Consider the following 57,671-nt stretch of genomic DNA (forward strand, 5'->3'; position numbering starts at 1 on the left):
ACTTCCGTTGGAACTTGCTTCCAACTCTACGACCAATCAAATAGCTGAGCTGGTCTCCAATGAAACCACCAAACAACACCGCCACCACGCCCGCCAAAGCGCCTTGATAAAGCTGATAACCTGCGGCAATAAGAAACGGTTCGCCTGGTACGAATAAATTGGGCCCTATAAGCGCATCCAATAAGGCCCCAATAAATAAGCTTGCTCCTTCAAACATCACTAGACCACCTGCTTATTGGCAATTAGGTGTTTGTTCTTTGTAGTGGCCGAACTTGTATTCCATTTCGTTATTGCGCATTTCTCCAAAGAAGAATCGGCGTAAGTTAGCTTTTAGATACGTCCAACCCATCGCGAATAACCCATCTTGATCCAATCGTCTTGGGTCAAATCCAAACGTAAGCGGGAGTAATCGGTAACGCCATGTCTTACTGGCTTTCTTCACATAATTGCAGTCTTCACACAACGTAATTTGTTCATCAAAGCCACCAATTTCTTTATGTACTCTTTGAGTCGAGAAGATACATGCACCCACAGCCGTTGGGAAAAAGAACTGCGTTGAGAACAAACCTAAGTTGAACAAGCCGTAACCTAACTTATGAACAACAGGAAGTTCTTTTGCCCCCATGTATACACCAGCCACTTCCAGTTTTTTGCTCTCTAGCTGGCTCATTGCTCGGGTAAGGAAATCGCTCGATAGCCTTACATCTGCATCCAGGAACAGCAAACGTTCGTGCTTAGCTAGCGACGCTCCGGTATTGCGGCCTAAACTTACTCCTCGCTCTTCCATCTTATGAACCGTTAATGCAGGTAGGCTTTCACTAAACGCCGATGCGACTTCACAAGTTGCATCGTCACTGTTTGAATCTACTACAATCACTTCAAACTCTCGGTGACTCTGTTTTGTTAAGTCTTCCATCAAACGGCCGATACGGTTCTCTTCATTTAATGTAATGACTATAATGCTGACTGGTTTCATAATTGCTCCGTTAATCCTATCTCTGAACGTGTGATTAAGATAAAGCAGTAAGACTGAACTCCCTCTGAGTAACGTGTTCAGTTTCAGTTCATTCAGATAACTTACTTTTCAAGCAATTAGCTCACACGAAGTGAAACCAGAGATTAAAGGTGAAAAACGCTTAGAATACGGGCAGATGAGACAATAACTATTGCTGAAAAGTGGAGACAATGATAGTATCCGCGCTCGCTTTGACAGTAACTACCATTACTTGTTGAAGTCACATAGCATCTCACAAGGTCGCATTGTGGATGTGATAGTTTAAATTTTTACTAATTTGAGAGTAAAACTATGAAATTTGAAGCAGTAGTACGTACTGAGCTAGGTAAAGGTGCGAGCCGCCGCCTACGTCACGCTGGCCAATTCCCAGCAGTTGTTTACGGTGGTGAAGCAGCACCAGTTTCTATCGCGCTTAACCACGATGACGTGATGAACCAAATGGACAAGCCAGCATTCTACGAAGCAATCACTCTAGTGATTGACGGCGCAGAAGTTAAGGTTAAGCCACAAGACGTTCAACGTCACGCGTTCAAGCCAAAAGTTGAGCACATGGACTTCATCCGCATCTAATTCCCTACCAAGGAATTAGTTGGATTAAATCCAGCCTTTTGCATATAAGATAATCGGCCTTACCATCCGAGACATCTAAAAATTCGAAACCCCGATGCTACCAACATCGGGGTTTCACCGTTTTTAGGCTCTAAAAGTCTTAACTTTCTCATTCAAATCAAAACCTTAAAATACCTGACTAGTCCATGGGTGTATAAAGGGTGTAGCTAGGGTGTCGTTATACAGTAGTTTCTCTCCAGAATACCTTTGACTCAATTTTAGTCCAACTCGAATCACTGCCTGGAATTTGTGAACATACTGCCGCACCTCAACTAAGCTCCAAGATTCAGCCTTAAAAATGCAACAAGGCGCACATAATACACCCTCTAATAAATTCTTAACGAGAGAGGCTAGAAGAATGGAAGGCAGGTGTATGAGTTAGTGGAGGAGTTAGATAGTCACTAATTAAGCGATAGGCAGCCTAAATAGCTTGTCTATACATCTGTATAAGAATATTGAGCTAATCAAATGAATAGAAACTCAGAATACCACGGTGCTCAGAACCAAACTTAGTTTAAGAACTACTTTTACTGATGCACCTAGTCTAGACTGATTGATTTACTTGTATGCTCTTCGTCTTTAACTCTATTCGCTATCAAAGAAAACTTAGTCACGAGCTCCGCTACATTTTTTGCATCAAACTTTTTGATTAAGTTTGCTTTGTGAATCTCCATAGTCCTTATCGCAATAAAGAGCTCATCTGCTATCTGTTTGTTCTTTTTCCCTACAACGACATGTTTTAGAACTTGCTTCTCTCGATGAGTTAAAGATTCGTACTGGGCCAAAACTGAAAGTTCCTTTTCAAACTCAATGGAATTAGCAAACGCCTTATCAACCGCTGATGTAAGCTTGCCTATCACTATCGGTTTTTCTAAAAATTCCACAGCACCTAATTGCAGCGCATTAACGGCTGTACGAACGTCACCTCGACCAGTTAGGAACACTATTGCTAAAGGGCTTTTCTGCTCAACCAAATACTTTTGAACATCAGTCCCAGCCATCCTTGGCATATGATTATCCAATATCACACACCCAGGCACAGAGACGTTCGCATTTGTTATGAAATCTTCACCATCCGTATAGCACTCCGTTTCATACCCAAGTTCATTGAGTAGCATTGAAAGTGATTCCCTAATCGACGGCTCATCATCAACGATATAAACAAGCATTAACTCTCCTCACTTATAGGTAAATAAAACTCTGCCGTACAGCCCACTACTGGCCCATTTTTCAAGCTCAGTTCACCGCCATGAGCTTCTATCACATCTTTGCAAATGACTAACCCTAAGCCCAAACCCTCAGTTTTTGTCGTAACAAATGGTTTTGAAATATGCTCAAAGTTATCACTTAGACCAATACCAGTATCAATAACATTCATATAAACATTGTTATCTTTCAATTTAGTTTTGACAACCACTCTTTTTTCAATAGCTTTGCCATCGTTAGTCACACATGCCTCTATCGCATTGGTAATAAGATTGATAAGCACTTGTTGGATTGCAACTGGATCCATATCTACAAAACATGGCCGATCGAGCTGGCTGTATGATAAGGCGACGCCGTTAATGACAGCTTCCTGTTTTACCAGTTGTAACGTTTCCGAAGTTAGCTTGTCGATATCTGTTAACTTACTGTTACTCTTGCTGGTTTTGACTTGCTCACGAATTCGTTTGACGACGTTACTCGCTCGCTCAGCCTGGTCATGAATGTCAGTAAACAACCCTGCAAAATCTCTCGAGTCAACGTTATCTTGAGAGCTTCTCAACTTTCCGATAAAACTATAGTTCAATATAGAAGTAAGAGGCTGGTTGATTTCGTGCGCTAAGCTACTCCCTAGCTCACCGACTACATAAACACGTTGAGCATGAGCCAGTTGTGCACTTTTATCTGCAAGTTGTTGTTCTGCTTTAATAAGGCTTGAATGTTTTGTCCTGATCAATCTCTCCCGAACGACGGTGTATATTGCAAAAACTAGAAGTAAAGTTAAGACCGTAACCGCTAATTCAACCCTCTCAAAAAACCAAGCTTTAGCACCAACCCACCAGCGTTGCTTCAATGGGTGAATATTTAGTTCAAGTAGCAGCTTCTCTACGCTGAGAATACTCGGTGGTACTGACCATCCCTCGGCATTTGAAGCTATTGCAGCTTCAGACACCGAAGGCATTCGTAATAGGTGATAGGCAACATTTTCTGATAATTCACTAGACACCCAGTTACCCGCGAGAACATTCCAATTTGGAAATAATTTCGTTGAACTGGCACAAGGAAAATCTTGTAAAAACTGCTTTCCTAGCACTCTTAGTTCACCTGGTGCAACCAATTTCTCTTGCTCTAACTGCTCCAGTAAACACGCAGGAACAACTGCTGCATCCACATAACCATCACGAACCCATAGCAAATGCATGTCGGTAGGGTAATTGGGACTAACAACAGCCCTAAAGTAGGACTTTACGTCAATACCTAGGCTTTTAAGCTTAGCTCGGAAAATTGAATGTCCGCCAGCAGTTTGTTCAGACAAAGAAGGAATAGATATCCTCTTACCTTTCAAATCATGAATCGTTTGGTAGCTAGATTCAGCAGCAACGATAACACTTGCGCCACTTGCTACTAATGAGCCACCTGCATACCTGCTCCTTTTCGTCGCTACCCACGACATTTCATATTTTCCAGCAAGATACACAGATTGGATTGAGTTGGTAATAAAGAAATCAACACGTTGATTTTTAATAGCTTCTTCGACTTCATTCCGAGCTATTGGATACAACTTAAATTTTGAACCCGTGATGTGCTTTTCTAAATAGTTAAGAGTTGGTAGCCACGTACTTTCAGCGTTCAACAATCCTCTATTAGCCAGTACACCAACCTTTACTTCTTTTACGGTTCTAACATCAAGTTCATGCGCCAGCACTATATTTGGGCAACTAAAAACTATCGAACCCACGACTACAGTGGTTACATATAGAGCCTTCAGTAATCGAATATGTTCCACCAAGTTAATAACCAATTAAACCAAATTATCCAATCGTTATCATTTTAATTAATAAATTCATTTTGTATACACGGAAAAATAATTTAACCTCAAAAACGTATTATTGCGGAAAACCACTACATACAATCAATAAAAACAAACATAAAATATAATAATCTCGTCTTGGTGTAGGGAAAATTAATATTACTCTCCCTCAAGATATATTATCAACATTAAATATTTCAAAATTATTACAAGTTTAACTTTAGGAACCCCATAGGTATAACGGAAAATGTATACGATAGATAACAAGTACATAGTGGATGGAAACACAAACACCCTAAAGCTCAATAGCAACGGAGAACTAATTCAGATCGGAAGACAAGATTTTAATGTACTTTGGGTATTGTGTGATCATGCTGGAGAAGTAGTGAGTAAGGAGTCACTGCTCAATTCTGCGTGGGAAGGTAAAATTGTCTCACAAAGCTCTCTTACGCAATCAATAAAAAACATACGTCAATATTTAGGCGACGCAGGTCGAACACAGAAATATATAAAGACTGTCAGTGGAAAAGGATACTTACTAAATATTGATTGCATTACTAATACTGATGTAGATGAATCATTCAGCAAAAGTACTCCACCTCATGTAGCTGAAGACGAAAGTATCGGTTTATCTTCGGCTAAGCTAATTCCATACGTAAAACGTTGGAAATGGCACGCAGTGATGACTCTCATAGTTGTATTTACAATAAATACCGCTTTCACATGGCTCGACTACTCAGAGGACAGTGCTCTACTGTCCTCGCTGAAAACATATAAAAGTGGAAAACTGACTATACACTCTGATTATATCATCTCGGGGGAAGAGCTTGAGAAAAACAAAGCACTACTAAATAAAATCCGACATGCCTTTCTTTACATTCACAAAGATAATATATCGATATCAATAATTAAGTTGGATGGCCAAATAGTCAACAAACTATACAAAACTAAAGAGAATAATACTGCAAACATGGCTATTCATCTGTTCAAGGAGGAATTGAATAATGCGTAAAATTGTATTCACTCTAGTAGGTGCTTCTTTAATGTCATTTAATTTAGGCTCCTACTACTACTTTGAATTAAAGGACCAGGGAGAAAACATTTATTCTTCCAGTTATACAGTAGAGGATCTGGATAGCAACTACAGTGCCGAAGTAGACATAGAAACATATATCGACGGTGGTATTTATGCACTGCTCACAAGAGTCAAAGAGTCAAAAGATGAGAACTATTTAAATGCTGAAATAAAAACCACAGGAAGGTTTACAAATGAAACTCATGATACTGACATCTTCAGAGCAGATGATACTAGATACCTATACAAGGAAAAGATAGGTAATGCGAGAAAACTCCCTATTGCGAGAAAGAAAACAAGCGTTGCTAGGAAGTCCTCGAAGCTAAATTCAAACATAAGGCTATTCGAAGATGAAAATACCATATCCATCTTATCGTATAGGAATGGTGGTCAAGTATTGAGCTACCAAAAATCCGAGCTAAAGCAAGCTTATTAAGAACCAATTACTATGGCGTATCCAAAACTCACACAAAAGGAGTTTTTACATAAAGCCACATTAAGGTGGGGAGATAAATACGGCTACCAACAAGCCTTATACCGTAACAGTCGAACCCAACTTAAAATTTATTGTAAAAAGCACAAGTCTTATTTTCTACAAACGCCAAAGTCTCATTTCTATACCAAGCATGAATGCTGCCCGCTTTGTTATAAAGAAGTCTCTGGCACCTTCCAAAATGAATGGCGTTTGATAGAGCAAAAGGAAGAAGCTTTAAACATTCAACATCAAAAACTCATAAATCAAGTACTAAGCGATGAAGCATAGTGCCCAACCAAAAGGTTGGGCATTTTATTAATCTAAACGTTCTAAGCTCTTTTCCGGTGGGATCAACTTAATAGTACTTCCGATAGCGATACCAGAGGTTAATCTTTCTGCTGGGTTGTATATATCACACTGAAAAGATTGGAAATCGTGCTGTCCATTTACAATGAGCGTCTGACTACACAGATTCGGAGGCTGATATTCCAGCCTGATTGAAAATGAGTCACTAAGCCAAGAGCCATCGAATGTCATGTATCTAGGCCCTTCTTCTTCCGAGCAGCCTGTAATGTTTTGGTTATCAATATACGAAAGGAGCACAGAAGTTGCGAATGGTGGTGCTTGAGTTGGGTTGTCGGCGGCTGTGGGTAACCAGCAATTCTGCTCTTGATACTCCGAAAAGTTCACCGGCGAAGATGAGCTGTTTTGTACCACAAAATCCCATGGGACTACATTGTTGGCAGAAGCCGTTGCTGAAATAATCGATAAGGTAAGTAGTAATCTTTTCATTTCTAACTCCTAGTTTCACTAAAGGAGATTTAAATCTAATAGCTTTACGCAACTCTTTTTGTGACCTGCTACGAAGAGAAATCCAAGCACATATAACCTTTACTCGCTTTGGAAAGTGAGTTTTGAAATTTGTACCCCGTAATATTCAAAATTGATACTAGTGAAAACACACCCACGCAAGAAACATTAAAAAGCCCGGCTCTATGGCCGGGCTTTTGCAGTTACAGCGTTATTTTATTTTTTTCCATTGAAGATCTACCCAAGATGGGTCAGCTGCGATCCCAGGTAAAAAGGCTTCATCGTTACAGTTTGCAGACCAAGCTCCAAAACATTGATAAATACCATCACCAACAAACTCTACGGTAGTTCCATCTTGATAGTTACCGAAACCATCTGGATAGATGTAGTCAGCTTCCGTACTCGGTTTTTCCTTGACTGCGAGAAGCAAAGTATCAGTGCTGGTTTCGTCAAACACATCGGTCACAGTGAGAGAAACCTCGTACTCTCCTGCTTCTTGCGGCATAAAGCTGTAATCACTGCCATCAAATCTCGAGACTACTGGTGAGCCGTTTAGCGTCACTTCCCAGTTCTGTGAAAGCTCCTCTTCAAGTTCATCCGTTGAGGCAGAACCAAGTAGAACGGCAGTCCCCACTACTGGGTTTTCTGTTTGCAACTCGATCGCTGCTTTCGGCGGCTCATTACTACTTGCGTCACCAATCACTCGCAAAGTATCAGTTGCCGTCGCTAAAACACTTTCACCGTCTGATACCGCAATCGAAAACTCAACATCATACTCAGGCTTGTTCACCAGACTAGAAAGGTCAATTTCAGCCGGGTTCGATGAACTATCGACAAACTTAACCCCCTCATTCGTTTCCCAGTCAAACTCGACATAGCTATTATCTGGGTTTTTAATATTTGCTGTTAACGAGAGATCATGACCTTCAGCAATATAATATTCCGAAGGAAAATCAATGGACTCAATCGACACATTCACTGGTTCAGAAATAGGTTTTACCGTGTACGTCATAAAATCTTGTACAACTTTACCATCAGCCAATTGAGCGCTCAGTTCAAAGACAATTTCTAGGCTATGCTCAATCGGTTGCTCCGCAGCGATTGAAAAATAGGTTTCAAGGCTAGAGCTATCATCTATAACGATGTCACTATGCGTTACATCTTCTCCTTCGATTTGTGAAACTGACCATTTCGTCGCTTCAATTTCACTGGCATTAGTAACAGCTCCACTCAAAGAATACTGTTTTCCTTCTTCCCACTCGACTTCAACGCTCTCCCCAGCTTCAACGCTTGGAAGAGAGACTCCATCATCATAAATGTGTGTCAGCTCTGCACAGTCTTCAGGCGTAATGTTGTCTCCACAAGTATTAATAATGTTTTCCATATTAATCACTGATGTTTCAACTTCGTAGCCCAAACCCTCTCTCGCGGCGTTAAGCATTAAGCCTTCATCTTGGTCTGCCATCCAAGTGAAAATGCCACCTAAGTTATGTTTTTGTACATATTGGGATTTTGCATACACGGTTCTTGGCGTATCCAGTGTTTTGAATATGCCACCTTCATCTCGATATAAATAGTCGGCATTAGCTTGCGCATCGGTGAAGAGCTTGTAGCCATTAATAGGGTTAAGACCTGTTTCGTCTGCGCGAGTATAATTGGTAAATACATCATTGATAGCCGTCACAGCCCCTTCAAACGTACCTACGACTGTGCCATTGCCTCTCGTAAATGTCCCTTTTAGGGGGCTATGAGACTCAATTTCAGCTTTTGTCGCATTGCGACTGTAGTTTGCGTAGCCAATTTGAATATTTTGAGGGTTCACACCGAGTTCGTTGATCATATATTGAATTGAAGTATCTGAAGACCAATCGCTGTTTTCGTTTTTCATCAAGTTGGTATGGTGCGTGAGTTGTTCCGCCCATGTCTCACCAAAAAAATCGTAAGTCATTAGGTGAATCGTATCCACGCCGGAATCAACTAAGCTCTTTAACTCTGCCGCATCTATTTTGTCTTGCGGCGCTCCAGAGGCGATGCCAATTCTCACATCATCTCGTCCCTTGGCGACAAGGGCTTGTTTCAGCTCTGAAACAAACTCACCGTAGTTACGCGCATCATTTTCAGGATCAAATACGTTCTCAGGAGCCCCCAGAATACCTGGATATTCCCAATCTATATCGAGCTGGCTAACAAAAGGGTATGCCGTCACGAACTCAATTAAGCTATCGATTAAAATTTGGCGATTTTCTGGTTTCACGGCATCTGATGCGATGTTAGATAAAGACCAACCAAAAATAGAAATTGCGATCTTGGTATCGGTTTCCGCAGCAAGCTTTTTCATTACGCCAAATAGACCACCATCGGCATCGCTCATCCATTTACCATCCCAGTCACCATCTATGCCCGCACTTGGGAATGCTTTACGCAGATCAGCAAATGAATCAGTTGTCATCAATTCAAACTTTTTACCTCCATTTGCATCACATTCGTTCTCCAACGCTATCACTGAACTTGTAATTGAAGGGTCGCCCACTTCAGTTCCACATAGCCCGAAAAATGAAAGGATTACAGTATCGTATTTCGAAAGCGCTTCGATAGACGGTTCATAGCCTTGCTGAAAATGCGTCCAGTTAGATAGGTAAGCAGACACTTTAGGCTTTGCCGCATCGCTTCGATAGGTATTAAAAGTGTTTTTTGATGCATCGACTTTCTCTTGAGTTAACCCTTGACCAGTTTCCCAAGGCGCAGAGTGAACCGATGTACTAATGAGTGGAGCAGCAGCTAGTGAACTAGCTACCAATATAGCGGTCGCAGTTTTGTTAAGTTTAAAGTGTTTCATTGAGATGAGCCTCATTTGGATGGATTATTCAATCCAGTTAATATGCTCACTTCAATGCCTAAAGTATTGATGAATTAGTGATAAATACCTCTTTAAATTATAAAGCCTACCCATAAAGGTAGGCTTATGCGATTAATACCAAGAACTAGACCAACCTGAATGGCAGATTGCCAATCTTGGCATATCATCCTCGACAGGTTCAGCTTTCTCCGTCCATGGGTTGTATGCAAAGCGGTCGCTACCTGTGCTGCCCCATACAGGCATTCCATCTGTATCATCGACCTCAATATCATCTTGCCATTGCGACTTATCAAGCTTAAAGAAACCATCTAGTGATTGAACGTTAAGTGGCATAGCGTCCCCGCCTCCTACACCATCACCAGGAGTCGTGCTTGTATACCCCATCGCATAACAATACTCTTGAGACTGAGAACGACTGAATAATGCGAATTCGACTGGAGAACCCTCAATGAAATAGCGGTAGCTACCCTCGTACTCAGCACCGACACGGTCTGCCTGTTCTGTTGTTGCTGGATAGAAGTAGTGTTGCCCTTGCGCGCTTTCTAGTGGAAGACTATAGCTTGGTAACGTTGTCGCTTTTATATCCAACAATATTTCAAACGAGGCCACCGTATCCGGTTTAGTATCGGTAGTCGTAACATTTACCGTAACAGGGTATCGCCCTGTACTGTTTGGGAAAATAACACTCTCCTTGGTTCGAAAACTATCTGTCGTGTAAGACAAGTGGTAATCAACACTTTGCTCATTAAATAGTCTTTCCTTACGCCCATCAGCGTGCTCTTGCCAAACATATAACATCTGATGCTGATACTGCTCGGCATCAAGCACAGGTAACCCCGAACCATCATCAATTGGAAGTTGATTGTTAGGATTGCCATTGCTTGTCATAAAAGTACGAACTACTTCTGGTTTTATAACTGTTACTTGAATAGTGTACTGTTTTCCGTTGTATTTTGCTGTTAGATACGTTGTTCCCTCAGCTAGGGCTGTAACCTTGCCGTTCGTATCAACACTTGCGACATCAGTGTTGACCACTTCCCACTCTGGTACAACCTGTGACACGTGACCATTGGCATAAATAGCTAGAGCCGTCGCGTTTGTTTCTTCCGTTAGGTATAAAACGTTTTTATCGATCGTTGAAACAATAGCAACTAACGTATCACTTAAGCTTTCATCAATAGTGACTTCAATTGGCCCAATTGCGAGAGTACTGTATAAGCCAGAGATACTTTCCTCTCCCGCAAATTTAGCCGAGACCAAACCGTCTGAGGTGATGTTAACTTTATCGTTATCTGCGGTCCAAGTAACGTCACTGGTGATATCTTCAGTCGCACCACCTTCATAAACGGCAGTCGCAACCAACTGAGTCGTTTGGTCTACATAAATTGAAGAGTCCTTTACATACCCTAAAACCTCGACCAGCTCACCCGCATCGATGACTGTAACCGCCACTTGGTCGCTTGTAATGTGATCAATTTCAGCACTAACTGAAACATCGGCTATCGCAACATCACTCGAAGCATTCCCCGAATGTAAAGGATCAAAAACAAATTCTGGAGCACTTGAAATCCAAACAACTTCGTCTTTTAAGTCTCTTGTAGAGTTGTTGTCATAGATGCCTATAGCGTGAAATGCTTGAACATGCCCCTTGATAACTTCTGATTGTTTTGGCGTTACCTCAATTGATACCAAGCTACGATCGGAAACTGTGATTGTTCCACTCGCCTGCGCACCTAGATATTCAACAGTAAAATTAGTACCGCCTTGTTTTTCTGCGGTAACTTCACCACCGATTTCACTTACGACATCGGGGTCACTGAATGTAAATTGGGCCCCCGAAGTAATTGATTCTGTTGAACCATCATCATAAACAGCAGTAATCACAACATCCGCTTTTTCGCCAATACCTAACTCAATATCTGTGTTCTGGACAATGATTGATGAAATTTCAGTGTCAGAAATTGTCAATTGTGCGGTTGCAGACACTTTACTATCTGGCTCATTCACCGTGATTTCAACCGGATTAGCTGAAGGCATTACACCTGTTGACGTGATACCTCCCTTACCATCGTAGGTCACTTCTGAATCCGAGCTCGCCCAAGAGACCGAGCTGGTTAAATCAACCACACCACCATTGCTATAAATGCCCATGGCAGTGAAATCTAAGCTCCCACCTAGTCTCATATTTGTCGTAGCTGGGGTGAGCATGATACGTTCGAGCATTGCACTTTCCACAGTTACAACCGTGCTGCCTTTAACACCTTGCCAAGATGCAAAAATGGAGGATTCACCAGCAGACTGGGCCAATACTTCGCCGGCTTCATCGGTTAGAGTTAGCACTTCTTGGTTTGCTGACTCCCAATTTGCGAGCTCAGTGATATCGACGTACGTTTGAGAGTCATAAATAGCTAACGCGTACAATTGAGTCGTCCACCCTTGGGGCAACAACACCTCACCTGGAACAATTTGAATTGACTCTAAATCTGCTTCTACGCCGACAACTTCAGATTGTGTCACGAATTCATGGTACATCGCTTCAATAGTTGAAGCTCCTTCGTCCCTCTGAGTTATCACGCCCGAAGAATCAACAGCTACGATGCTTGGTGAACTTGATTGCCATTGTATCCGTTGAGGGTCGAGAGGAAGGGAGCTGCCATCAGAGAACTGCCCCATCACTGTCAGTTTATGCTTTCCGCCTACAGGGAGAGTTTTATTACTTTCAGTGATCTGAACCTTAGTTACAGATTCGTCACCGACAGTGATGTGCAATTCGTTACTTGTTATGCCATCAAGGCTCGCTAGAACCCCAGTCGAACCGGTAGCTTCGCCAGTTGCGAAACCAGATTGATCAAGCGATATCTGTTGTTCGTCTGAAGTTGTGTTCCAATTTACTTTATCGGTTAGCACTTCCTGTTGGTTGTCACTGTATGTTCCTATCGCAACAAAATTTACTGTGGAATCGGGTTGTATCAATACCCCTTCTGACGCGCTTCGCGTAGTTTCCGTAACAGGGGATATCTGCAGTTCGATTAGTTCATTTTGAGGTTGAGTTGGAGGGGGGGTAGTTACACCTCCACTATCATCATCGCAACCTACTAACGCAGCAAGCGATAAACATAGTGCTGAAAAGCCTTTAACTTTCATATTTCCATTCCTAAATAGTATTTTCCTTACTTTTATATGAGTTGAACCTAATTTCTCCCCAGAGATAAAAGCAGCGCGAAAAATCTAGCAACGCATAACTATAAATTCATAATGAAAGGGTAACTATTGAATGAAAAATTGCTGATCCAAATATAATAAACACCAATTTAAATTGAGAATAAAAAAAGCCCCCAACACGAAAGGCATTAAGTGCTAGGGGCTAACGGTCTACAGGAGTCAAGTAGACAATAAGGTATTATTCCGGGACGTCAAAGATAAGGTTGTCACCTAATTAACGCTGAGACATTCATATTAAGCCTTAATAACAAAAGACAATAAATAGTGGTTTTCCGCAAAACTTACTTTAAGGATAATTAAATCATATTTTCATTACAAAACTCTAAACACAAGATTAAAACCAATAACCACCATTTATATTAATAAATATATTTATACTTCCAATTTCAATTATTAAATCTATAGTAAATCCCGAACGACAACCTTGTTCACCTAATTAAAGTCCATATTTAAAAACAAATTGATATAGAGTTCACTATGACAAACAATAGTTCACGGTTAATAAAAAGCACCCTAGCCCTTGCCATTATTGGGGTTTCCTCTAATGTTGCTGCACATGGTTACATTTCTGAGACAGAAGAAGGAATCGCAGCGTCTCGTGTAGCACTTTGTAAGTACGCGACACCAGATACAGGAGAGAAAAATACAGATTGTGGGCCGATACAGTGGGAACCACAAAGTGTAGAAGGTCCTGAAGGTTTTCCAGAAGCAGGCCCAGAAGACGGAGAAATTGCGAGTGGTGGTGTCGCGGGCACTGCTAACCTCAACGAGCAACGAGCTGATCGTTGGGTTAAAAGAGCAATCACTGCCGGGCCTCAAGAGTTTGAATGGACATTCACCGCAAACCATGTGACCAAAGATTGGAAATACTACATTACACAGCCTAACTGGAACCCGAACGAAGTTTTGACGCGCTCGTCATTCGATCTCACTCCATTTTGTGAAATTGATGGCAATATGGTTCAGCCACCAAAACACACTGTTCACCAGTGTAATGTACCAGAAAGAGAAGGATACCATGTAATCCTAGCGGTTTGGGACGTAGGTGATACTGCTGCTGCATTCTATAACGTCATCGATGTTAGTTTTGAAGGCGATTCTCCTGCCGTACCTGATTGGCAGCAAGCTGGGACTATTTATCCAAATCAAGAACTCGTAGTCGGCGATACCGTTTATACACGAGTATTCGATAGCAACGGAGAAAATACGAGTTATCGTACAGAGCTGGCTATCGATGCAAACACAGTTGAAGCCGAGCAATGGTCACATGCGCTAGCGAGCAAGATAAACGCAGAGCAAGGCGAGCTTAAAGCTGGTCAATACAACGACGGCGAGTTTACTCCGTCCTATGGGACAAACCCTATTTATGTCTCTTCTAACAGCGATATTAGCAGTGTAGAAATTGGCTATGACATAGCAACACCACCTACTCCTGAGTCAGTTCTTTATGTCGATGGACTGGAAAGTCACTACCAGATCGGCGACGACCCAGTAGAATTGCATCTAACGCTAAATGCTGAAGGCGATTTAAAAAGTGAACTGACGGTTTACAACCACGACAAAGAGCCTCTAGCAAAATGGGCTGGCCTACTTGCCGATGGTACAAGCCACCCAATTACGCTAGAACTCTCAAAATCAGAACCAGGACATCACATGTTAGTTCAGGTGATTAAAGATGCGGATAACAATGTTATCTCCCAAGAAACTTTAGATTTCCATTTAAACGAAGAAGATACAACGCCACCACCTTCTGAGGAATACGATTTCGTTTTCCCTGATGGCCTATCTAGCTATACAGAGGGTACTAAAGTTCTAGCTTCAGATAACGGTGTATACCAATGTAAATCTTTCCCTAACTCTGGCTTCTGTCAGCAGTGGAATGAAGGCTCTAATGCCTTTGAACCAGGTGTAGGTTCTCATTGGCAACAAGCGTGGGATAGAATCAACTAACAAACAAAAAAACACCCCCTATTGGGGGTGTTTTTATTTCTGAGATACTTCAGGAACTCGCGGTAGCTCTACATATCCACAACAACCTTCAGCTTTGGTGTTATTCTTCAACGTAAATTTTCCGCCATGCCTTTCTACAATATCCGTACATATAGATAGTCCAAGCCCCATCCCTCCTTCCTTAGTAGAAGTAAATATCTCCGGCATACCATGTTGCTCACTGGCTAAGCCGAGGCCGTTATCCCTTACCCAGAACCGAATGTTATGCTCGTCGGTTTCGCATATAACCGTAACTGTAGGCTGATAATCCGCATATTTTGATCGCTTCTCTATGCATGATTCAATGGCATTTTTAACCAAATTTACAACAACTTGTTGAACCCCGATTGGGTCGAATATACCGTTAGACACAGCCAGTTGCTTCTCTAGCCTGAACTGCACTACAGTTTGCTGTTGATGCATCAGCACATACACCATCACTTCATCAATGAAAGTGGCGACGTCGATTTCTTCCAATTGCAGGTCTTCTTTCTTGATCTTTGACCTGAGCATACTGACCACTCTCCCAGCATGCTCTGCTTGCGAGTGAATTTTAGAGAAAAGGGCTTTAATCGACTCATCAGCACTTGGGGCAGATAACTTTAATTCTCCCAACTGGCTAAAGTTACTAATCGCAGTAAGGGGCTGATTAATCTCATGCGCAATATTAGAGCCCAGTTCACTGACGGAGAGCAGTTTTTCTTGCCTTGCTAACTGAGCATTTTTCTTTGTCAGCGCCTTTTGAGTTCGTATCAACTGATTTCGACTTCTTACATATAAAACTTCTCTAATAATGCTATAGCCAACAAATAGAACGAGCATCAAGATAATAGTCGAAAGGAGCTCCCATTCTCTTCTAAACCAATCGTAAGCGGCCTCCCACCACTCTTCGTGGTATGGGTGAATCTCCAAGTCAAAAAGCACATCTTCAACATCTTTTTGGCTCAATGGAATTGACCAACCATGAGATCTCGAAGCCAAAGCTACCGGAGAGTCTTTCTCTATTGCCAATAGATTCTGAGTTAATTTTTTGGAAATACCTTCATCTGTCCAAGGCATCCTAACGAAACTCCAATTCGGGTAAAGTTTCGTTGAGATACTGCATGGAAATCCTGCGTATGTTTTTGCTTCCAATACGCGAAACTCATCGATATCGATAAACCCTTCTTCATCCATTTCTTCCATTAAACAAACGGGTACGATGGCAGCATCCACTACTCCAAACTTGAGCATATATAGCCCTAAGTCAGCTGGGTATCCTGGTGAAATGATTTGATCGAAGTATGTGTCTGCATCTATTCCTATTTGACTGAACTTTTGGCGAAACAGAGTATGCCCCCCGACTTGCTTGACATTCATTAGTGAAATAATTTTCCCCTGCAGGTCACCCAAATCTTCAAATAGCGACTCTTGTAAAACAACCAAAGCCCCGCCCGTTGCATAAAGAGAGCCATTTGCCCGCTGGCTTTTTAAAGTAGCGAGCCAAGAGGCAGAGTATTTACGGCTCAAAAATACCGACTGAGCGGCATTGGTTATCAGATAATCAATATCCTGGGTCTCCACCGCCGCTTGCACTTCAGGCAATTTAAGAGGAACAAGTTCAAATGAAACGTCTGGCTGTTGAGTGTTAAACCAATCAATAGTCGGCCCCCAGTCCGACAACGCTTTGGCCTCTCCCCTCACAGCGAGGACACCAACTTTAATTGGCTTGGATTCTGTGGTTTGACTTAGGGATGCATGAGTTTTCGTGAACAAAGTACACAAGACAATAGTTAGAATAATGCGAATAAAAGAAGAGTTCACGAAGACTACCTATCTTAATAGTGTTAAAAATTAGTTTATTACAGGGTATTGATAAGTAAAGGTTCTTTGAAACAATATCTATAAAAGCTATAGACTTCGGGAAACCACTAGTTACGTTGCGTAAAAAGATAAGTAGCATTTTGTCACTATTTCTGTAGTGGGTACCAAGGAATGCTATCAACAAATTATGATAAATTGATAAATCGAAGACATATCAAACCATCACCTCTCATCTTTTCAAGCCTAAATATACCTAGTCAAGTCGCTGATATCATTGCGATGATCATTACTAAATCAAACTGGTTGTATCCCAACCTACATGATACATCCAAAGTCATACGACTAACCTTTAGTTCAGAAGAAATAGAAAAGTTTTTATCCTGCTATCAAAAAACGTACTTGCACTCTTTGCTGAAGACACCGGTCAACATAATGAGAAACGTCAAAGTCGGCATCCTTGATAACGGCGGGAACTATACCTTTGAATACCTCTTCTCTTGGGTAAGTTACAACGAGAGAGCATTGATGGTTGAATTAAACAGCACTTCAAAAAAACTATTTAGCCTAAATTATACTGGCCAAGATCGAGTGTTGCTAGACAACGAAACTTTGATGGGATTGAGTGGCTACTACACTAAACGAACTTATGAGTTACTTTCTTATCTCTCCCAAACACACAATCAAATCAGGTTTCCCATTCAACAATTGCAGTACATGTTTGGTGTTCTGGGAGAAGGCGGCAGTGTGTTATCTCCATCGCTCGAGTCCCCGGAGGTGTTCATTAGAAAAATCATTGACTCGTCGATTTCGATTCTCACCTCTTACCCTTCAGTAAGACATCGATTAAATATAGGAACCAGCGAGGTGGGTACGTATGGCTATGAACTGTATAAATCAGTCGATGGGCAATTGTTCTTAAAATTTCTTGTTAAACCCAAACCAAGCTCGTTCTCCCAATCTCGCTTTCTTTCAAATCATCGAAGAATCAAGCAAATCCTTAAGCAAAATATCAAAACCGACCCAGAAAACGTCAAAATACCCATTAATCAGCTGATGGAGCTAATAAAGCTATGTGACTATGTCAGCGAAGAAAGCGCAGACTCTTATGCCTTAGTCCATCCCATCCTTCGAAAATCAGTTAACTCCCTTGTATCTTGTAAGGTACCTAGAAGACAAACTTGTGACACAACCTATCAGACGTATTCCTCACTCATCGACATGGCGCTAGAACGCTGGAAGATAAGAACTATTTAACTTTCTACGAGTTAAAGCAATATCGCTTGGTAGCCGATAACTGGTGGGTACCAAGCGATAGGTGCCGTTTAGTGCGCTGTAGGACTCTTAAATATATGCGCGTTTTTCCTTGATGATATAAAGTCACTCAAATTCCTAACCTTTTTGTTGGTTTTATACCGCCCTATCTCTCGATTATCTAGTTTAAGCGCACCATTAATGAGCGCCGATAATTTTTCCGTCTTTTGCATGTCTGCATCCGGCACACGAAAGTAACGAGTCCGGGCAATATGTCCTCCTTTTTTAGTATAGGTATGCTGCTCCCACCCTAAACTATGATAGTTTTTCATCTTCTTATCACTAGAACGAATATGAAATTCACCATCAACTATTAAGCCAAACATTCTTTTGTTGATGAAACAACCATAGCCACCAAACATAGGTTTATAAACAATTGCCTTCGAGTATCTATCCAAAAATTCATTCATAACAATTACGATCCTACACAAACGTAAAGCCATGCTATAAAAAATGACACAGAGAGTATTTAGTGGTTATCCGTAATCCTTTAGGCCCTCTTTTATATAAATGCAACACTCATCAATGCCTCCAATAATATCCTCCATAGACTCTTAGGAATATTTTCTCGAACACTTATTTTGCACCGGTGGTGATTAAATTATGAAATAGCGTCGGACAAATTGAAAACCCAAAAAACCTGACAATAATATCAGTACTTTATTTCCACACGAGTTAAAATTTAATGGTTCGATATTTCGTATTCGCTACCCTGCTGTTGTCACACACTGTAATGAGCGCAATGCCTATTGAAGAAAGCGGCATTCACTCTGTAAACACAAATGTGTTCTTTTCAGCTCAATTTCCAATAAAAGAAGACTGTTCGTTACTCACAGTTTCCGGCTATATGCCAAGTCATGCACACGGATTACCCACCAACCCTGTGCTTTCAAGGATCGATGATTCTCACTGCGCCATTGATGGCTTATTTTTTAACATGCCAGGTATCTGGAAAGTAAGAATTAAGTCCGACAATGAAGAAATTACTACTTTTACTTTTGACGCTAGTTAGTGCGTTTGCTTACATATTCAAGCATCACCAAAGTCCATTAGGCAGCCCACTCAGTGATTCGTTTACTGATTCTGAAATAGCCAAAATTGAGTCGCTGCTACTGGATACCATTCTACGCGTTCCAGATACGTCGGCGCCCAAAAAAGAAACCGAGAGGCTGGGGGAAGAGCTATTTATTGACGAGGAGCTGAGTGCTTCCTTAACCGTTAGCTGCGCGACTTGCCATGCCCCTGAAGCTAATTTCCACGACATAAATAATATGACACAAGAAATTACACCAGAGGGTCCACACCGAGCAATGAGCATAAGAGGAGTGTCGGAACAATCGTGGTTTTTTTGGAATGGACGCGCGGACTCCCTATGGGCACAAATTCTTGAAGCTCTAGAGAATGAACATGGCTTATCAGCAAGCAATGCGGTTCAAATAGTATGTCGCAAATATTCAAACGACTACTCTAACGCTTTGTCTTTTTGTTCAACAACATTAGACACTCAAAAACAATTCGTCGAGATCGGGAAAATTATTGCGTCCTACGTTGAAACACTAACCCACTACTGGACAAGGTTCGATGAATTTGGCTACCAGCTTTTATCGCACGATTCAGTAGACACTACCCTCATGTCAGAAGACGAGATTCAAGGTCTAAAACTGTTTTTAGACTCTAATAAAACTGGCTGTATCGACTGTCACAACGGTTCTCGCTTCACAAGTGAAGGGTTCTACGCGATCGGCACTGGTTCTAATGCATCCAATGACCGACTTTTTGGCGCACAACAGTATCAACAGTCTAGATATCGCTGCGATCTATGGGAACAAAGTCAGGATTGCACCAATTACCAATATGTACGTTTGACGGGCAGCGATCTCTCTGGAGCTTTTAAAGTGCCATCGCTCCGAAATCAAAAAGGCAGCCCAAGGTTTATGCACGACGGTCGTTTCGATTCGTTGGCTCAGGTTCTGGACTTCTACAAAAACCCATACAGCTACCCCCTATCACACACTGATGTGCGCCCACTTAGATTAATGCCACATCAGCGAGAACAGTTACTTTTGTTTTTAAAGGCCATAAATGATGAATACTCAACATCCTTCAAACATAAACTATAAATGGGCAATTCGCCTTGCAATATGCTGTGCGCTTATACCTAACAGCGCTTTCGCTCATGTTCAGTGGTTTGTCTCCACTGACGAAATGAAGCAAGTTAGCTTCGTGCCCGATACAATTTACGCCGCGATCACTCTATTTGTAATAATCTTTGCTATTGCGGGGCTATTTATCACAAGATTTAGTGGCGGTATTGTTCGCGAAGTAGTAGCCGGAAAAGTCTCAATTCCACGTACAATTTACATGCGCTATTTCTCGACGTTAACCATTCTATTTTTCTTACTTATGCTTATTAGAGGTGGGTTTGTTGCACCCAACATAAACCTTCCCACTGAATACCTGTCTTTGGGCGTATTGCTACAATCTTTAATCGTACTATCGGCCACAGTGAGCATAGGGCTATCAGGCTTTTTCATACTGATCACTACAGTCACTATGGTCGTGCTCATACCTTTTGCGATATCAGTAAACTATGTGTTTGAGTTTGTCGCGATTGGTATATTTATGATGATGACCGGGCACCATATCTCCGTATTTGATAGTAAGCTAGCGACGCACTACAACTTAGCGACTAACAAAACATGGCACACAGCCGTCACCGTACTGAGAATTGGCATCGGTCTACAACTCGTTGTGTTAGCTTACACAGAGAAGATTGCATACCCGGGTCTGGCTCTGGTCTTTGTCGAAATGTTTCCGTTTTACAACTTTTTTCCTTCTATCGGATTAGCTGAAGTAACCGACCTACACTTTGTTTGGTTTGTTGGGTTATGTGAGCTCGTTTTAGGGCTTTTCCTGATGTTTGGCTTAGCCAGTCGCCTAACTATTATCATGCTAACTTTCGCATTTGTGACAACAGCGGTAATCCACGGTGCGCATGAGATAGAAGGCCATTTGCCAATCTTTGCTGCTGCAGTAATTCTACTGTTCGAGTTGAGGACAAAGTCCCCTCAAAACTTTGCCGCACGGTTACGCCCTCGCTTTAGCTAAACAATCCATACTCACCAAGAAGTGAGACTGAATTTTCTCCCTTTAAATGTTTAAGCCCCTCAATTGAGGGGCTTAAATGAATCCAACCGTTATAGTCTATTTTTTTATATTTTCAGCTCATAGCCTTTAATCACATTGATGCCTTTTAGCACACTCCATTCAATGTTGTTCGCTAAACGAATAGCATTTGAGTGTGATTCAAATTTATCGTGTTCATCTGGCATATAAATACCAATTCGATATGAACCACTCGTTAGGTTGGAAATGTCATGTTTCGATGTGAGTTGTATTCCAACGCCTCGCCATTCGAGTTGTTTCAAGTCAAATGACTCTTCACCACTGAGCACTGAGCTCTGCGAAACAGGCAGATTGTTTGCATCAAGAATACAGGTATAGACTCGCCGGCTTTTACTTACACCGGATATACCATCATTTTGAATAGAGAGGTCGATAGAAAGTTGGGGGTTTTCATCGGATTTCACGTTAATTTCTAGCAAACGATAGCGATACCCTAAGTGATCTTGAATAATGTCGTAGCAGTTTCTGTGGACGATACCTCCACCAGTATTTTTGAAATAGTCTTCGTCAAACAACAACGTTTCTTGCTCGATCATCTGCTCACGGGAGACAAATTTCCCTTTCCAACTTTCAACATTGTATGTGCGGTTATGAGAAAGACTAAACGCCCCATAATTGTGCCTGAGTAAACGCCTAAATACGTCATAGCCATCTAGCAGAAAATTTAAATTCCAATGATTCCCTTCCCCAAAGTATGGCATTTCGCCATCAACATGAGTGTATACGCCCTCCTCCATTACTTTTACATCGTCTTGGCTATTCTCTGTCCAATCATTTCCCCCTGCTCCTTCATGCAAATCTAAAGTAAAGAATCCATTGTGAAAGCCAGCGCGTGCGTAACGTTCTGGTATGAAGTCACACATTGCTTTGTATTCATAGTGCCTAAAGGTTATTTGAAAATCTTTCGGTATGTAATCGAAGAAAGTATTCATCATCGCACTTACGGCTTCAGGGTAAGTCTCGTGCTTGTAATAAGAGTGGTGCCATTCGCCCCAAGCCCCAATAAACGCTGATTGGAATTGAAAGATAACATCCTTGTTTCGCTCAAATACATTGCTCAATTGCTTTATGTGCCTTTGTACGTCCTGAACTTTATATGGAAGCATACCGCCTTCACTCGCAGTCATTCCTTTGTCGTACGCAAAACGTAGTAAGGCCTTAACCCCAGCAGCGCGATAGCAATCAAGAAGCAAATTTATATTACTGATCGCATGAGCAGGTATATCTCGGTCATAATACTCCGACAAATATATGTAGGTTTGAATAACAGTGCCACCATACTGTCGTAGTAAATCTATTTTTTCCGGCAACTCATCCAAAACAAAATATCTCTGCCAAGGTTGAGTAAGGTCACTTGCATTAGCGACCAGCTCTAATCGGAACCCACGCTCCGGATTAATAAGAACTTCTTCTCCGGCTCTTAAGCCTCGGACCTTTAATTTGACTTCTTTCATCTTATCCTCACTTCATATAATGCACTTACAGGCTAACAAAGCGAATTAAAGCCAAATGAGAGTGAGCTTCCAAAGTTTTATCGGTTTAGATTAAACCGATCGGACAAAAAATAGTTTACATATAACGGTATGACTCTTCATTTATTAATCATAAATTAATCACCAGCAGGACGGCATAGGTACTCTATACCATCACTTAACATCAAATAAGCACGCTCGCTTGTGACTATAAACTTGATTCTGCCATTAGAGTATTGAGCTTCACCTTTCTCCGTTTTATCAATTTTTTGAAGCCAAATTTCTTCATCAACCCGAGTTGGATCTTCTTTTGAGATAGGATAAGGATCGAATGCATAACCAGAATAGACGCGATAAAGGTTCTGGCCCCAAAATTCATAGTCATCAAAAAACAAATAGGGATGCCTCTCTACATCACATCGGTAAGCGGGCAGAGGAGAGGCATGTACTGTATTTATTACTGAAATAAAAGCTAGGAATAATGAAAAGAAAATGGGAAAGCGCATATTATTATCTCAATGGCTATAACAACAATAGAAAAGGGTTATATCAGTGCAGACATATATAGATGAGATCATGCTGCCTGAAATATCGGATATAAAAAGGGGCAGCGGAAATCCGACTGCCCAAGGCGCAACTAGCACGCAGTTGCTTAAGTGGTAAAACAAAAACTCAATGGCTTAAAATAAATGACCAATTTCTTCTCGGTCGCCAATTACAGGCTCAGGAGGAGGTGGTGGAGGTGTTACTATTTCATCTCCGTCAGTAATTATCTTCGAGAGGATTTCATAAAACTCGTCAGTTGTACTCACATTAAATACATTATCATCACCCACACATATTTCTAGTGATTTAGAGGTATACCAGTCATCCTCGTAATCATACCTAAACGCATATGTCTCAACGTTCAAATGCTCTCTAATATGCTCACATAGGCCAGCCGAATACAAAGATTCTGAATAGTTAGAATTCTTGTTTGGATGGTTATCATCACCATCGCTCAAAATCACCATGATTCTTCTAGACTCTCCGGCCGGAAGCCTATTCATTAACTGAGCAGATCGAATTACGCTATGATAAGAACCAGTTTGATCTCCTTGCCCTCCAGAGTTAGAAAAAAAATTACTAAAATCAGAGCTCATAATGCGTTCTCCAACAGGAGTAGGTGTACCAGAAGACTCACAATAACTGCTATCTTTCTCTATGAAAGTTTTATTAATAACCGACTCATAGTCATTTGGGTAACCTCCTGTTTGATCCATTCCGCAAGCCCTATCCCCATCAGTAGGCACAGCCGCTCCAACGCCTGCAAATGAGGAATATCCTACACGGTGCTCTCCTTCACTCGGCTCCATTGATACAAGTAAGTCCAATATTTTCTCAACTTGCTCTTTAAGGAGATCCTTTTTCGATGGACAATTCGGAAAACAAGCTATCCCATCCCCTTCAGGAAACGCCATCGAAACTGAAAAATCTAAAGCGAATACTAGATCTATAGGCGGGTTGTCGCCAGGAGGAGGCGGTGGTGGGTCAATTGGTGGATCTATTGGCTCGATCGGAATCTCTTCTTGCTCGACAATTTTCCTCGCAATCGAACCTCCTGTAGCAGTATAAGTTTCTCCTAATACGTTATTCGCCGAGAACCAGGTGTTATTTTCAACTTGCGCTGCTAAAGTATATTGAACAAACTCATCGCCATTTGAGTCGCACGCTGGATTTTCTTCGCATTCCAGCCTTTCAATACCGTTAGGCTGCGTTTCAGCACTAGGTAAATAGGCTTTTAAGTATTTATCTGCAGTATCAATATTTACCGCTTCATCCGTTGAGTTTTGCGCCGTTAAAGCCAGCGAAGCGACTTCAGAAGCTTCTTCGATTCTAGCTTTATCTTGCATCGCTTTACTGCCATCGACGCCGAGTGCGAAAATACCCAAAAGCAGCGGGAACATCAGCATAAACATCATAGCTGCATGGCCTTGCTGTCGTTGTATAGATTGGTTCACAATCTGCCTCCTACCTTGATGAGTTAATTTGTTTCAGGTTGGTTATCCGCTTCGCTGTTAAGCAACACTGTCACTTCGGCTCTTCGGTTCTTTGCACTGTGTTTAGGGTTACTGTTTTCCAATAAAGGCTCTTTCTCACCTCTGGAAGAAAGCTGAAGTTGCTTTTTATTTACCCCATGTTCTGCTAAATAGTTAGCGACCGCTTTTGCTCTTTCAAAACCTAATTGATAATTATATTTATCGCTGCCCTCTGAATCGGTATGGCCAACAATGGAAATGCTATCTACCGTGTCACCCAGTTGAACGGTAAATTGTTTAAGTTGTTTTTTGCTAGCATCAGATAAAGCAGCACTATCAAATTCAAATTGAGTGATATCAAATTTAACTTGGGTGACTCTCGCATTAACAATTCCTTGAGTCGGTTTTTTTGTATCATCATCTTGAATAGATTCGCACTCTTTCCAACCTTGGCTTACAGAATTTAATACATGAGTGTTTGTTCTATTACCGGAATCGGATTGTATATATTCGAATGCACCTTGTCGGTTATTGATTGTTACTGAATCGCCAATTTGAACACGGTGAGTTACCCCGTTTTCTACATAGCATTTCTCTTGTATTTTTACTGTATCAACGTCATCTATTTGGCTCGTCCACCCAATTACAGGCGTAACAATCCCCACAAAGAGCACTATCTGCTTCTTCATATTTATTTCTCTTAATAAGTCGTATTTGTTATTTACTAAAAATTAGGAATACTTTACCGGCCTAACATTACCGATGAAGAGGACACTTCACTATAATTCTGGCCTAAAAGGCTGCCGAAAATATTCGGTGTGTCGTAGCACACGGTCACTCGGTAAACACTAGCCTGCCTATCCCATGTGGTAACTACCGAAAGATCTTCTAAATCCCCCCCTCCGATTTCACAGCCAGAGCCGTATGTTCGGTGTTCTCCAGACTCACCAATATCCGAGAAAGTTAGAGACTCAACTACAACACCTACTTTACTACTCGCTGCATTTCCAGCCATTCGAGTCAACGAGCTTTTTGCAATTCGAGTAATTGAGTTCGCTTCAGCACTTGTGACATCGTAAACCTCTTTTTCATACAATTGAGTGCGCTCTTTTAATACATTCACCAGTGAGTATGAAAGCCTATCTAGCTTTCCCTTGTAAGACATTTTAGTGACAATATCGGCACCAAACGCAAACAGTAAACAAAGCACAAAACCCATAATGGCAAATTCCAATACAAAGGTGCCTCGCTGCTTAGATATCGATTTCGAACGCATCTCTTTCATACTCCTGGATTACAATGACTTCACGTTTAAGCAAACTGGTGACATCAAATAACTTCGAAAATATCGTCGAAAAATCATAAGTTAAGTGGTAAACCGCAATTGAACTGTTGGCAGCATTGCCGCATGTTGCAACCGAACTGCTTCCACTGCATCGGCCAGTGTAACTTTCCAACGCAGAAACAGAGCCTAAATATTGGATTGATAACTTATATTTCGAACGATCGAGCACCCCTTCCCAACCACTGGTGTGCTTTTCTACAATATCGATAAAAGTAGAACCATACTCACCTTCTCGAATTTTGCTGTCTCCTGCTGCTTCGGCAATAATGAGGTCATTGGTTGCCGATATAAAAGACATATAGCTGATTTCAACCCAAGCCATCAATACCAACCACAATAGGAAGAAGCCTAAACAAAATTCAAGAGAAGCTATAAAGCCTTTTTGGTTTGAACGACGCATTTTTCTTAGCCCTGTTGAAACTTCATTTCCAGTTCTTGCATGGTTTTATACATTTTCTTTACTTCCGAGCTGCTATATTCAGAAGATAAAATACTTTTTACTTTCTCAAACTCTCCGTTTTTCGATAGAGCGATGAGTAAATTTGTTTTCACTTTTGCGTCTGGTTCCGAGTGATAAATCGGTGACAGAAGATCGACAGCTTTGTGGTAATCCCCCCCTATCATTTCTAACACAGCCAAATTATTTTGAGCTTCTACTCGGCTACCATTCCCTCGTTTTGATAGCTCAAAGTAGTGTTTAGCGGTAATAAAGTTTCCTTCGCTAGCGTACACCACTCCTAAGTAATTACTTATTGCAGCGTTTTGCTCGCTTTTAAAATACGCTTTCTCTGCATAGATTATTGCCTGATCTGAGTTCTCTAGTTCAAAGTAAGACTTTGAAGTTAAGTACAAAGACTTAGGTGTCACCGCATCCTTGGAAATGTTTTCCAAAGTATGTAGAGCCGATTCAGGATCACCATAATTTAAATAAGCCTCGGCTAAGTTTTCCAGGTTAATCGTAGAGTCATCTTCTTCTACTTTATGCTTATAAAAAGTAATCAACTCTGCATTATTATCGGTACTCTTAAGTAAAGATTCACGAATTTGCTCGCTACTGTATTGATTTGCAGATGAACACCCCGTTAACACTAAAGCGACTACTGCAAGTTTTAATATATTCTTAAACACCTAATACAATCCTCATTACGCCAGGAGCCGCAACTAAAATAACGACTGGCATTAAAATAAATAAAATAAGGGGTACCGACATTTTTGCCGATAGCTTGCCGATTTTCTCTTCTAGGTTAAGCATTCGCACTTCGCGAATATCCGAAGAAAGGTTATCTAACATGTCACTGATCGAACTACCGTACTGAAGACTTTGCTTTAGTGTCATAACAAAACTTCTGACTTCGCTAGTCGGTACATCTTCGTAGATTTCATCGAGTGCTCTAGGTAACCCGATAACTCGCGACCTACTATTCACCTTTGTTAATAGTTGGGAAACATCCCGATCAAATCCTTTCATCTCTTTGGCTAAATGGCCCATTGAAGACTCAATGGTCATACCGGTTTGCACACAAACGGACATTAAATCAATAACATAAGGTAGTTGTTCGGATATTTTTTGCTGCAACGCTTTAGCGCGGCGATCCAGTATTGTTTCAGGAACTATGACAACAACAATTACCCACAACGCACCAGCCGTAACTTGGTTTAATAGAGTAAGATCGGACAACACCAGTAGCTGTGCTAATACACCACCAACAAGTATCACAAGTTTGATTGGCATGTATGCGTCAGCCAAGCGTGAGTTATAAATTCCAGCCGCATAAAACTTACTGCGATTTTCATCCTTATTATTAGAAACCACGCTAGGAAGCATTCTTGATAACTTATCTAAATACCTATCGATACGGTTATCACTTTTACTTTCTAATAATGAAAACTTGCGTGCTTTTTGCCGTTTTAATAAAGGAGCAATTGTTTCTTTGAGCATCCCAATCACACCTACGGTGATAGCAACTAAAGAAGCAAATATAATGAGTTGTGAATCCATTATTTGACCCCGCTCAGTAGGCCACGAATCACTAGCATCCCTATAGCAACACTTGCAACAACATAGTACAGAATCGGTTTTCCTGACGAGTGGAACATAACAAACTCGTAATCTGCTGGGTTAGTGAATTTTTGCATGAATAAGAAAATAAAAGGGATTGCCGAAACAATCTTGGCGGACATTCTCGCCTCAGAAGTCATTGCCAATTTTTTCTTTTCTATCGCCCTGGTATTAAACAACTGCCGATTCAATTTCTTTATCACATCCTTTAATGGCCCACCTCGTGAAATGTTAGTATTCATGGTGATCACAAAGAATAAGTAAGTCGCATACGGGAAACGTTCAGATGACTTGTAGAAAACATACTCAGGTGGCTCACCTAACCTCAATCGCTCACCCATTCGCTTAAACTCGTTCCCAACGACGCCATCTAAATTATTTCCAACAAATATCACCGAATGCATCAAACTTTCGCCTGAACTGATCGCTCCCGACATAGTATTGAGTGCATCTGGAAATTCATCATTAAAAGCCTTCTCTTCACGCTTTTTTAGCCATTGATAGATAAATACAAAGCACACAACCATAGTGATAAGCGACGATTGTATTACTCCGACGGGGAAAAAATTGTTGTTGATAAATACTCCACCAACGACTGATATCAGCGCAGCAACCAAAATCTTTAAATGCGCCCCATCTCCAAGCCTTCTATGAGTAGCACTTAACGCTGACTTAAGCCTTGCAATCAGGCTTTTGTCGTCCATTAAAGCTGTTAGATCAACTGCCTGCTGTACCGAGTCTTCATCCGCCACCAGTGAATCAAATACTTTATCTTTTGCTTTTTTTTGCTTATGGGTATCAATTAGCTGATAGATCAACCATCCACTCCCCAAAAGGAGCAATAGAAACCAAATATTCATAGCGCCGCCTCATGGAAAGCTTGAGTCAGCTGATTATCTAACCCAAAGAAGCTTGCTTTCTCTACTAACACGGAACTTTGCATTAGTCCATCAGTGACAAAATCGCCTTGCACTTCCCCTGCACTACTGTTGCCACTCAATTTAAACCGGTATATTTCCTCTAGTGTTACATTATCCCCTTCGATACCAACGACTTCTGTAATGCTCATTACTTTTCTTGAACCATCGTGTAGTCGGTTGACCTGAACAATCAAATCCACCGCGCTGACGATGGTGCGCTTAATCGCACTTAACGGTAAGTTACTCGTCGCCATCATCACCATAGATTCGACACGGGCGATAGCATCACGAGGGGAGTTGGCATGTAAGGTAGACATTGATCCATCATGCCCGGTATTCATCGCCTGCAACATTTCAAATGCTTCACCGCCTCGGCACTCACCCACTACAATACGATCCGGTCTCATACGCAGAGAATTGATCACGAGATCTCGAGTATCAACGCCACCATCTCCCTCTAACCCAGAAACTTTGGTTTCTAGCCTTACCACGTGAGGTTGCTGTAAGTTAAGCTCCGCTGCGTCTTCTATTGTGACGATTCGCTCTTGGTGAGAAACATATTGAGACAGCGCATTCAACATGGTGGTTTTCCCCGAGCCAGTACCACCTGAAACGAGTATGTTCAACCTGCATCGAGCAGCAATTTTCAGAATTAGTGCCATTTGCGGACTCATTGCGCCAAAGCCTGTTAGCTTGTCGAGATCCATACGGCTATTTTTAAATTTACGGATCGACATAGAAGTACCGTCAATTGCAACTGGCGGTATAACGATGTTGATACGGCTTCCATCAGACATGCGAGCATCACAAGTCGGAGAGGAGTCGTCGACACGACGTCCTACTTCGGCTGCTATTCGTTTAGCGATGTTAAGCAGTTGATAACCATCTATAAAATTGACTTCTGTTTTTTGAAGCTTACCCGCTTTCTCAACAAATATGTTGTCAGGCCCGTTTATCATAATGTCACTGATGTCTTCATCATCCATCAGCCCTTGTAAAGGGCCAAAACCATGCAACTCATCAACTAAACTATCTACAAACTCGACCTTTTGCTGTTCTGTCGCCGCCCAACCTTCTTGGAGAATAACACCATTAACCGCTTGAGCTAGCTGGATCTTTAACTGCTCGGTAGTCACGTTATTTGCTACTTCCGCATCTATCGCTTCAAAAATCTTTTGCCTGACATTAAGGAAAACTGATTGATAAGCACTCATATCACTTCCTTCTTAGTAGCTTTGTTAGAAAATTGTTCTGGTGGAGGCGTTGCTCTCCTAGAAGGAGTGAAACAAAATCATCAAACTTTTTGCCAAAAGTATTTTTTAGTTTATGGACTTCGACCCCATCAATAATCTGTTGAGCAATACCTTGATCAAATGGCAGTATGATTTCAGCGTTTACGCCGAGGTGCTGGCTAACCTCACTCACATCAACAGTTGCACTTTTTTGCGGTCGAACATAATTGACGACGGGAATAATGCGTAACTCCGATTCAGGCGAAAGTACGGTTTTTAATTGTTTCTTCGCCATTCTCAAACTGGATACTGTCGGTTCGATAACAAGTATCAAAATATCTGTACTGTTCGACATATGATTAAGCATAGAGTCACTAAGAATTGATGAAGAATGATCCTCAATAACGAAGTTGAAACCCTTGTCCAATATAGACACCAAGTTTCCGATGGAGTCTTGATACTCTTCGTAGTTAGTATGCTCATTTTCTAATGAAAGAATCGAGCACGACGAATTGACTCTAGTTGTCATACTCATGGCATAAGACAAATCGAATTCTTGCTGCTCTTCTTGAGGCATAGATGTTCGAGTAAAGTTCTTTAGCCCCAGCATTATGTCTAGGTTGCTACCTTGTATTGAATGGTCGACAATTAAACTTGAGATCTTTCTATTGCTCGACAACTCCTGAGCGAGCAACGACGCAATAAGTGTTGCCCCGACTCCCCCCTTACTCGGCAATATGTGAATTCTTTTAGCCAATCTTTCTGCGTTAAGAACTTGGCCTACTGGGCGCTCTGATGTGATGCTGTCTACAAGCTTTACAATGTGTTCTTCTTGATTAGGCCAAAGTAAGTAATAGAACCCCATTCTGTTCAGTTTTTCTACCAAGCGTAATGAGTCAACCTTACCAATAACGAGTGCTGGTATACGGCTAGGCAAAAAATGACGCACATCCTCTAATTCCGCAACGTAGTCAACCGCCTCAGTGAGCTCCAGGATGATCAAAGAACATTCTTTGTCGAGCAACGACTGACGAATAGTTTTAATGCCAAACTCTTCCGCCTCGGGTGATTCCTTTCCATTAAAGCGAAATGCTTTTACGATAGAATCACTGCACGATTTTGACGTATAAAATACATGTATATTGTCGTTTGCATCTTGTTCAAACGTTTCTATATCATTTTTAAATATGTCAAACATGTTAATTCTCCACACTCGGTGATAGAGGTTCTTCGCCGTTAAGCATCCGTTGAGTGTTGACCATCGACTTCCAGCGCAATCCTTCTGAACTGCAACCAAATTCGGACTGATATTCGCCAAACTGACTGTATTCACACAGTTCGGCAACTACCTTATAAGTTGTTGTTGATAAAGTAATATCATCAACATTAACTTTGTCATTAGATGAACTGGTAAAGATCGCTTTGTTGGTTAAACCTAGCCCTAAAAGCTGCTGCTTTATCGAATTTAGTCGACGTTCCTCTAACGAAATGTGGTGGGTAATTGTCAAGCCATGTTCATTGATTGAACTTTGGTATCGTTCAACAAAAGCCTCAATTTTTTCTTTTGATTCCACTACCTCAAAGCGCTGTGAATAAGTCACTGGGTAGACATCTATAACACTGCCATTTCGAGAGTCTTCGACTTGAGAACAACCACTGACTAACAGCACTAAGAAAAGGTATTTGGTTATCTTACTCATCTTTAAATCCCCCAGTAGAAAGTAACTCTTCAAGCCATTGGTCTTTTGCCTGGAGGTAATCATTTTCAACTCCGAAGAATCGTTCCAGCGTAGTGGTTTCTTGGATCTTTGGTAACTGAATGTCTGCTGTGGCAACAGGTTTTACTAAATTAACGGTTGCAACAATAATCAGCTCAGTTTTGTTTCGTTCCGTACTGCTATTTCTAAACAGGCTTCCGATGATTGGAATGTCACCGATCAGCGGGATCTTGCTTAGGCTTTCTCGGTTTTCGGTGTTAAGTAACCCACCTAAGATGAAACTTTCACCATCGGCTAATTCTACTGTTGTTCTCGCTTTGCGGGTTTTAAGTGAAGGCAAGTCATACTCTTCATTAGAATATTGAACATCTAGTGAACTGACTTCCGGCATCAAGGCGAGAGAGATTTTGTCGTCTTGCTTTACTTTTGCGAGTAGGTCTAAGCGAACACCAAACTCTTTGTACTCAACATTACTTGCACCGTCTATCGTGGTTACTACTGGTAATTCACCACCAACCAAGAAGCTAGCACTTTCGCCCGACACAACAGATAGGTTGGGCTCAGCCAAAACTTGGCCAATACTTTCATCACCAATTGCGGTAATCACGCTAACAATATTAGATGCACTAATATCCAATAGCGGATTAACAAACACGCCAGCAATCTGGTCTGGGGTACTATAATCTGCACCAATTTGCTCTAAAAATGATTGAGAAACCTCTGCAATCGATAATTTAACGTTAACCTGTTTTGTTACTAGAACTTCAATGTTATTGATGACATTGGCGTAGGAGCGTGATTCCATAAATTGAGCCTTATGCTCGGTATTTTCTCCCGTTAGCACAAACTCATCGATAGTTAACTCTTTAGCTAGTGACTCACCAACCATGGCATAAATGCCATCTTTTTCTCGTTCACTGTAAACCGACCCAGTCAAGACAACCAGTTCGCCGATACTGGAGATTTTCACGTTGGCATCTGGATAAATGGCTTTAACCAACGACTCTAGTGATGCCATGTTTTTATTGACGGTGATCTTACTACTACGGATGGTTTGGCCAGCATCGTTAAAGATCATAAACGATGAAGTGCCAACTTTTTTACCATAAACAACCACCTTCTTATTATCTATGACTTGATAATCGGCCACTTCTGGATCAGAAATAAATACAGAGCCTATATCCTGGCTGGTAATAAATTGCTCTGATTGCCCTTCAGAGATTACGATATTTTTTGCCATACTTATAAATGGAAATAATGACAATACAATGAGTACGATATACTTTTTCATACGGCTAGTTCACCTCTGTTCTAGCGGCTCTGTATTCCTTTATCGCCTTAAAGTTTTTAACAACATCCCCTGAATCTGCATAGATGACCTCATCACCATACGGGGAAGATGCTTGAATAAATAAGTGAGATATGACTTCCGCGAGAGCAATTTCTGTTGCTTGTTGTTTTGTTAATTCAAGAACTACAACGGATTTTGATTCAGAACTTTTACTTCTGTTTTCTACTTCGTTAGTACCTTTTTCTACTTTTAATACTTTTATATTTCTTAAAACATCGGAAATCGAAGCTGTTTTTAGCGCATTACTGCTATGATTACCTCCAGCAAGAGGGCCTGGACCACTTTCTGTTGACATAGCTAACACGTCGACGAAGCTTCCCACCGAGATTACTCCACCTTGTACTGCGCTATTTGCCACCTCTAGTGGGTAAGGAATAGAGCCGGTTTTAACCGCAATGCGAACATAGTCTTCATCATCGGGGTTACTGATATCGGTTTGCCTCACCAAAACACCTGATTCCAGTGTTTTTCTAGAGACAGAGCCTGGCGCGAGTTTTATTTTCTCACTTTCACTAAAACCTTTTTCATTAGCCTCAGTTTGCTTAAGAGTGACGACTTTAAAGTCACCGTGTTCCAAAGTTTCTCCTTGAGATACGGGCTCAAGTAGTTCATAAAATGTGAATACTTCTTCGTGCTCAGTAACCACAGCGCTGTCAGCTTGCTGGGTATTTGTTGATAGATTTTGTGACACACCGTATAAGCCAATCCCTATCACCAATACGGAAATCACTATTGAAATTCTTGATTTCATTTTCCACTCAAAATAGTTAATACGACACCAAAATTCGCGCCTATTGATATGGCGATCCCATAAGGCACACCATAATCTGCTGAAAAATAGCGATTATAATTATCAAATTTATCAAAAATATATTGAGATAAAATTAACACTAATCCCAAAAAAGTTATGATCGATAATACAACTGGAATAAGATCTGGTTTAATAGCCAATGAAAAAGCACTAAGTAATTTTGCATCACCAGCTCCCCAAAATCCGAATGTAAAAAGCAATATCCCCATTAGTAAAATAATTATCGAATGTAGATAACTTGAGTAATTATCACTATAAATCATCAGTATAAGACAAAGAACAAATACTATTACTGATTGCCTATTTGATATTTTTCTATGTACTACATCCGTATAGCACACCCATAGTGATATGGTGGACAATACTGCCCACCAAAAAATTTCCATGTGCAAACTTATTGAGTACTACCAGCGTCATTAATGTTTGTCACAATTTTATCCAGCGCACCTTCAAGAGCACCTTCCAAACCATTTTCTCCGTAGAAAACCGTTGAAACAATCGCCGTAATTGCCACACCGATAATTGCATATTCGATAGCGGTTACACCACTCTCATCATTTACAAATGAAACATATGTATTAAGTGCTTTTTCTTTAATTTTAGAGAACATTATAATTTACCGTCTTTGTTAAAATCTAATTTCGTGAACTTCGTTCAACAAGGACATTATCTATAATTTCCATCTAACAAAGTCAGAGAAAATCAAATAATAAAAATATAATGAAAGCAAACAAAAATCACAATAACTCCTTTAATACCAACAACTTAACAAGAACAAGCGAACAAAAAACACAATAAAATTCAAGAAAAACCAAATTCATACCAAATAAAACCCAATAATCACCACTACCGAATCATTATCGACAATAAAATCACAAAATCATTATAAAAAGTCAGCCCAAAAACCATCAAATAGAAACGATAACAAGGTAAAAATACGATCAAATATATGAGTGACAATAAAATCACACATTATTCAGACCTTAATTGCGGTCCTTAAGGTAGGTTTATATCTCAGGTTAGTTATGGAAAGGAGAACCCATGAAGAATATAGTAGCCATCACCATTCCTTGGCTTCAAGTGATGTCAGTTGGAAGTGGTATCGAATTCGGGGCAGTATTAGCAGTTCAAGTTGGTTTAATTTGGATACTTATAAAATAAAAATGGCCGACTAATAAGTCGGCCATTTTCATGCAGCTAATTGAGTTAAAGTTTCTTTATTGTTCTTATTCCTTTGGCTATCAAATAGAAATTTAATATATACATCTCCACTTAAATCCCTATAAACCTCATATCCAAGTGTACCCATTTCACTTCTTTCAAAGTTAAAAGCCTTCATTAGTTTCGTATTTTTTGATATGGACTTTATTGAACTTTCTATGATTCTTCGAATAAATGTTCTAGGGACCTGATATGTTGGTTTTTCTATCTTGCCATCTTCTCCAAACACTCCGTACATAAATTGCAGTTTTTCTATTGGGAACAATTTATCTTTTGAGCTCTCGGACAAATAACATAGCAATTCATAAGTTCTCTTAGTGTGCATATCGGTAAGAGATAAGTATTCTTTGTTATCAATCTTACAGGTCGATTCATATTTAAAGTCAACTTCTAGCATACATGCGAACATAGCACTGAAAGATGCGATGAGTTGGTTGTCTACATATTCAATATGATCGAAAAACTTATGAAATACATACTGGTCTTTTGTTTCTTCAATGCCGAAGGTGGCCTCTTTCAACCTATTAACAGGATCGGCAATAATATTACTTATATGACGACGCCCTCTATCAGCGAGAAAATACTCTAACTCAAAGCTTTCTACGACTAGTTGAGAAGTAAATTCAGACGTTGATAGTTGACCTTTACTAAATAGATATTGAGCTTTGGTAAGCAAAATCGCTACAACATCAGCCATTCTTGGGCTCATCGAAAAACTGGCTTCAATTAAGAGTTTAGAGCGTACATGCTGTTGAATTGCAATTGCATCTTCAGGACTAAGTAACATTCTGCTATGAATCATATTTCATCGGCCTCTCAATTAAAATCGACGTAATTATGGAGGTCATACCAGAAAAAGTAATTAGTGGTTTTCCGAAAAATTACATTTTCATCACTCTCGCAACGCTTCGATCTCGAATGATGATTCTGATGAAGTTGAAGCTAAAACTAAATCAAGCAGCAGCTACTGCTTTAGCCACCCGCAAGTAATTACGCTACAAACTTGTATTTAACGCACCTTGGAAGATGCCCAGATGCAACCCAGGCTCTTTAGCCATAAATAAAGAACATAATGATCAAAAACGGTGCGGAGTTAGCTTGGCTTGCTGATGTTGAACGCAAACCGAAGAAAACGATTGAAGTAGTACTTACAAAAGGCAGGTATAAAAAAGGCTCCCAACCATTGGGAGCCTTTTGCATTACAAATTAGTGTATACGTATTACTTCACTAATCATTACTGTGGGTTCAAGCCTAGAGTTTGTAGAACCAGTTTGAAGTTGTCTTGGCGCTCTTTCACGGCGTGAACTTCACCACTGATTGGACAATGGCTATCTGGACAACCGCGGTTAACGATGCCTGAGATTGCGTCGATGAATTCTGTACCTTGTAGGCCGCCATCAACATACTTCTTCAGCTCAGTATGGTAGTTCCAGCTTGCGTAAGGACCACCTTCATCATTGTATGTCTGTACCGAAGACACCCAGTAGAATAAGCCTGCAATCCACTTAATCTCTCGGTTCTCTTCTGAGCTACAAATCAAGCCAGGGTTAGAACAGAAGTCGAGATCAGCATACAGTGGGTTTGCTGGAGGCGCTTCTACGACAGTGCCATTAACCGTTGTACCAATTGTATCTGGGTCAACATGTGAACGGCCCATGAAGTGGTTAAGCGTACCGAAGTTTTGGCGACCTGTGGTTTGGATAACACCACGACCCCACCAGCCACAGCCTTCTACTGTGCCGTTAGTATCGCTGCCATCCCAGATAAACTTACCTGCTTTCTGGCCTTCGTAGACTTTACACTCGCCACGTTCCCAAACTTGCTTAGAAGTATCTACGCTTGTTGGTACTTCCATACAGTGGCCATCGTTCGTCCAGCGGCCTACATTGCCATTAACCAGTAAGCCTTGCTCTGCAAGAACCGTATCTGGTGCTGCAAAGATAGGAGCTGGAGCACCATACCACTTAGCATTAGTTAATGCTGTCACTTCCATCTTAGGATCGCGAGGACAAGAGTACGGGTGGTCGATACCTGTATTTGGATCCATACCGTAGTCGGCGTACTTCTGTCCTAACTGGCCACAGCTCGCAGTCATAGGGTAGTTAACCGGCGCACCGTAACGAACTTCAGACCAGTTATTCTCGTCACACGCGTTGTAGCGAATCGTTTCTTGCATACTTTGTGACAAGAAAGCAGCGATAGCGACTTTTGCGTAAATGGCGTTGGTTGCATCATCAACTGAATCATCAAGTAACCAGAACGTATTCCCTGCTACGCCAACGTTGTGCATTGAGTTTAGACCCGCTAGGAAATCGGCCCATTTGTACACGGTTGATGGCGCCCATTGCGCTTGAGCAACTTCATATAGGAACGCCTGATTGTTCATCGCATTTTCTGCGCTTGCTAGCTCAGCATTCAATGAAGCAATTCGAGTCAGAGGCCCGTTCTGTACGCTTTCACCTACGTAGTAAAGAGGTACTGTTTCCGTTTCGTAACGAGCAATCTTGGCATTGAGATCTGCACTGTCAGTGTCGAACAAAATCCCGAAGATATTACTGTGTGCCGCTTTGCGAATATGACGGTCACCAGATGTATTACCCAAGAAGTAGCTCGCAGCTTGCAAAGTTGGGATTGAAGACAGTAACGCCGGAGTTTTGATGTAATCCGACACTTGTTTTACATACTCTAATGCGTTGTGCCATTGCTCACTAGTTAGTGCAGTCGTTGCGGCGGATTTAGTAAAGGAAACAAAGTCGGCTTTGTTCGTAGAATCCGCTTTATACAGCTCAAACGAAGACAACAGATCCGAAGATGCACCAGAAGCCGCGTTCCATACCGCTCGTTTACCTGAATGAGTATCGTAGGCGAAATCACCAATACTTAGTGTCCAGCCAAATGTTGCCTGTGGAGCAATAGCCGAGATAACTAAGTTATGCGCTTGTGCCCAACCTTTAACATCATCGGTAAGGCTACTGATAGCATTCACATCGATCTTACTATGTGTACCAGTCGCATCTACTGCTGCGGTCAACGCTTGCTGAACGGCAACCGTGCCGATAGCTGCGCCTTTATCGGCCGTGGCTACGTCGAGTACGTCACTGCTGATAATGATTGAGGAAGTACCTGCAGCATCAGCTGCTTGAATCAACGCCACAAACGCATCAGTCAGTTTTGTGATATCAGAAAGGTCTTGGCTATTTGCTGCATTCACCGTAGTAGTCGATGGTGCGTCTAAACTTGCAGGGCCCGCGACCACAAAGTTACTTGGCCAACCGCTGACTTCTAGTCGTACTGGATCCATTGGGTTCGGCAATGTCAGTGCAGTACCGCCACCTGAAGGGGTGCTGTTACAGTCTAGGTGGTGGCCCCAACTACTATCGCTACCTGGAACTGAAGATGTCCACCAATTCGCTTTATAAGCCACATCGTCGTTGACCATGATGTCACCACCCGTTGCATGGTCACCTTGAGTCCAGTTTGGATAGACATTGAACTCAGCACAAGCACCCACTCCCGGCATAGGATCTGGGTCTGGTGTTGGATCTGGGTCCGGTGTTGGATCTGGCGCGGTACCACTCACTAACTTCCAAGGTGAGTCCCATTCGTTCGCGTAGTTATCTGTAGGGCTTTGGCCTGCGTTAACCCACCACTTGGCTTCATACGTATTACCATCGATAGTGACCTGTTCGCCACCGGAGTAGGTTTTGGTTGAATCATAAGGTTCAGCAGCAAACAAATGGCCACTTAACACTATGCATGCTAAAGACACTGCTATCTTGTTCATCCTAAACATAAATTTCCCTTCTAGTTATCAATTTTCTAGTCTTGTTTCACGTGTTGATAAAAATTAGATGCTTTTGAATTTATAAATAATCATCTAAAAATAAGTTAGCAGCAATCGATACATAATTTTAACAAATCATCGTCAATCATATCGATATGCGGCAAATATCACGCAAATTTGAGAGAATTTTGCCCAGTTAGTTATCGAGTTAAAATAACGTAAGCATTAACTTGCACATTGAAGAGAAAAATGGTGCGAGGTAGATTCAATTTAGATTCGAGCTAATATCTGAACCAGCATCACAAACTCTTTTAAAACAAAAAGTTAGAGCAGTAAAATAATTCAGAAAATGCGGATGATAATAGGAAGTGTTCTAACTAAAAATGGGAAGAAAGTTGCCATTATGCGTCGGTTAAAACACGGTATTTCGACTTCAAATTAAGGAAGGACACCAAAATAGCGGCGCGGGCACATCGATTTAGAGGCTTCGCTAGCTCTGTTGCAAACTTGTTAACAAAGCCTCATCTATCGTCTCTGCTATGGCGGAGCACATTCAAGCTTATAGACTTTTGTACGGCTACGCTTTCTTAACGTATTTAGCGGTAACTAGCATGTCTCCAGCACCGTCCAATTTACAATCAAGCTGATGGTCCTTGCCATCGTTGATTCGTTTGATAACAGCTTTAGTACCAATCTTTAATCGAATAGATGTACCTGTCACTTTCAGGTCTTTAATAAGAGTCACTTTGTCCCCTTCAGCCAAAACCGCCCCATTTGCATCTTTTACAATCACTTGGTCTTCGTCGGGCTCAGATGGATTCCACTCGTAAGCACACTCAGGGCAAACAAGGTGACTTTGATCTTGGTATACGTATTCAGATTGGCAGTTTGGGCAAGGTGGAAACGACATAATTCTCTTTCTAATTCAATAACGTTATGGCTATGGTAGTCGCTCTTCTAGGCATAGGCGAGCAAAATTACGAGTTACAATGATATACGTGAGATCGTTAAGGTAACGGCCTGAGTTTCCTTGCAGGATTGCCTGCGTAGATACCAGGTTCAGTAATGTCTTTCGTTACAACACTGCCCGCCCCAATCACCGTGTGAGCGCAAATTTTCACCGCCAAAATCGTCGCGTTTGATCCAATAGTCACACTGTCCGCAATCTGGGTTCTTCCCCAACTCTCAGGGTTCGGGTTTGGCTTACCACCTTTGAAAAGATCATTGGCGAACATGACACCATGACCAATAAAGCAATCTTGCCCAATCGTCACGAATTCACAGATAAATGCATGAGACTGTACTTTCGTCCTTGCGCCTATGGTCGTATGCTTTTGGATCTCAACAAACGGACCAATAAAAACATCATCTCCCAACGTGCTGCCATAGACATTAGACGGCTCAATGATAGTGACGCCATCTCCACATTCAACGTCGACAACTTTCGCTTTTAAAATTCTGGGTTGTGGCATATCTGCTCCTCAAATAAAAACACGCCACCGTGACGTTTGCCACCAGCAGCGCGTTTGCGTTACTTCTCTATACGCTAGGAATCAAGCGTTATTCAAAAATTGGCGCGTCGTAATCATGCCCTTCATCGGTATAAGCAGTCACGATGGCATCTTCCACCAATCCAGTTTCGGCTTGAACCTGGGTTTCAAAAAAGTGTTGGATTTGTTTACGACGGCCATGTGCTGACCAAGATTCTGCATCCTGCCAAATTTCGTTGAATACAATTGGATATTCAGTACGAGTGGCACTTGGGTGATCAATTTGACGTGTCAGAGTATATTGAATGCAGCCCTCTTCACGGTATGAATCTGGCTCTAGTGCCTTCAATATTTCAAACAGTTCTGCTTCCTTACCTGATTTAGGCTTGAACTGTGCCAATACGTAAACTCGACTTGTCATAAGGTTTCCTTTCCATTGGTTGATACAGGTCGATGTTAATCGAACCAAACAGAAAAGCATGGGAAATAACAAAAAGTTGAGACTCTGATGCCTATAAACGACGGCTAGCAAAAATAATCAGGCTTATTGATAGGATTGTAGGGAAACTGGGTGCTGTAGAAGGATATATAATAGCAATACGCGGCATGCTTTCACCGCGTATTGTAGGATTTGCTTCGCTTACTTGTAGTAGGCTTCCACTTCACCTTTTAGCTTAATCAGCATCGGATTACCGTAGCGGTCTTTCGCTTTAGGAGATGGAATTTTCACCCACCCTTCACTGATGCAGTATTCTTCTACGTCAGTACGCTCTTTGCCGTTTAGGCGAATGCCAATTTGATGCTCGAAGCACTCAGCAACAAAGTGAGGGCTGCGAGAATTACCTGATAAATGATCTGGCAAAGCCGGTTTTGCGTTTGTATCGGTCATGTTAGAGATCCAATCTAAATAGAGAGCCCGCATTGTAGTCAATCGTCCATCCAGCGACAAGAAGCACTCATCATCAAAATATCACTGTCATGGCTACTTAATTTGCCTCACCTAGCTTTGGCCTAATGAAACACAAATTCCCCGCGAAGTCGCCAATATGCAACTATATTTACATTAAATACAGGAATAATACGTTTGGCTCAGTGTTTCCTCTTAACAATGGGAAATAGATATGAATAAAAAAGGTTGGCTTATTACGATCAGTGCGATGAGTGGCATTGCAATTTGTGTGTCAGTCGCACTCACACTGCTTCCCGGCAAAGATCATACACATGAAATACCTGAACACGCCGACCATCATGACGAATCGGCGCATCACAATCATGCACATGATCTCAACATCGAACCCACGAGAGAAGTCATCTCACCAATTCCCGATAGCATTGAAATCGACAAGCCGTTGGCCAAGTTAGGCTGGATACTCTTCAAAGATCCGAAGCTATCTTCCAATAATCGAGTAAGCTGCGAAACTTGCCACAGTTTAACTACCAATGGCGCTGAGCCCCATGCGACGTCAACAGGTGTAAGAGGTACTGGCACTAGGAATTCGCTCACCGTATTTAACGCCGCTTTAAACTATCGCTTTTTCTGGGACGGTCGTGTTAACAATCTACATGAGCAAATAGATGGCCCAATTCACAATAGTTTAGAGATGAATTCCAATTGGAGAACAATAGAGAAATATATTTCTGAGTCTTCACGCTATTCCACGCTGTTCTCGCAGCTGAACTTAGAGATTTCAGAGCAATCCATTAAGTCTGCGCTGGTTGAGTTCATGTCAGCTCAGTCACTCCAAATTCAGCTTTCGACCAATATTTAAAAGGCGATGCCCAAGCCCTCACCCAGCAACAGCTTCGTGGCTGGGAAGCCTTTCAAGCACAAGGTTGTATTCGATGCCATCGTGGCACCAATGTTGGTGGTGGTATGGTGATGAGATTTGGTTTCTTCGGTGAAGAGACCAAAGGCAAAGAGCGATCAGTAGATACTGGCCGCTACCTCATCACTTCCCGTCCAGAAGACATGTTTCTATTTCGAGTTGCCAGCCTACGCAACGTCGTTGATACACCGCCTTACTTCCACGACGGAAATACTCAATCTTTAGAAGAAGCGATTCGAATTATGGGTAGAAGCCAATTAGGCGTCACATTAGCCGACAACACCGTCAGCGATATTAGTGCATTCTTGTCTTCATTGTCGGGAGAGCGACCTGCCATTTTAGAGGAGTTCAGCAATGACCCATATTAAAGTGCTTTTCGCAGTAGTGACCCTAATTGCCGCGTTGTTGTTGAGCTCGGTTGTCATTCTATACAAAGAGTACAGCCGCTTACTTGATTACCATTCCTTGATACAAAACATTGGTCACGATGTCATCAGTATCAGGGATGCAGTTACTCAGCACGCTCTTAGCCCGCAATCCGATCCGTATTACCTAACTTCCGTGTTGGTTGAAACCGAGAAAAAATCCCAAGCAATCTTATCGGCCTACGATAACAACAACACGTTTAACCTCTATCGAAATGAGATCCACCAGCAGTTCAGGGAATTCAACGAATCACTCACCAAAGTGACCAAAGCCCTTGATAATGTCATTGGTATATTGATCGTCAAAGATGCCCTACTCAATACAGTATCGGAACATCTCAACATTTCTAGCGATAGAGCGTCAACCGCGAGAACAGTGCTCATCAACAGCCTAGATCCGCTGGCTGAAGAGAAAAACATGTCGAATGAATTTGCTTCTACACTCAGAACTTTCAATGAAGTTGAAGCGCAAAAACAACAGTTGTTTAATGTACTCCTTGCGCCCGACAGCATTGAGTTTGTCGAGCAATCAGAGCATCAGTTGGTCGACATTGCAGCCAAAGTCAAAGACCGAGTCATTCAACTGCTCGTCGCGCTAGGATTCCTCGTATCTTCGCTGGTCCTGTATATCTACATTGCTAGGGTGAGAGAACTAAACCGAAACAACTTAGCCTATCAACACGCAATTGAGCGCACTGAAAAAGCTAATCAAGCGAAGTCACTTTTCCTCGCGACCATGAGTCACGAACTAAGAACCCCGATGAATGGTGTACTTGGGGTTGCACAAATCATTCAAGAAGACGCCAAAGACCCTTTGATCCAAGAGCAAGCCAAGGTCATCATCGACTCCGGTCAGCACCTTGTCACCCTTCTCAACGACATTCTTGATTTCTCTAAAGTTGAACAAGGCAAAATGGAGTTGGAGTCCAAGCTCTTTTCTATTGATGAGCTCACTCAACCACTCGACCAAGCATTACGTCCTCTTGCCAAAGACAAAAATATTGATCTGCATATCGATAACCGGGTTAACAACAGCCTTCAGTACACGGGAGATTCCGCCAGATTGCGCCAAGTACTGTTTAACCTAGTAGGTAACGCTATTAAGTTCACCAACGAGGGAAGCGTTGGGGTAGAAATTCAACATGTCGAGCTTGACACAATAGCTACCAATGGAAACAGTTCACCTCGCTCGGGTCTGCAAGTTCAAGTTACAGACACCGGCATTGGTATCGCCGAAGACAAACTTGATGGGATATTCGTGCCTTTCGAACAAGCCGAGCTGTCAACCACTCGAAAATTCGGCGGCACAGGGCTAGGACTTTCCATAGTTAAAAACATTGTCGAACTAATGGGGGGAACCATTAGTGTAAGCAGTCAACTGGGCGCGGGAACTCAGTTTAACTTGTTCCTACCGCTGCCTTCCAAAACTGTGATTGAATCACAAGAAGCTCAAGTCACCACTCCTTCTAGTCATTCTCACAGCGATACGAAAATTAAGATCCTGCTGGTCGAAGATAATCGCGTGAACGCTATTGTTGCTCAGCGTTTTCTCAATTATTACGGCCATGAAATTGAGCTTGCTGCCGATGGGTTAGAAGCATTGGAATACATGAAGAATCAGCGTTTTAATCTTGTGATTATGGATAACCATATGCCTAACCTTGGCGGAACGGAAACCATTCAGCGGATCCGTCAGGAACTCAAGCTCAGCACAGTCATCTTTGCTTATACTGCGGATGTATTTAAAGAAGCGCACGACGACCTTATTCAAGCAGGCGCCAATTTTGTGCTGACCAAACCTTTACAACGCGCCAGTCTCGAGCAAGCAATGGAGCAGTTCCACGCCGACATTTACTACGACAGCTTTGACTACCCACTTACCACACAGCAAAACAACGTGATCCCGTTAGTCCGCTACCCTGTCACTCAACTGCCAATGACCGAAGAAGAATTGTCGCGCAGCACTCGACTCCAAGATCCCCATTTATGTGCAGAAACAAGGTTGGGGCTGCTTGTCGCGCTACAACTCGATTTAGAAAACAGTGTCGAGCAACTCATCAATGCCTATGCGTGTTCAGAGCGTGGTGTACTTAGAGAAGCGCTAAGCTCAGCCAAACAACTCGCGATTCACTTCGGCATGGTCAAAATGCTAAGGCTCGCGGAAAGCTCAGAAGCCACGCTAACTCAATCACAGTTGCCAGATGCTGAAACACTTCAAAAACTCATCAACCGAATGGAGGTAAATATTCATCATGCACATCGCCTGATTGAAGCACTGACGGTTGAGCAAAATGAAGGGAAAGCCGGTACATAGGCTACTATTTAAAGAGTTTTCATCGGTAAAACAAGCAAATAGCGAGGTACTAAGATGAGCAATACTGTTCCTTTAGTTTGGTTACCCGGCTTACTCTGTACCCATGACCTATACCGCAATGTAAACGACTTATTACCTAATTGGGTCGAGCCGAACTGCATCGAGTTACCTGCGCTTAACTCTATGCAGCAATTAGCCAAACATGTGCTCGAGACTCTCCCGCCAAAGTTCGTGCTTGGAGGGTTATCTATGGGCGGTATTCTGTGTTTCGAAGTGTTCAAGCAAGCGCCTGAACGCGTGCTAGGTTTAGTATTACTCGACACTATTGCCACCGATGAAACCGAAGATATCTCAGACAAACGCGATGCTATTGTGCGTAAAGCCGAAGCGGGTCAATTCAACCGAATCACCCGTGATGTATTACTTCCCATGCTGGTTCACCCAACTAGAGCAACCGATGAAGCACTCGTATCTCGCTTAGAAGAGATGGCCAACGACGTCGGCTTAGAAGCCTTTAAAGCTCACGCTCGAGCCTTAGCTACTCGCCCTAACGCCGTTCCACTGTTAGAAAACGTTCAAGTGCCCACTATCGTCGTTACTGGCAAACAAGATCTACTTTGCCCTTTGAACCATCATCTAGAGATCGTTAAGCATTTAAGTGATGTCTCATTGCATGTCATACCAAACTGTGGCCACCTAACCACTTTAGAAGCCCCCGCTACCGTGGCTAACCTAATGAGTAATTGGTTTGCTCACCATCAACGGCGGTTTGTTTAATCATAACGATATTTTGTCTTAACGATTGAAAACCTGATTAGTCGATTCCCTCAACCTTTGTTTCAATACCGCCGCAGACAAATGTCTACTCAACTTGTTTCTATAGGTATTGAAATGTTTTCAATTGAAGATGTAGTGGTCGCAACCAAAGGTGTCGACCTAGGTGAAATGGTCGTGACTGGCCTAAGCGCTGGCGGCTTTTACGTTCATGTAAAAGCTGGCGAAATGACGCTAACTTACCCAGCTCAAGATTTGAAGAAAGCATAAGCTCAATCTAATCTCATAAAAGCAGCCACTACGGCTGCTTTTTCATTCCTAACATATCCCCCCCCCCCCTTTTAGCCTTCACTCTATCTCTGCTTTCGCAACTCACTCATTTCACTTCTATACTGAGTTTTATATAAATTAATAAGCCTAGGCCCTTAGCCAAATACTCATGCAAGCGCGCTCTATATGAGCTTATGCGACAGCAAGAGGCTTGGAGAAGCAGGAGCAGCAATGGCCGATAATTCGAATGACCCAGAAGAACTAATGAGTATCATTGAAGATACTTCTGAGTCTGATTTACCCAAACTCAAACGCCCTACTTGGAAAGTGTTGGTAGTGGATGACGATAAAGATGTTCACCAAGCGACAAAGCTCGCAGTGAGGGAACTCATTGTGGAAGATAGGCCGCTAGAGCTCATCCATGCATACTCTGCACACGAAGCCGAGCAAAAGCTAACTCAAGAACCCAATATCGCGGTGATCCTGCTTGATGTCGTAATGGAAACCGACACCGCAGGGCTCGATTTGGTTGAAAAAATTCGCACTCAGCTACACCTCTTCACTGTTCGTATTATTCTGCGCACCGGACAGCCCGGATATGCGCCAGAGATGGACACCATCCAGCAATACGACATCAACGACTATCGCACTAAGTCCGAACTCACCCGTATTCGTTTATTCACCATTTTAACCAGTGCGATTCGGGCCTACCGCCAGATCCAAAATCAACAACTGTTGCGGCAAGGATTAGAAAAAGTCGTCAATGCCAGTACCGAACTGGCCAATATCCATTGGCTACGGCTATTTGCCGAAGGGGCTGTTAAACAAATTAGTGCTTTGTTCCAAATTGAGCCCGAAGGATTAATATGCGCCCAGCAGTTATCCGCTAATGAAGAACATAACGCTCAAATCATCGCGGCGGCAGGTAAGTATTGCGATCTGGTTCAGTGCCCGCTCACAGAGTTAGCCTCTAAAACCGTTCGCGATTGCTTACAACGTTGTCTAGTGAACAAAGAAAACTTATTCGAGCCACACATCACACTCTACTTTTCGACTGCACAAGGGCGTGGCATTGCTGCCTATGTCGAAATCGAGCGTCCACTAGAAGCCATCGATAAGCACCTGTTGGAAGTGTTTTGTGCCAACCTAAGTGTCGGTTTCGATAATGTCATGCTCTACGGCAGGCTCGAACAACAAGCCTACGTTGACCCATTACTCAAAGTCGCAAACCTCAATAGCCTGCTGCAGTTTCTGACTGATTCTAATGACTGTGAAAAACAACATTCCACCCTCGCATTGGTCGATGTCGATGAGTTTGCGGCTGTGAACGACAGCTTTGGACACCAGTTTGGGGATGCCCTACTCAAGGCAATATGTACCCGCTTAATTGAGCACTTCCCACGCTGTTTTATTGCTCGAGTTGGTAGCGATGTATTCGCCATCGTCGGCCCACCCAGCGAGGTCAATTCATCAGCCATTTTAGCCACGTTTGAGCAACCCTTTGTCGTTGGCGAACAGCCATTCAACGCCATGGCGAGTGTAGGTTTAGTTAAAGTCGACCATTGTGAAACTGAGCTATCAAGCCTATACAAAGATGCCCAACTCGCTCTTAAGCAGGCTAAGCACCACCACCGTGGAGCAGCGGTTACATTTTCAACCAGTATTGGTCAATCGGCTCGAGACCGCATTCAAATGCTTGCCGAACTACGCGAGAGCGTGGCTAACAGTGCGCTGTTTCTCATGTATCAACCCAAATACCACTTAGAAACAGGAACGCTTACCGGGATGGAGGCGCTACTACGTTGGAAGAATAAACATGGTTCGCTTGTGCCACCAGACATGTTCATTCCTCTGGCAGAGCAATCAGGGCTAATGGTGATTATCGGCTCTACTGTACTAGAACAAGCGTGCCAGCATTTGGCGGAGTTAAAACAGCGTGGCCATGCCACACTGTCAATGGCTATTAATATCTCTCCAGCCCAACTTGAAGAAGCAAACTTTATTGCACTGCTTAAAGGGACACTAAACCGGTATCAGCTCTCGCCCCAGCAAATAGAAATCGAAGTCACCGAAACCATGGCGGCCAACGACCTTGAGTTCATGTGCGACATTCTCGCTCAAGTACGAGCGCTGGGTTGCAAAGTGGCAATCGATGACTTCGGCACCGGATTCTCGTCGTTAAGTGTGCTGCACCGGCTGCCCGCTACCAGGCTCAAAATAGACCGAACCTTTGTCAACGCGATGGAAGACGACGACAGTATCGCCAAGATGATCGTGAATCTCGGCCAAACACTCGGTATGGACATCACTGCCGAAGGAATAGAAACCGAACTACAAAAACAAAAACTACAGCAATTTGGCTGTGAAGAAGGACAAGGTTGGCTGTTTGCAAAAGCGCTCGAATTCCCGGATTTGTTGCGACTTATCGAAAGCCAGGAACAAAGCTGATAACGCAGTTTATTTGAATTAAGGATCCCCCATGGACAGTAATTCTCAGCCCAATAATTCTTCAGAGCAAGGTTCACATATTTCCGCCAATGCACTGATCAGGCGATACCGATTGATCATCTATGGTGGTTTGCTGCTAATTGTCATGCTGACTTTGGGTAACGCTGCTTATTTGAGTAAGCAACTAAAATCTCAGGCAATTAACGAAGAAACGCATCGTGCATTACAAACCTTGCTGTCGCTCAATCAAACCGTATCTGTCTCGCTTACTCATGTAGATAACATGCGCTCAGCGGTAGAAACAGCTAGGGGTACCCCTGAACTTATACAGGCTAAACAAACTCTAGACTATATCAATAGTCAGGCAGCTAACTCACCTCATGGCGCGCCTTGGCAAAACCTTCCAGACAAGCTGAAAAACATCCTTGGGCAGCTATTCATCCGCTCTAATGCACGCGACCTATCACTGGATCAGCTCGCGCTGCTTTCTATGATGCCAGCGGTTAACGTTACGCATCAGCTCTACCCAGAATTCCAATGGAGCTATTACTACGATGCAGATCAAGCTATGACGCAGGTATACCCTTGGCTGGGGCACGATGTCATTCTGACGGCAACAGGCACAAGCACCATTGATGAAGCCATAAACGTGATTTATGAAGCCGGCGGCACTTTCCCTCTCGACTTGGTTAACCCACAAGCTAACACTCGTAGAAACAAAGTGTGGACCACGCCCTATATGGATGCGGGTGGTAAAGGAATGATGGTGTCCTTACTCGCCCCAATTTACAACCAAGACACGTTTATCGGTGCGGTAGGTACTGATATCACGTTAAAAGTGCTCGATAAAATATTGTCCAAAGCACATGGTCATATTGGCCGCTTGGTACTGGTAGACAACCAAGGGCTTGTTGTGGGTGACAGCGAAGGCGCGCTTAAATCAAAAACCGAAGCAGTCACGCACGAACAAGTGTTCAGTTTTGTCCCCGCAGGAGAGACTCACACTGTGCCTCAAGGGGAGTTACAACGTAGTGCAAATGGCTATTGGCTCAGTTATTCGTTGGATAACACCCCATGGAACCTAGTGGTTGAGCTGCCCATGTCGCAAATTCGATCGCATATCCTAGGCGCTATTTTGCCCTATTTGATATTGGGGGGCGTATTCGCCCTATTGCTACTGTTTGTTGTGCTTTACCAACACTGGAGCTTTAGCCAACCAGCACTGCAATTGGCAAAGTTTGTCGAGGAACTACCAAAGCGCGATCCTATCCGCGTACCATCCATTCCTGACAAATGGCGTTACTGGTTCGAAAGCGCGGCTAATACAGAGATAGCACGCCGTGAACATCTAGAAACCATCAACAAACACAACCAAGAACTTGAACAGAGAGTCGCCGAAAGAACACAAGAGCTAGAAAAAGCCCTAGCACAACTGAAAGCCACCCAAGATGAACTCGTGCGATCTGAAAAGCTCGCAGGGCTCGGCTCTTTAGTAGCGGGGGTTGCCCACGAGCTAAATACACCTATCGGTAATGCGCTCATGGTTTCCACCACGATCAAAGACATCAACAAAGAGTTTGTCGCTGAATTAGAACAAGGTCTGAAGCGCTCCGTTTTAGACCAATACATTGAACAGAGCTCCGAATCCGCAGACAGCATTGAACGCAACCTCCACCGGGCAGCAGAGCTCATCACCAGCTTCAAACAAGTGGCGGTAGACCAATCCAGTTACCAGCGCAGACAATTCGACTTACCTGAAATTCTCCATGAATTAAGAGTCACCATGACGCCAAACCTGACGCGCCATCAGATAGAACTCGAAGAAGCATTTGAAGGTGCCATCTCCATGGATAGCTACCCAGGGCCATTAACACAAGTGCTCATGAATTTACTCAGTAACGCGGTCGCCCATGCATTTTCCGAACAGGACACGTCACAAAAACTCGTCACTATTCGATGTACACTAACCAACGCTAACACCGCTTGTATCAAGGTGGCGGATAACGGATGCGGCATTGAGCAGAAGCACTTGTCCAAGATATTTGACCCATTTTTCACCACACGGCTTGGTCAAGGCGGCTCGGGTCTAGGGCTCAACATTGCTTATAATATTGTCACTGGATTGCTAGGTGGCGACATTAAGGCATCAAGCACATTGGGAGAAGGCACCACCTTTAGCATTGAATTGCCTCTGAACGCTCCAGATTCTTGAAGACGTACCCTTTCTTTGCGTGTAGCGAGGCGCTAAAATGTCGCGCAAATGACTGAATTGGATCGACCATGGCAAAACTAACTCTACAAGAGCAAATGCTAAAAGCAGGCTTAGTGAACGAAAAGAAGCTGAAAAAGGCAAAAAAAGGCTCTAAGAAATCTCGCGTCCAAGCTCGCGAAGCGAAAGCAGCCGTTGAAGCGAATAAACAGGCTCAACAAGAACGCGATAAAGCGCTGAACGAACAGCGCAACCAAGAAAAGCTGTCGAAAGAGATTCGTGCTCAAGTGAAACAGCTTATCGACATGAACAAAATCGATCTGAAAGACGGTGATATCAAATACAACTTCACAGACGGCAAATTCGTAAAGTCGATCTACGTAGAATCTTTGGTACAAGACCAGCTGGCAAAAGGTATTTTAGCGATTGCGCGTTATGGTGAGTCTTATGTCGTTATCCCAGGCTCCGTTGCAAAGAAAATCGCAATGCGTGATGACGAAACCATCATTGAAACCAAAACGACTGAAGAAGAGATCGCACCAGAAGACGACCCGTATGCAGATTTCGTCGTTCCTGACGACTTAATGTGGTAAACGTAAATTCAGCCAAACACAAAAATCAAAAAAACCGCCTATTCGGCGGTTTTTCTATGCAGCGTATTCGCGCAGCTTAGCGAAGTAAGTCGGATACTTGTTGCGGATATGTCGTTGCTCCTGAACCATATCTTTGAAGCTCGGACCTCGAGTCAATTGCACAATGATTTCATTGTTGTCTAAACGCAATATCGCCCCTTCAATTTGTACCTGGCTTTCATCGTGTAAATCCAGTATTCCTCTTAATTGGAACCCTTGATGAAAAGATGACGACTGATTAACAACAACACGTATACCTTTTTCGGAAACTTCACTCACATGGTATAAGTCACCCTGAACTCGCACCACAGGTCGAGCGCGCTTAGGGTACTTTAAGCGATAATATTGGCGCTTCTGGGCAAATGATGCTTCACTCATGTATTAACAACCTCAATCCTTTGATACTTCTACTTCGGCCCAAACTCATTGAACTTTAATTAGGGCATCCCCTAAGTTTAGTTAATCGCGAAACAAATAGATACCACTAGCAACAAAAGCTGTGACTATCATTTCGCTCCTCAGCACGGGATACATTTACCTTTAACACCAGCTCAGCTGTGGTTTTTTCGATTAGTTTTGACCAACTTACACCACAATTGCTATGGTGGTTCAACGCTCTTGCCATCAGTGGCCGCTACACACTGATAGGGCTAAACCAAAGTAAAGACAATAACTTAAGTAGGTAAACATGTTTCGTATCGGTCTTCTCGCCCTTGGTGCTATCTTGCTCTCTGGTTGTTCTAATCAACAAGCAAGCCAACTGGGTATGCGAGGTAGCCCAGTCACCGCCTATCCGCAAAACATGACCAATATGCAATTGTGTGAAACTTTGTACTACAAACGCCCAACAACACAAACCAAAGTAGCCATTGGTGCAGAGTTCAATAAACGCCGGTTGAACAAACGCTGGTGCGATAATGAATACAAGAAATGGTACATAGAATCTGCTGTAGAGGCATTGACATCGTCCACTGAATAACCTCCCCTAAATGTATCAATCTTGCTGATATTATTTGCCCACGCTCCGAGCTAACCTCCCCGTGAAACATATCGATAACAAATACCAAAACCCAACGACATTCATGATGTAACATATTGATATATTGAACAAATTATCAATAGATTGAATTCTTGAATGATATTCACACTATCAACTTTCCAAATTTTAAAATCGACAAAAACTATACAAAGATACGTCTGGGTTGTTTGTGTCAACGGCAAACTTTTCGAAAGACAAGGACGCAAAGCTTCCGGCCTAAGGACTCAGTCTAAGGTAGCGGAGCTACCACAAATATCTGGTTTATCGTTAACCAAATATTGTTGCACTTACTGCTCGTTTTCTTATAAACGAAGGTAAAAACAATGAAAAAGCAAACATGTTTACTTGCGGTGAGTACCGCACTGGCGCTTACCAGCGCCTATTTCCCTGCCATGGTTCATTCCAATGAACTTATTGTTATCCAACACGCGAAAACGCAGGCACCTCAACCTGCACCCGTTCAAACTGAAGTCATTGTCGATAGTGCGTCGGCGACTTGGTCAAACATGTCGATCAAAATGACCAATACTCTTGCGCAAGAAGTTGATATCGACGGCATGGTAATGACGTTCGTATCACCACTCGACGTTACATCGGTATGGGGAAATTTTGCAGGGATAAGCTACCCAAGTAACATCGCGGTTAGCTCCACGCAAACTGATGATGGCCAGTTCTTAATCCAAGTAACAACAACGTACGCAGATGAAAGCTGGATCAACAGTATGCTTCCTGTGGGGAGTGCGATCTCACTACAATTTGGCTTAGGCATGAACGCTACACCAGAGACCATCTCTGATGTGAAAGTCTATTTAGATGGCGTTGAAACGGGCGACGGCGTGATTACACTCACCGCCCCAGCGGCCCCGGGTAGTGACGTTGCAAACCAGCAAGCAACTGCCACACTATCTGGCCCTAATGGCTACCAGCAATCAGTATCGCTCGACTGGCAAACTTCTACGACGCTCGATTCGTTAACTTATGGTGACTACACTCTCGATGTGAACCCAGTTGGCGCATACCCAGCAGATCCTGCAAGCCAAGATCAAACCCTAACTGAAGAAGGCAACGAAGCCCAGTTAACTTGGGGTTATGGTGAGGCAATATACCCTGCAAGCTTTAGTGTCACTTTACCTACGAGTGATATCGTGGAAAGCACTACGCTAACAATAACAGAGCTAGATACAGGCGACCAAAGCTTCTATCAAGCCCTATATGGTCAACAAACCGCAGTCACTAGCCTTACCGATGCGACACGATACCAAGCCAACCTTGAAGGCTACCGACTCAACAATACGCTTCACCAGTTGCTAATGGATGGTCAGGCAGATTACCAATTCGTAGCAAATAAAGATCAAGAAACGTCTCCAGAGGTCACTGAGTCTACTCAAGCTGTAGATACCACTCATTTCTTTGAGACTTATGTAGAGCTTCAAGGTCTGCCAGAGAATCAATCAACTTCGGTAACGCTTGTACACAGTGAAGGCGATATGTATCAGCACGTCACTTCAACGGGTGATGCTCAACGTTACGATATGCTAAGACCAGGAACTTATGCGGTCTCAACACCCGTTGTTGAAGTTGATGGCAAAGAATACATGCTTACAACGACTTCTGCGGTTGTCAGCGAAGCCGGGACACTTACCCTATCATTTACTGAACTTTCGGGTGGTCATGCGAACATTCTCGCGCCATACAAAGACACCAACATCAATGCGGATTGGACCAACGGTGGAATGGAAAGCTTAGTCGACCTTTCTCAGCAATCTGGAAACAAACTCTTTACGCTGGCGTTTATTCTAGGCAGTGAGTGGGATCCCGAAGTATGTGAAGCGTTATGGGGTGGACAGCCAGAGATGAAAGTCTCGGAGCAATGGGGTAAGAAACAGATCGATGATTTGCGCGCCGAAGGTGGTGACGTACTTATCTCATTCGGCGGTGCGAACGGTCGTTACTTGTCACAAGCATGTAGTAGCGAAGATCTACTCTACGCCGAATACAAGAAAGTCATCGATACCTATCAGGTTTATCACCTAGACTTCGACGTTGAGATGGGACGTGAGAACGATGCTGAAGCAATGGAGCGCATGATTGGCGCACTGGTTCGCTTGCAAGCTGAATATCCTCAGTTAAAAGTGAGCTTTACTCTCGCTGCTGCGCCAGACATCGTACGCGGATTCAATGAAGTTGTAGTACCTGCAGTAGAAGCTGGCTTAGAGATCGACAGTGTAAACCCAATGACCATGAGTTTCGGCCCTTGGTATCATGAGAACTATGTCGATGACACCGCAGAGCTTTCTATTCTGACCGTGGAATACTTGAAAACCTTAATGGCACCGCTTTACCCTGAGCTTAGCGATGAAGAGTTGTACCAAAAACTTGGCATGATCCCAATGCAAGGCCTGAACGATCAGCGTGTTGATTCTATTTCTCTTGAGCAAGCAGAGCGCCTAGCGACATGGTCTAAAGAGAAGAACCTGAGATACCTTTCTTTCTGGTCTATCAACCGAGATCACTCATGCATGGATGAATGGGCCTCAGCAACCTGTTCTAGCTCTAAAGACGGAGTACCATTCCAAACCGAGTCTTGGCAGTTCTCTGAGCAGTTCCTAAAATTCCTAGATAAGTAATCTCTAGAAATATAATGCCTCACTAAGCCGCCTATAAGGCGGCTTTTTTCTATCCATTTCGATTATTTTTGAGAAAACTTTTCGCTTAAAAAAATCGTTAACGATTGAAGCTTAAAGCCTTTTTATTTCGCATCAATTTATTTGGTAAAAAGCAGCCAAAATTAGTCCCGAAATCCATTTGACGCTTTGTGATCTGGATCCTAAATTTTTCTATTAAGTATCTTAACTAGGAGGTCATTGAGCATGAAAAGAGCTAGCGCATCATATCGATTACAACTAATTAGAGAAGTCGCGACTCGAAGAGAACGGCAGATGTCCAATGACCCAATGGCCAACTACATTCAGCACCTCCTTGACGAGAAACCAAACTGCGAAGAACACGCGGAAAGAAACCACCGATTCAATGGGAGCCACTTTGACGAACATGCAGGAGGATGGGTAAGTGATGTTTGGGGTCAGAAATAACCAAGCGTATTGAAGGCATAAAAAAAGGCCATGACAGAGTCATGGCCTTTCTCATTTAGAAGCTGAATAGTATTAGAAGCCCGAACCTACATTGAAGTAAAACGCGTTTTCATCCTCACTGAAAGCAAAATCCATCCCCATATGGATGCCATAACGACGGGCAATTAAATAACGAAAGCCTGCACCATAAGCAAACTCAGAATCTTCATACAAGCCATCGAAATCTATACTTGCTGAACCACTTCCAGCGAAGCCCGATAGTGTCCAGCGTGGGGTCAAGTGCCACATCAGTTGTGATTGAACTGAAGCGACATAATTATCTTGATAACGATACGCAGCGATACCTCTTAGCTTTACGTAGGGGCGAGCTAAAGGCGGGAGGCTAAGCTCCTCAGTCGTCAGCGAGGCGTAATTACCGGCAAAACCAAGTGTCCAATGTTCAGAAAGTGGGAAGAATGCTTGTCCGTCTAACGCGAAGGTTTCGTAATCATTGTCAGAGCCTATAGCATCTCTGAACCACAAATACTCGGCATTAATTGAATAGCCATCGGTAGGGAAAAAGAAACTGTTCTTAGTGTCGTACTCAGCGACAAAGCCTAAACCCGAAGCGGTGGTTTCTGTACCAACAGTCAGTTCTAAAATCTTGTTTATGATTTGATTGCTAGAGGTTACTTCAGAACGGATCCAAAACTGAGACACACCTAAAAATAGCGGCGAATCCCCTACTCTAAACTGCAGTTTCTGGATACCACCATAACCTTTATTGTCACTTTCAAAACTGAGAGGTTTGTCTTGCGGCAATAACCCACCAAGATCGGAGTATATATCGATAAATGCATTACCATACCCAATCCCACCCATGTAACGGATCGAATCCTTATTCCATGTACGTCGATGGCCCAAGATTGCAAACCAAGTACCATTTTCAGTCGCTGCACCGCCTGCCACAGTGACCGCAGGTGGTATCAATCTGGCTCCGCCATCTAATGATTCCATCGCCAGCTTCTTACGGTGTTCTTTCTCTTGTTCAGATTCATGCAAGAACACGCCAGCAAAGCCGCCACCTAATCCAACAGCAGGCTCGGTAATCAGTATTGGGACAGGTAAGAAACCATAAGCGTTTTCTGCCAAGTATTCGCCCATGTCAAACATACCGTCGATAGGATCAGTAAACGATGTCGATTGGGCGGAAAAAGTATATGTGGCACTTAATAAGGTAATCGCTGCGCGGGTTTTGTTATTCAATGTGAATCCTTTCAACATTCTAGAAAAGAGTAATGACATAAATAAAAATACGTTTAGGACGTTAAAACAAATCTTGTTGCGGGCTGCTTGGCTCTTGAGGCTCTTCAGTCGGAATTCTACCTTGAAGCATTTTTCTACGGTAGCGTTGTCGACAGAGTTTTATGACGTGTAGTTGCTGGGCAGGAGTCATCGACAACCAGTTGAAGCGTTCTTCCCTTTTACGCATACAACCTTGGCAGTAGCCTTTGTCGTCAACGGTGCAAATCCCTACACATGGACTAGGTACAACAAAAAACTCAAGCTGTTCCATCGCCGCCCCCCTACTTTACCTGCTTATCAACACGTTACGTTAAACTTCAAGCTATTGTCAATTTCGCACACCATTCTGCTCGGTTTAAAAACAAGACTTTATATGAAACTATGACTTAACATTGACAAAAACAGTGTTTTATTAGCTATACTGCACAGCATCTCAAGGTCAGATGACTATCTCGCCTATGTTTCCACATTTGGAGTCTAATTATTATGAAGCTTAGTTTAAAAACACTATTTGCCGCAATCTCTCTTCCTGTACTAGTAACTGCATGCGCAAGTAACGGTGACGATGTGA

At 42.6% G+C, this 57,671-nt stretch carries 53 protein-coding genes, 1 pseudogene and 1 riboswitch (2 of these 55 running past the window's edge); of the genes and pseudogenes, 20 read left to right on the forward strand and 34 right to left on the reverse strand.

Features of this window, described 5'->3' with window-relative positions; genetic code table 11:
• Positions 1–217, reverse strand: partial view of an LssY C-terminal domain-containing protein gene (locus tag ACXABW_RS08680; RefSeq protein ID WP_457522198.1) — the start only. Its footprint begins 1,076 nt before the window's first position; only the first 217 of its 1,293 coding nucleotides appear in the window; it begins with the start codon at positions 215–217; its stop codon lies beyond the left edge, outside the window.
• 15 nt (positions 218–232) lie between these two features.
• Positions 233–976, reverse strand: a complete 744-nt coding sequence (locus ACXABW_RS08685) for a glycosyltransferase family 2 protein (RefSeq protein ID WP_252027404.1) — start codon at positions 974–976, stop codon at positions 233–235.
• 330 nt (positions 977–1,306) lie between these two features.
• Here ACXABW_RS08685 and rplY point away from each other — a divergent pair, with 330 nt between their 5' ends.
• Positions 1,307–1,585: a 50S ribosomal protein L25 gene (gene rplY / locus ACXABW_RS08690; protein WP_252027406.1), complete on the forward strand. Its 279-nt coding sequence runs from the start codon at positions 1,307–1,309 to the stop codon at positions 1,583–1,585.
• Between the two features lie 578 nt (positions 1,586–2,163).
• On the opposite strand, the gene ACXABW_RS08695 is transcribed toward rplY, so the two are convergent.
• Both ACXABW_RS08695 and ACXABW_RS08700 read right to left on the reverse strand, forming a co-directional pair.
• The gene (locus ACXABW_RS08695) at positions 2,164–2,793 is read right to left on the reverse strand and encodes a response regulator transcription factor (protein WP_457522201.1); all 630 of its coding nucleotides are present in this window, start codon (positions 2,791–2,793) and stop codon (positions 2,164–2,166) included.
• Complete coding sequence (locus ACXABW_RS08700) at positions 2,793–4,460, reverse strand: sensor histidine kinase (RefSeq protein ID WP_457522203.1); 1,668 nt, start codon at positions 4,458–4,460, stop codon at positions 2,793–2,795. The genes ACXABW_RS08695 and ACXABW_RS08700 overlap by 1 nt, the downstream gene beginning before the upstream one ends.
• Before the next feature lie 424 nt (positions 4,461–4,884).
• Here ACXABW_RS08700 and ACXABW_RS08705 point away from each other — a divergent pair, with 424 nt between their 5' ends.
• Genes ACXABW_RS08705 through ACXABW_RS08715 form a run of 3 tightly spaced genes read left to right on the forward strand, consistent with a single transcriptional unit; the run spans position 4,885 to position 6,475 of the window.
• Complete coding sequence (locus ACXABW_RS08705; protein ID WP_457522205.1) at positions 4,885–5,649, forward strand: winged helix-turn-helix domain-containing protein; 765 nt, start codon at positions 4,885–4,887, stop codon at positions 5,647–5,649.
• A complete protein-coding gene (locus ACXABW_RS08710) occupies positions 5,642–6,148 on the forward strand; it encodes a hypothetical protein (protein ID WP_457522207.1) in 507 nt (168 codons plus the stop codon). The genes ACXABW_RS08705 and ACXABW_RS08710 overlap by 8 nt, the downstream gene beginning before the upstream one ends.
• A 12-nt stretch (positions 6,149–6,160) precedes the next feature.
• A complete protein-coding gene (locus ACXABW_RS08715; protein WP_457522208.1) occupies positions 6,161–6,475 on the forward strand; it encodes a hypothetical protein in 315 nt (104 codons plus the stop codon).
• A gap of 27 nt (positions 6,476–6,502) precedes the next feature.
• On the opposite strand, the gene ACXABW_RS08720 is transcribed toward ACXABW_RS08715, so the two are convergent.
• From ACXABW_RS08720 to ACXABW_RS08730, 3 genes are all read right to left on the reverse strand, one after another.
• Positions 6,503–6,979 carry a hypothetical protein gene (locus ACXABW_RS08720; protein WP_457522210.1) on the reverse strand — a complete coding sequence of 159 codons (477 nt, stop codon included), beginning with the start codon at positions 6,977–6,979 and terminating at the stop codon, positions 6,503–6,505.
• Between the two features lie 229 nt (positions 6,980–7,208).
• The gene (locus ACXABW_RS08725; protein WP_457522212.1) at positions 7,209–9,833 is read right to left on the reverse strand and encodes a glycosyl hydrolase family 18 protein; all 2,625 of its coding nucleotides are present in this window, start codon (positions 9,831–9,833) and stop codon (positions 7,209–7,211) included.
• A 132-nt stretch (positions 9,834–9,965) separates the two neighbouring features.
• Complete coding sequence (locus tag ACXABW_RS08730; protein WP_457522213.1) at positions 9,966–12,998, reverse strand: Ig-like domain-containing protein; 3,033 nt, start codon at positions 12,996–12,998, stop codon at positions 9,966–9,968.
• A gap of 555 nt (positions 12,999–13,553) precedes the next feature.
• Between ACXABW_RS08730 and gbpA the strand changes: the two genes are divergently transcribed.
• Positions 13,554–15,026 (forward strand): N-acetylglucosamine-binding protein GbpA, encoded by a 1,473-nt coding sequence (gbpA, locus tag ACXABW_RS08735; protein WP_457522214.1) that lies wholly within the window; start codon positions 13,554–13,556, stop codon positions 15,024–15,026.
• Between the two features lie 33 nt (positions 15,027–15,059).
• On the opposite strand, the gene ACXABW_RS08740 is transcribed toward gbpA, so the two are convergent.
• The gene (locus ACXABW_RS08740) at positions 15,060–16,868 is read right to left on the reverse strand and encodes a sensor histidine kinase (RefSeq protein ID WP_457522215.1); all 1,809 of its coding nucleotides are present in this window, start codon (positions 16,866–16,868) and stop codon (positions 15,060–15,062) included.
• A 279-nt stretch (positions 16,869–17,147) separates the two neighbouring features.
• Between ACXABW_RS08740 and ACXABW_RS08745 the strand changes: the two genes are divergently transcribed.
• The gene (locus tag ACXABW_RS08745; RefSeq protein ID WP_457522216.1) at positions 17,148–18,122 is read left to right on the forward strand and encodes a RepB family plasmid replication initiator protein; all 975 of its coding nucleotides are present in this window, start codon (positions 17,148–17,150) and stop codon (positions 18,120–18,122) included.
• Positions 18,123–18,190: 68 nt separating this feature from the next.
• On the opposite strand, the gene ACXABW_RS08750 is transcribed toward ACXABW_RS08745, so the two are convergent.
• On the reverse strand, positions 18,191–18,589 hold the full coding sequence (locus tag ACXABW_RS08750; RefSeq protein ID WP_457522218.1) for a TfoX/Sxy family protein: 399 nt from the start codon (positions 18,587–18,589) through the stop codon (positions 18,191–18,193).
• 332 nt (positions 18,590–18,921) lie between these two features.
• On the opposite strand from ACXABW_RS08750, the gene ACXABW_RS08755 reads away from it, so the two are divergent.
• The 3 genes from ACXABW_RS08755 to ACXABW_RS08765 all read left to right on the forward strand — a co-directional run bounded on the left by ACXABW_RS08755 (position 18,922) and on the right by ACXABW_RS08765 (position 21,287).
• Entirely contained in the window at positions 18,922–19,191 is a 270-nt protein-coding gene (locus ACXABW_RS08755; protein ID WP_457522220.1) for a hypothetical protein, read from the forward strand.
• A complete protein-coding gene (locus ACXABW_RS08760; protein ID WP_457522222.1) occupies positions 19,154–20,299 on the forward strand; it encodes a cytochrome-c peroxidase in 1,146 nt (381 codons plus the stop codon). The genes ACXABW_RS08755 and ACXABW_RS08760 overlap by 38 nt, the downstream gene beginning before the upstream one ends.
• A gap of 103 nt (positions 20,300–20,402) precedes the next feature.
• Positions 20,403–21,287: a hypothetical protein gene (locus ACXABW_RS08765; protein WP_457522224.1), complete on the forward strand. Its 885-nt coding sequence runs from the start codon at positions 20,403–20,405 to the stop codon at positions 21,285–21,287.
• A 104-nt stretch (positions 21,288–21,391) separates the two neighbouring features.
• Here ACXABW_RS08765 and ACXABW_RS08770 read toward each other — a convergent pair whose 3' ends face one another.
• The 22 genes from ACXABW_RS08770 to ACXABW_RS08875 all read right to left on the reverse strand — a co-directional run bounded on the left by ACXABW_RS08770 (position 21,392) and on the right by ACXABW_RS08875 (position 41,676).
• A complete protein-coding gene (locus ACXABW_RS08770) occupies positions 21,392–22,819 on the reverse strand; it encodes a DUF4874 domain-containing protein (protein ID WP_457522226.1) in 1,428 nt (475 codons plus the stop codon).
• A gap of 155 nt (positions 22,820–22,974) precedes the next feature.
• Entirely contained in the window at positions 22,975–23,343 is a 369-nt protein-coding gene (locus ACXABW_RS08775; RefSeq protein ID WP_457522228.1) for a hypothetical protein, read from the reverse strand.
• A gap of 174 nt (positions 23,344–23,517) precedes the next feature.
• Positions 23,518–24,837, reverse strand: a complete 1,320-nt coding sequence (locus ACXABW_RS08780) for a TadE/TadG family type IV pilus assembly protein (RefSeq protein ID WP_457522230.1) — start codon at positions 24,835–24,837, stop codon at positions 23,518–23,520.
• Positions 24,838–24,860: 23 nt separating this feature from the next.
• The gene (locus ACXABW_RS08785; protein ID WP_457522231.1) at positions 24,861–25,544 is read right to left on the reverse strand and encodes an OmpA family protein; all 684 of its coding nucleotides are present in this window, start codon (positions 25,542–25,544) and stop codon (positions 24,861–24,863) included.
• Between the two features lie 53 nt (positions 25,545–25,597).
• Positions 25,598–26,131: a tight adherence pilus pseudopilin TadF gene (gene tadF, locus ACXABW_RS08790; protein ID WP_457522233.1), complete on the reverse strand. Its 534-nt coding sequence runs from the start codon at positions 26,129–26,131 to the stop codon at positions 25,598–25,600.
• Positions 26,109–26,600, reverse strand: a complete 492-nt coding sequence (locus ACXABW_RS08795) for a pilus assembly protein (RefSeq protein WP_252027431.1) — start codon at positions 26,598–26,600, stop codon at positions 26,109–26,111. Before ACXABW_RS08795 ends, tadF begins: the two co-directional genes overlap by 23 nt.
• A 5-nt stretch (positions 26,601–26,605) precedes the next feature.
• Entirely contained in the window at positions 26,606–27,328 is a 723-nt protein-coding gene (locus ACXABW_RS08800) for a tetratricopeptide repeat protein (RefSeq protein ID WP_457522235.1), read from the reverse strand.
• Positions 27,321–28,199 (reverse strand): type II secretion system F family protein, encoded by an 879-nt coding sequence (locus ACXABW_RS08805; protein WP_457522237.1) that lies wholly within the window; start codon positions 28,197–28,199, stop codon positions 27,321–27,323. Before ACXABW_RS08805 ends, ACXABW_RS08800 begins: the two co-directional genes overlap by 8 nt.
• Entirely contained in the window at positions 28,199–29,119 is a 921-nt protein-coding gene (locus ACXABW_RS08810) for a type II secretion system F family protein (protein WP_457522239.1), read from the reverse strand. The genes ACXABW_RS08805 and ACXABW_RS08810 overlap by 1 nt, the downstream gene beginning before the upstream one ends.
• Complete coding sequence (locus tag ACXABW_RS08815) at positions 29,116–30,393, reverse strand: CpaF family protein (protein WP_457522241.1); 1,278 nt, start codon at positions 30,391–30,393, stop codon at positions 29,116–29,118. Before ACXABW_RS08815 ends, ACXABW_RS08810 begins: the two co-directional genes overlap by 4 nt.
• 1 nt (position 30,394) lies before the next feature.
• Complete coding sequence (locus ACXABW_RS08820; RefSeq protein WP_457522243.1) at positions 30,395–31,609, reverse strand: AAA family ATPase; 1,215 nt, start codon at positions 31,607–31,609, stop codon at positions 30,395–30,397.
• 1 nt (position 31,610) lies between these two features.
• On the reverse strand, positions 31,611–32,111 hold the full coding sequence (locus ACXABW_RS08825) for a hypothetical protein (protein WP_457522244.1): 501 nt from the start codon (positions 32,109–32,111) through the stop codon (positions 31,611–31,613).
• Positions 32,104–33,420 carry a type II and III secretion system protein family protein gene (locus ACXABW_RS08830; protein ID WP_457522246.1) on the reverse strand — a complete coding sequence of 439 codons (1,317 nt, stop codon included), beginning with the start codon at positions 33,418–33,420 and terminating at the stop codon, positions 32,104–32,106. The genes ACXABW_RS08825 and ACXABW_RS08830 overlap by 8 nt, the downstream gene beginning before the upstream one ends.
• A gap of 4 nt (positions 33,421–33,424) precedes the next feature.
• Positions 33,425–34,231: a Flp pilus assembly protein CpaB gene (gene cpaB, locus ACXABW_RS08835; protein WP_457522248.1), complete on the reverse strand. Its 807-nt coding sequence runs from the start codon at positions 34,229–34,231 to the stop codon at positions 33,425–33,427.
• Complete coding sequence (locus tag ACXABW_RS08840; RefSeq protein WP_457522250.1) at positions 34,228–34,677, reverse strand: A24 family peptidase; 450 nt, start codon at positions 34,675–34,677, stop codon at positions 34,228–34,230. The genes cpaB and ACXABW_RS08840 overlap by 4 nt, the downstream gene beginning before the upstream one ends.
• 8 nt (positions 34,678–34,685) lie before the next feature.
• A complete protein-coding gene (locus tag ACXABW_RS08845; RefSeq protein WP_457522251.1) occupies positions 34,686–34,901 on the reverse strand; it encodes a Flp family type IVb pilin in 216 nt (71 codons plus the stop codon).
• Between the two features lie 579 nt (positions 34,902–35,480).
• Positions 35,481–36,314 (reverse strand): hypothetical protein, encoded by an 834-nt coding sequence (locus ACXABW_RS08850; RefSeq protein ID WP_457522253.1) that lies wholly within the window; start codon positions 36,312–36,314, stop codon positions 35,481–35,483.
• Between the two features lie 433 nt (positions 36,315–36,747).
• A complete protein-coding gene (locus tag ACXABW_RS08855) occupies positions 36,748–39,306 on the reverse strand; it encodes a cellulose-binding domain-containing protein (protein ID WP_457522255.1) in 2,559 nt (852 codons plus the stop codon).
• A gap of 568 nt (positions 39,307–39,874) precedes the next feature.
• Positions 39,875–40,207, reverse strand: coding sequence for a zinc ribbon domain-containing protein YjdM (locus ACXABW_RS08860; RefSeq protein WP_457522257.1), 333 nt, complete (start codon positions 40,205–40,207; stop codon positions 39,875–39,877).
• A gap of 97 nt (positions 40,208–40,304) precedes the next feature.
• Positions 40,305–40,769 (reverse strand): acyltransferase, encoded by a 465-nt coding sequence (locus ACXABW_RS08865; RefSeq protein ID WP_457522259.1) that lies wholly within the window; start codon positions 40,767–40,769, stop codon positions 40,305–40,307.
• 88 nt (positions 40,770–40,857) lie between these two features.
• Positions 40,858–41,208, reverse strand: coding sequence for a putative quinol monooxygenase (locus ACXABW_RS08870; RefSeq protein WP_457522261.1), 351 nt, complete (start codon positions 41,206–41,208; stop codon positions 40,858–40,860).
• Between the two features lie 219 nt (positions 41,209–41,427).
• A complete protein-coding gene (locus tag ACXABW_RS08875) occupies positions 41,428–41,676 on the reverse strand; it encodes a DUF3297 family protein (RefSeq protein ID WP_252027446.1) in 249 nt (82 codons plus the stop codon).
• Between the two features lie 232 nt (positions 41,677–41,908).
• Between ACXABW_RS08875 and ACXABW_RS08880 the strand changes: the two are divergent.
• The 7 genes and pseudogenes from ACXABW_RS08880 to ACXABW_RS08910 all read left to right on the forward strand — a co-directional run bounded on the left by ACXABW_RS08880 (position 41,909) and on the right by ACXABW_RS08910 (position 51,646).
• Positions 41,909–42,981 (forward strand): annotated as a pseudogene (locus ACXABW_RS08880) (cytochrome-c peroxidase).
• Positions 42,968–45,352: an ATP-binding protein gene (locus ACXABW_RS08885; RefSeq protein WP_457522262.1), complete on the forward strand. Its 2,385-nt coding sequence runs from the start codon at positions 42,968–42,970 to the stop codon at positions 45,350–45,352. Before ACXABW_RS08880 ends, ACXABW_RS08885 begins: the two are co-directional and overlap by 14 nt.
• A 54-nt stretch (positions 45,353–45,406) precedes the next feature.
• Positions 45,407–46,129, forward strand: coding sequence for an alpha/beta fold hydrolase (locus ACXABW_RS08890; protein ID WP_457522264.1), 723 nt, complete (start codon positions 45,407–45,409; stop codon positions 46,127–46,129).
• A 114-nt stretch (positions 46,130–46,243) separates the two neighbouring features.
• Positions 46,244–46,396 (forward strand): hypothetical protein, encoded by a 153-nt coding sequence (locus ACXABW_RS08895; protein WP_457522266.1) that lies wholly within the window; start codon positions 46,244–46,246, stop codon positions 46,394–46,396.
• Positions 46,397–46,627: 231 nt separating this feature from the next.
• Positions 46,628–48,844, forward strand: coding sequence for an EAL domain-containing protein (locus ACXABW_RS08900; protein ID WP_457522268.1), 2,217 nt, complete (start codon positions 46,628–46,630; stop codon positions 48,842–48,844).
• A 31-nt stretch (positions 48,845–48,875) separates the two neighbouring features.
• On the forward strand, positions 48,876–51,056 hold the full coding sequence (locus tag ACXABW_RS08905) for an ATP-binding protein (protein WP_457522270.1): 2,181 nt from the start codon (positions 48,876–48,878) through the stop codon (positions 51,054–51,056).
• Between the two features lie 68 nt (positions 51,057–51,124).
• Positions 51,125–51,646 (forward strand): DUF2058 domain-containing protein, encoded by a 522-nt coding sequence (locus ACXABW_RS08910; RefSeq protein ID WP_457522271.1) that lies wholly within the window; start codon positions 51,125–51,127, stop codon positions 51,644–51,646.
• A 54-nt stretch (positions 51,647–51,700) separates the two neighbouring features.
• On the opposite strand, the gene ACXABW_RS08915 is transcribed toward ACXABW_RS08910, so the two are convergent.
• Positions 51,701–52,063, reverse strand: a complete 363-nt coding sequence (locus ACXABW_RS08915; protein WP_252027454.1) for a PilZ domain-containing protein — start codon at positions 52,061–52,063, stop codon at positions 51,701–51,703.
• Positions 52,064–52,373: 310 nt separating this feature from the next.
• Here ACXABW_RS08915 and ACXABW_RS08920 point away from each other — a divergent pair, with 310 nt between their 5' ends.
• The 3 genes from ACXABW_RS08920 to ACXABW_RS08930 all read left to right on the forward strand — a co-directional run bounded on the left by ACXABW_RS08920 (position 52,374) and on the right by ACXABW_RS08930 (position 55,816).
• Entirely contained in the window at positions 52,374–52,664 is a 291-nt protein-coding gene (locus ACXABW_RS08920; protein WP_457522273.1) for a hypothetical protein, read from the forward strand.
• A 227-nt stretch (positions 52,665–52,891) separates the two neighbouring features.
• A riboswitch (cyclic di-GMP riboswitch) is annotated at positions 52,892–52,975 on the forward strand.
• A 72-nt stretch (positions 52,976–53,047) separates the two neighbouring features.
• Positions 53,048–55,351, forward strand: coding sequence for a hypothetical protein (locus ACXABW_RS08925; protein WP_457522275.1), 2,304 nt, complete (start codon positions 53,048–53,050; stop codon positions 55,349–55,351).
• Between the two features lie 243 nt (positions 55,352–55,594).
• Entirely contained in the window at positions 55,595–55,816 is a 222-nt protein-coding gene (locus tag ACXABW_RS08930; RefSeq protein ID WP_252027457.1) for a hypothetical protein, read from the forward strand.
• A 72-nt stretch (positions 55,817–55,888) separates the two neighbouring features.
• On the opposite strand, the gene ACXABW_RS08935 is transcribed toward ACXABW_RS08930, so the two are convergent.
• Both ACXABW_RS08935 and ACXABW_RS08940 read right to left on the reverse strand, forming a co-directional pair.
• The gene (locus ACXABW_RS08935) at positions 55,889–57,061 is read right to left on the reverse strand and encodes a BamA/TamA family outer membrane protein (protein WP_457522276.1); all 1,173 of its coding nucleotides are present in this window, start codon (positions 57,059–57,061) and stop codon (positions 55,889–55,891) included.
• Positions 57,062–57,122: 61 nt separating this feature from the next.
• The gene (locus ACXABW_RS08940) at positions 57,123–57,371 is read right to left on the reverse strand and encodes a DUF1289 domain-containing protein (protein WP_252027459.1); all 249 of its coding nucleotides are present in this window, start codon (positions 57,369–57,371) and stop codon (positions 57,123–57,125) included.
• 215 nt (positions 57,372–57,586) lie between these two features.
• Here ACXABW_RS08940 and ACXABW_RS08945 point away from each other — a divergent pair, with 215 nt between their 5' ends.
• On the forward strand, positions 57,587–57,671 hold the start of the coding sequence (locus ACXABW_RS08945; RefSeq protein ID WP_252027460.1) for an META domain-containing protein. It continues 362 nt past the right edge of the window; 85 of the gene's 447 nt are visible here — the first part of the coding sequence; its start codon is at positions 57,587–57,589; its stop codon lies off the right edge, out of view.

The sequence above is a fragment of the Vibrio paucivorans genome (assembly GCF_054053395.1).

Excerpts from the sequence above, each read along its gene's own strand:
- ACXABW_RS08810 (WP_457522239.1), bottom strand. The coding sequence starts at position 29,119 with ATGAATATTTGGTTTCTATTGCTCCTTTTGGGGAGTGGATGGTTGATC.
- ACXABW_RS08860 (WP_457522257.1), bottom strand. The coding sequence starts at position 40,207 with ATGTCGTTTCCACCTTGCCCAAACTGCCAATCTGAATACGTATACCAA.
- ACXABW_RS08720 (WP_457522210.1), bottom strand. The coding sequence starts at position 6,979 with ATGAAAAGATTACTACTTACCTTATCGATTATTTCAGCAACGGCTTCT.
- ACXABW_RS08775 (WP_457522228.1), bottom strand. The coding sequence starts at position 23,343 with ATGCGCTTTCCCATTTTCTTTTCATTATTCCTAGCTTTTATTTCAGTA.
- ACXABW_RS08850 (WP_457522253.1), bottom strand. The coding sequence starts at position 36,314 with ATGATTCATAGCAGAATGTTACTTAGTCCTGAAGATGCAATTGCAATT.
- ACXABW_RS08920 (WP_457522273.1), top strand. The coding sequence starts at position 52,374 with ATGTTTCGTATCGGTCTTCTCGCCCTTGGTGCTATCTTGCTCTCTGGT.
- ACXABW_RS08865 (WP_457522259.1), bottom strand. The coding sequence starts at position 40,769 with ATGCCACAACCCAGAATTTTAAAAGCGAAAGTTGTCGACGTTGAATGT.
- ACXABW_RS08730 (WP_457522213.1), bottom strand. The coding sequence starts at position 12,998 with ATGAAAGTTAAAGGCTTTTCAGCACTATGTTTATCGCTTGCTGCGTTA.
- ACXABW_RS08930 (WP_252027457.1), top strand. The coding sequence starts at position 55,595 with ATGAAAAGAGCTAGCGCATCATATCGATTACAACTAATTAGAGAAGTC.
- cpaB (WP_457522248.1), bottom strand. The coding sequence starts at position 34,231 with ATGAAATCAAGAATTTCAATAGTGATTTCCGTATTGGTGATAGGGATT.
- ACXABW_RS08750 (WP_457522218.1), bottom strand. The coding sequence starts at position 18,589 with ATGAATGAATTTTTGGATAGATACTCGAAGGCAATTGTTTATAAACCT.
- ACXABW_RS08910 (WP_457522271.1), top strand. The coding sequence starts at position 51,125 with ATGGCAAAACTAACTCTACAAGAGCAAATGCTAAAAGCAGGCTTAGTG.
- ACXABW_RS08760 (WP_457522222.1), top strand. The coding sequence starts at position 19,154 with ATGAAGAAATTACTACTTTTACTTTTGACGCTAGTTAGTGCGTTTGCT.
- ACXABW_RS08805 (WP_457522237.1), bottom strand. The coding sequence starts at position 28,199 with ATGGATTCACAACTCATTATATTTGCTTCTTTAGTTGCTATCACCGTA.
- ACXABW_RS08815 (WP_457522241.1), bottom strand. The coding sequence starts at position 30,393 with ATGAGTGCTTATCAATCAGTTTTCCTTAATGTCAGGCAAAAGATTTTT.
- ACXABW_RS08725 (WP_457522212.1), bottom strand. The coding sequence starts at position 9,833 with ATGAAACACTTTAAACTTAACAAAACTGCGACCGCTATATTGGTAGCT.
- ACXABW_RS08830 (WP_457522246.1), bottom strand. The coding sequence starts at position 33,420 with ATGAAAAAGTATATCGTACTCATTGTATTGTCATTATTTCCATTTATA.
- ACXABW_RS08875 (WP_252027446.1), bottom strand. The coding sequence starts at position 41,676 with ATGACCGATACAAACGCAAAACCGGCTTTGCCAGATCATTTATCAGGT.
- ACXABW_RS08705 (WP_457522205.1), top strand. The coding sequence starts at position 4,885 with ATGTATACGATAGATAACAAGTACATAGTGGATGGAAACACAAACACC.
- ACXABW_RS08685 (WP_252027404.1), bottom strand. The coding sequence starts at position 976 with ATGAAACCAGTCAGCATTATAGTCATTACATTAAATGAAGAGAACCGT.
- ACXABW_RS08890 (WP_457522264.1), top strand. The coding sequence starts at position 45,407 with ATGAGCAATACTGTTCCTTTAGTTTGGTTACCCGGCTTACTCTGTACC.
- ACXABW_RS08795 (WP_252027431.1), bottom strand. The coding sequence starts at position 26,600 with ATGCGTCGTTCAAACCAAAAAGGCTTTATAGCTTCTCTTGAATTTTGT.
- tadF (WP_457522233.1), bottom strand. The coding sequence starts at position 26,131 with ATGCGTTCGAAATCGATATCTAAGCAGCGAGGCACCTTTGTATTGGAA.
- ACXABW_RS08715 (WP_457522208.1), top strand. The coding sequence starts at position 6,161 with ATGGCGTATCCAAAACTCACACAAAAGGAGTTTTTACATAAAGCCACA.
- ACXABW_RS08870 (WP_457522261.1), bottom strand. The coding sequence starts at position 41,208 with ATGACAAGTCGAGTTTACGTATTGGCACAGTTCAAGCCTAAATCAGGT.
- ACXABW_RS08770 (WP_457522226.1), bottom strand. The coding sequence starts at position 22,819 with ATGAAAGAAGTCAAATTAAAGGTCCGAGGCTTAAGAGCCGGAGAAGAA.
- ACXABW_RS08695 (WP_457522201.1), bottom strand. The coding sequence starts at position 2,793 with ATGCTTGTTTATATCGTTGATGATGAGCCGTCGATTAGGGAATCACTT.
- ACXABW_RS08710 (WP_457522207.1), top strand. The coding sequence starts at position 5,642 with ATGCGTAAAATTGTATTCACTCTAGTAGGTGCTTCTTTAATGTCATTT.
- ACXABW_RS08895 (WP_457522266.1), top strand. The coding sequence starts at position 46,244 with ATGTTTTCAATTGAAGATGTAGTGGTCGCAACCAAAGGTGTCGACCTA.
- ACXABW_RS08885 (WP_457522262.1), top strand. The coding sequence starts at position 42,968 with ATGACCCATATTAAAGTGCTTTTCGCAGTAGTGACCCTAATTGCCGCG.
- ACXABW_RS08855 (WP_457522255.1), bottom strand. The coding sequence starts at position 39,306 with ATGTTTAGGATGAACAAGATAGCAGTGTCTTTAGCATGCATAGTGTTA.
- ACXABW_RS08820 (WP_457522243.1), bottom strand. The coding sequence starts at position 31,609 with ATGTTTGACATATTTAAAAATGATATAGAAACGTTTGAACAAGATGCA.
- ACXABW_RS08840 (WP_457522250.1), bottom strand. The coding sequence starts at position 34,677 with ATGGAAATTTTTTGGTGGGCAGTATTGTCCACCATATCACTATGGGTG.
- rplY (WP_252027406.1), top strand. The coding sequence starts at position 1,307 with ATGAAATTTGAAGCAGTAGTACGTACTGAGCTAGGTAAAGGTGCGAGC.
- gbpA (WP_457522214.1), top strand. The coding sequence starts at position 13,554 with ATGACAAACAATAGTTCACGGTTAATAAAAAGCACCCTAGCCCTTGCC.
- ACXABW_RS08785 (WP_457522231.1), bottom strand. The coding sequence starts at position 25,544 with ATGAAGAAGCAGATAGTGCTCTTTGTGGGGATTGTTACGCCTGTAATT.
- ACXABW_RS08845 (WP_457522251.1), bottom strand. The coding sequence starts at position 34,901 with ATGTTCTCTAAAATTAAAGAAAAAGCACTTAATACATATGTTTCATTT.
- ACXABW_RS08755 (WP_457522220.1), top strand. The coding sequence starts at position 18,922 with ATGCCTATTGAAGAAAGCGGCATTCACTCTGTAAACACAAATGTGTTC.
- ACXABW_RS08745 (WP_457522216.1), top strand. The coding sequence starts at position 17,148 with ATGATCATTACTAAATCAAACTGGTTGTATCCCAACCTACATGATACA.
- ACXABW_RS08825 (WP_457522244.1), bottom strand. The coding sequence starts at position 32,111 with ATGAGTAAGATAACCAAATACCTTTTCTTAGTGCTGTTAGTCAGTGGT.
- ACXABW_RS08900 (WP_457522268.1), top strand. The coding sequence starts at position 46,628 with ATGGCCGATAATTCGAATGACCCAGAAGAACTAATGAGTATCATTGAA.
- ACXABW_RS08915 (WP_252027454.1), bottom strand. The coding sequence starts at position 52,063 with ATGAGTGAAGCATCATTTGCCCAGAAGCGCCAATATTATCGCTTAAAG.
- ACXABW_RS08940 (WP_252027459.1), bottom strand. The coding sequence starts at position 57,371 with ATGGAACAGCTTGAGTTTTTTGTTGTACCTAGTCCATGTGTAGGGATT.
- ACXABW_RS08925 (WP_457522275.1), top strand. The coding sequence starts at position 53,048 with ATGAAAAAGCAAACATGTTTACTTGCGGTGAGTACCGCACTGGCGCTT.
- ACXABW_RS08905 (WP_457522270.1), top strand. The coding sequence starts at position 48,876 with ATGGACAGTAATTCTCAGCCCAATAATTCTTCAGAGCAAGGTTCACAT.